This is a genomic window from Streptomyces sp. SDr-06 (assembly GCF_003324565.1).
GTDB lineage: Bacteria > Actinomycetota > Actinomycetes > Streptomycetales > Streptomycetaceae > Streptomyces.
Map to the genome: position 1 here is coordinate 172793 of NZ_QOLA01000001.1, position 57671 is coordinate 230463.

The window sequence follows — 57671 nt, forward strand, 5'->3', positions numbered from 1 at the left end:
GGCCGAGGTCGCGCCGAGGTCGTCGTTCCCGGGCAGCCCGCCCGCGCCGGTCGTGAACGACTCGGACATCACCTTGCGCACCGCGTCGGTGGCCCCGGCCGGATGGCGCGCGTAGTTGTAGGCCCACGGCACACCGTGCTCGGGTTCGTTCCCTATGTAGTAGTAAGGCCTGCTCTGCCCGGCGTTGACCTCGGTGAAGTGGTGGTCCAGGCGCTGGACCGCGGTCACCGCGCCACCCATGGAGTTGATCAGGTCGGAGAAGTCGTACGGGACCATCCAGGTGTACTGGGAGGCATTGCCCTCCGTGAAGGTCGACTGGCTCGCCGGGTCGAGCGGCCAGCTCCAGGAGCCGTCGCTCTTGTGCTGCTGCACATAGGACGACTCGGAGTTGAAGGTGTTGCGCCACCACTGGGCGCGCCCCATATGCGTGGTGTAGCTCGACGTGTTGCCCAGGGCCTTCGCGAACTGGGCCACCGCGAAGTCGGACGCCGAGTACTCCAGCGAGTCCGAGGGGTCGTCGAGGTAGTGCAGGCTCGTGTACGTCGACTGGCGTCCGCGGATCGGACTGCCCTGCGCGGTACCGCCGTTGGACGCCTTCTCCATGAGGGACAGAGCCGCTGCGGTGTCGAAGTCGCGGGCGCCGAAAGCGTACATGCTGCTCACGATGATCGGGCCGGGGTCGCCCGTCATGACGAAGTCCTCGTTGGTCTGCTGCGACCACTTGGGGAGCAGGCCGCCCTGCTGCCCGTCCAGGACCATCGACTTGGCGATGTCACCGGCCTCGGTGGGTGCCATGAGCGCGATCAGCGCCGCCCAGGACCGGTAGATGTCCCACCCCGAGTAGTTCTGGTACACCGGCCGGGCCGAGTTGTGCACCGCGTTGTCGAAGCCCCGGTAGTCACCGTTGACGTCGCTGGAGATGTTGGGGCTCTGGAGGACGTGGTAGAGCGCGGTGTAGAACTTCTGCCGCTCCTCGGTGCTGCCGCCGGAGACCTGGACGCGGTTGAGCATCCGGTTCCACGCGTCGTCGGCCGCGGTGCGCACGGCGCCGAAGTCCCAGCCGTTGTTCTCCGAGGTCACGTTGGCCTGGGCGCCGGCGACGCTGACGTAGGACAGGCCGACCTTGAACTGGACCGCGGCGTTGCTGGTGGTGTCGAAGGTGACATAGGCGCCGGTGTCGGTGCCGGACGCGGTGGCCGAGCCGTCGCTCACCGTGCCGCCCGACCAGGTTCCGAACCCGGTCGGAGTCCGGTCGAAGCGCACGTCGAAGTAGATCTGGTACGTCTTGGACGAGCCGCAGAATCCGCCCGCCGTCACGCTGCCGGTCAGCTCGTTGCCGTTGATGCGCACGCTTCCGGCGCGGTTCCCGGTGGCGCTGCGGCCGGTGTTGATCAGCAGCCGGGACGCGGTCGAGGCCGGGTAGGTCAGCTTGCCCATCGCGGTGCGGGTGGTGGCGGACAGCTCCACATCCGTGGCGTAGCGGTCCAGCCTCGTCTTGTAGTAACCGGGCTTGGCCACTTCGTTGGACTTCGTGTAACCGGAGGCGTAACTCGTCCAGTTGGTGCCCGGAGAGCCGCCGAGCGCGCCGGTGACCGGAAGCAGCGGCAGGTCCTCGTTGTTGGCGCAGCCGGCGCCGTCGAAGTGGGTGAGGCTGAAGTCCTCGATCGAGGTGTCCTTGTAGCGGTAGCCGGACGGGGAGGCGGTGGGCGTGTCCGGGCCGAACTGCACACCGCCGAAGGGCACCACGGCGCCGGGGTAGGTACTGCCCCCGGCGCCGCCGGGCACCGGGTTGGGGGCATTGCTGTCGTCGGTGCCGATGAACGGGTCGACGTACGGGGTCAGCGGGAGGGTCGCCGCGTGGGCGGGCGTCGCGGCGAGGCCCGCGAGCCCCAGGGCGCAGAGCGCGAGAGCACCGAGGGCACTGACGCATCGGGAGGCACGTCTGGGCCGGACCACGGATCCGGAGGAGGGCACGGAGCGGAGCACGAGGGGGGACCACCTTCTCGCAAAGGACCGCTCGCCGTCCGGCGAGCGGCCTCGGGACGGGGGATGCTCGGTGTGCATGTGAACGTTACCAATCAACTCCGGATTGTTGAGGTGTCCCTGACCAGCCGTCAAGAGTGCGGGCCAAATCGAGCCCCTCGCGCGCCCGGAGGCTCCGCCCGAGTCGACTCAAGGCGGCAACCCTCTCCTGCCCCGATGATTTTGACGTTGTGTCAGCTGCCAAGATCCAGCACGTCCCTCGTCATGGGAACGTTACCAAGCCGGAACGGGTGGTTCCTGCTGTCGCGCCTCAGCCGATCCAGGTACCCCACTGGCCCCCTGACATGGGGCGCCGTCTGCCATCATCGACCCGTCGCCGTGCCGGGTCCCGGTCACGGACCGGTCGATGAGGAGGCTCGTGAAGCGCCCGACGATGAAGGACGTGGCCCGCGCGGCGGGCGTGAGCCCCATGACCGTCTCGCGCGCGGTGTCGGGCGAGCCCGGGGTGTCACCGGACACCGCGGCACGGGTCGAGCAGGCGATACGGCAGCTGGGTTATCAGCGCAACGACAACGCCCGCAACCTGCGCCAGAAGAACCTCCGCACGTCCACCATCGGGCTCGTCGTGGACGACCTGGCCAACCCGTTCTACGCGCTCATGGCCCGATCCGTGGAGGACGAGGCCCACCGGCGCGGCTGTCTCGTGCTGGTCGGCAGCACCAATGACGAGCCCCGCCGGGAACGCGAGGTCATAGCCGCCTTCACCGCCCGCCAGGTGGACGGTCTCATTCTGGTCCCCACCAACGGCGGCCACGGATTCCTCAAGCAGCCCATGGCGGGCGGCACTTGTGTCGTCTGCGTCGACCGGCCCGCCAAGGGCCTGGCCGTGGACACCGTCACCGTCGACAACCGGGCCGGAGCCGAGAAGGCCGTCCGCCACCTGCTGGGCCACGGCCACACGCGGATCGCCTATCTCGGCGACCGGTTCGACATCTGGACCCAGCGCGAGCGCCACGCGGGCTACCTCGACGCCCTCGCCTCGCACGGCGTACCCGAGGACCCCGCTCTCGTACGCCACGGACTGCGGTCGCAGTCCGACGCGGCGGCCGCCCTCGCCGAACTGCGCGCCCTGCCCGATCCCCCCACGGCACTGTTCACCACCAACGACCTGATCACGATCGGGGTGATGGACGGACTGGGGCACCCGAGCCCCGTCGCCCTCGTCGGGTTCGACGACTTCCCGCTGGCCGACCGGCTCAGTCCGCCGCTCAGCGTGGTCAGCCAGGACCCGGTCGCCCTCGGGGCGACGGCCGCGAACCTCCTGTTCTCCCGCATCGACGGCGACCGCTCCGCGCCCCGCTCCGTCGTCCTGCTGACCCGGCTCGTCGTACGGGGCTCGGGGTCTGTCGCCCCCGGGTAGCGTCCGTCCCCGCGGCTACCGGAGCAGCCCCTCGGGGAGATAGGGCGACCGTACGGGGACGGGCCAGCCGATGCGGCGCGCGTGGCAGGCCAGTCCCAGCACATCGAGGTTGAGGGCGGCTTCCAGGTCCTTGCCCCGGTCCCCGACGGCGTAGTACTCGCGGTGCTCCTCCAGGGCATCGGCCAGCGCCAGGGCGAAACCCCGCTGGTCGCCCTCGATGAGCTGGGACAACAACGAGACCGGCGGAGGGAGGAATCCGCCGCCGGTCGTCCGCTCGGCCGTCGACAGCGCGTGGTCCATCGCTCCCTCGGGGGCCACGCCGCGCAGATAGTCGTGGAGCGCCGCACAGTACGCCCCACCGGGCGAAGGGCGGTCGTCCTCGGCGAAGAACCCGGGCTCCATCAGCACACAGTCGGCCAGCGGCCCGCGCGCACCGACGACCAGGGCCAGCGCCACCGCCCGTTGCCACTGGTGCGGGTTGGGCCGGTAGGAGCTGCGCCAGGCAGGGAGCGGCCGGGTCGTGCCGCCGATCGAGACCTCGACCTCGGTGCCCGGCTCGGCCCGTGCCAACCGCAAGGCGCCCGCACCGGCCTCGGCACCGAGCAACAGGGCCTCGTACTGGCACGGATCCGTCCCGCCCGGATCGAGCGCCACCCGCGCCAGGAACCGCTGCCGCTGGTCGGACATGAACGACGTCAGATCCCGCGCCAGCGCCTTCGCGTCCTCCCCCGGGTCGTGGAAGCGCGCCATCTCCTGCGCCGCGTAGTCGTCGTACAGCGACGCGTCCGCGGTCCGGGCCGCGAGGGGGTGCGCGGGGCGCTCGATCACCAGGGGGCCGGTGCCGAGGGCGGCCACGGCGTCGGCGCGCTTGTCCCGTCCATAGGCCCGGACCCGCGGCGCGCTGCGGGCGAACCCGGTCACCAGGGCCCGCGGAAGGTACCCGGAGTCGATCCGCGGCCGCCAGCCGTACCGGCGGTGGGCCATCGCCGCGAGCGCCAGGGCGTCGAGCGGCAGCAGGCTGCGCGGCTCGGTATTCCCATCCTCAATGCCGGTCCGGTACTGCTCCAACTGCGCTGCCAGACGGCGCGTGAAGGCCTCTTCGTCGCCCGCCGCCAGCGCTCGCAGGGTACCGAGCGCGGCCCGGGGCCCGGGCCGGTCGTCACCTTCGCCGAGCGTGGCGACCATCATGTCGATCAGCGCGCACTTCTCGATGTCCTGAACGGGGCCGGTGGCGGCCAACCCGTCCGCCCCCTCCTCGTGGCCGAAGGCGTACGCCATCAGGGCGTGGACCAGCGCCACGTCGGCACGTCCCTCGTTTCCCCGCCACGGCGGAGCGGCCGCGATGAAGACGTCGGCCGCGCGGTCCGCGGCACGGGCGAGGAACGCGAGGCAGAAGGAGTCCAGCCACGGAGAGGAGGAGACCAGCGTGTCCTGCCGCCCGGTCCTCGCGGCCGCGTCACCCTTCCCTGTGTCCTCATCCTGCGCGGCACCTCCGAACTCGCCGCCGTACGAAACCCCTGCTGCGGCATAGTCGATGAACACGTCGAACTGCCGCCCCGGCCAACTCGTCAGCCTGAGCGCTCCGAGCGCCGCGGCCGCGGCCGATCCGAGAGCGACCTCGGCATCCTTTCCGCCCAGATCGGGCCGGTGTATCGACCGCGCCCCGAGATAGTCGAGGAAGGCAGCGGCGATCATCCGCCAACCCCGCGCCGGACACGGATCGTCCCGCATCCGGTGCACGTCCACGGCGATCCGCTCCGCGAAGCCGGACTCCGCGGCGGCGCACGCCGCCTCACCGACCCGATGGCGCTCGATCCGCACCTCTGCCTCCCGACAGGTCCCCGTTCGATCTTGCCTTGCCAGCATAGGAAGCCGGTCTGACAATGCGTCCGCGTCGATGGACGGACGGGAACGCACGACGGCCCCCACGGCTCCTTTGTCATCATTTGGTCACACGGACGTGCGATCGTGGTGGTGCCTGCTTGGTCGCCTGGCGCCGCGAAAGTTCCGGACCGGATCGGAAATGAGGACTTCCGACTGGAACGCCTTCGCATGTTCTTGGCGTCTAGGCGGCCGACAGCGCAGAGCACAGGGCGAGACCAGTATCAGCAAGGCGGGCTGCACTACGTATGAACGAGAAGAACAGCGCGAGGGCGGGCGGGGCTTCCGGCGAGGAGGCCGTACCGGATGAGAGGGCCGACGCGGTGAAAGCGCCGGAGGAAGCCGCTCCGGGCGCCAAAGCTCCGTCGTCCCCGCCGGCCGACAAGGCGGGACAAGAGGCCGGGGCGGCCCCGACCGGATCGACGCGCACCGGGCGAACGGCCGCCGAAGCCTGGTCGGCCCAGGCCAAGACGGCGCCCAAGGGCGAGGGCGGCCCCAACTCCGGGCACGTGGCGGCGGATCGGGACCAGGCTGACCGGGCGGACAAGACCTTGGTCTTCACGCCGACGGCATCGGCCTCTTCCTCCGCGGGGACGTCCGAGGAAGCAGCCGCCGACCGCGCCGGGAACGCCGGGAACGCCGGGAACGCTGACAACCCCGAGAGCACGGACGCCGGGGCCGCCCGCGACCCGCGCGCCCACGACGCGGCCTCCAGCGCTGCGCCGCGCGGCGAACGGCCCACAGCGTCAACCGAGTCCGACGGTGAACAGCCCGGCGTGGACCGGGCCGGGGCCAAGCACGAGACCGCCCCGGCATCCGGTCCGGGCCGACGCCCGGACACGGAGAACCGGGACGCGGCAGAGCCGGACGCGCCCTCGCGCCCGGCCCCCGCCGCGGTCTCCGGATCGGCGTCCGTACCGGAATCCGACTCGGGCGCAGGCCCGGTTTCGCCGTCGAACTCGGACCAGGACAAAGGCTCCACGGCCCCCTCGGCCGCCGGTGCGGGCTCGGCCTCGGAGGTCACCCGCACGTCGACCCCTGTCCCGGGCTCGGCCTCCGACTCCGACGCGCCCTCCGCCACCCCCGCCCCCGAGCAGAACACGGCCGACGACGCGGAATCCGGATCCGGCTCGGACTCCGGCTCCGCGAAGAAGCCGCCCGCACCCTCGTGGGCCGCCCGCAGGGAGTCGGATGCCGAGCGGACCAGTGAGTTCGTCGCGCTGAAGCCGGACCTGCCGCGGCCGACCCCGTCCCGCCCCGCCGGGGCCGTCCCCGCGCCGCCGACGCCCGGCAAGAAGCCCGGCCAGTCCGCCGTCGACCGGGAGCGCACCCGGGAGTTCGCCGCGCCCGCGCGCGGGGACGACGACCGCACCATGGCGCTGACCCGCCCGCCCGCCCCCGCCATCACTCCCCCCGCGGCCGCGGCCGCTAGCGGCGACTCCGCGGGGTCGCCGCCTCCGCTCGACCTGCTCGCGCAGCTGACGAACACCCCGCCGAAGCCGGAGACGGTGGGACGTACCGTCACGCGCAGGATCAAGATCTGGGGCACGCTGGTCGCACTGATCGCCGTCGTCCTGGTGGCCGTCCAGGCGCTGCGCCCGCTCCCGACGCCGACCCTGAAGCTCACCGCGAAGTCGACCCATACCGCCGCCGGCGGAGCCCTCTCCCTCCCGTGGCCGTCCGAGGGCCAGGCGGTGGTCGACATCGACGGCCTCGGCCGGATGGGTTCGTACGGGGAGATGAAGCCCCTGCCCATCGGCAGCGTGGCCAAGGTGATGACGACGTACCTCATCCTCCGGGACCACCCGCTCAAGGCCGGTGACAAGGGGCCCTCGATCCCGGTCGACCAGAAGGCGCAGGACGACTACACCAACGGCGTCAAGGAGAAGGAGTCGGTCGTCGAGGTCAAGACGGGCCAGCAGATCTCCGAACTGGAGGCCCTTCAGGCCGTCATGCTGCCCTCGGCCAACAACGTGGCCCGGCTGCTGGCCCGTTGGGACGCGTCGACGGAGGAGGCGTTCATCAAGAAGATGAACGACACCGCCAAGGAACTCGGCATGACCAACACGACGTACACCGACGCGAGCGGCCTGATCGAGTCGACCGTCAGCACGGCCGAGGACCAGGTCAAGCTGGCCAAGCACGCGATGGCCGACCCGGTGTTCCGGCAGATCGCCAAGCTGCCCTCGTACACGTCGACGACGACGTCCGGTGGCACCACACCCGAGACGGCCAGGACGCAGCGCAACTTCAACAAGCTCGTCCCGCTGTACGGCGTCGTGGGCATCAAGACGGGCTCGACGACCAAGGCGGGCGGCAATCTGCTCTTCGCCGCCGAGACGACCGTCGGCGACACCAGGCAACTGGTCGTCGGCGCCGTGTTCGGCCAGCACAAGCCGAACATCATCGAGACCGCGACCGCGGCCAGCAAGAGTCTGATCCTGGCGGCGGACAAGGCGCTCAAGACCGAGACCGTGGTGAAGAAGGGCGAGGTGGTCGGCCAGGTCGACGACGGCCTCGGCGGTACGGTTCCGGTCGTGGCGGCCAAGGACCTGACCGTACCGGTGTGGTCGGGCGCCACGGTCTCGATCAAGCTGACGGACGGTGGCAAGACGCTGCCGCACACGGCGAAGGCCGACACCGAGGTCGGCACCCTGACCGTGGGCAGCGGAGCCGGTGAGGCGAAGGTGCCCGTCACACTCAAGGACGACCTCGCCGAGCCGTCGTTCGGCGCCAAGCTCACCCGGCTCGGCTGACCGGGACGACATCGGCCCTTTCGCGACAGCGCGGCCCCGCCGGTTCCGGCGGGGCCGCGCTGTCGCTTCGGGGTCAGCAGGGGACGGCGCCCCCGCACTGGCAGGGGCCGCCGCTCTGGCATCCGCACTGGCAGCTCGGTCCGCAGGAGCAGTTGGCCGCGCGCAGGGGCTGAGCGGTCGCCGGGCCGGGCATCGCGAACGGAGGGGGCGGTGGAGTCGCAGGAGGAACAGGCTGCTCGGGAATCATGGTCAAGCTCCCTTCCCTGGTGCGCCTTTCAGCCCCGAGTCAACTCCTCGCCGGCTCGACCGTCAACTACCCTGCATGGCAAGGAAGTTCTGTTGTCCGGCTGGAATCCGTCGACGGACGGTCCTGCCTCATGACGCCGGCGTCGGGACGATGGTCGGTGGTGCGCGGCACGGTGGCGGGGAGGCTGGTCCCCGGGCGCGCGCGGCACCCGTGTGTCCGGCGCATAAGATCGGCTCGGTCCGACGAGGGGAGTCCGGGATGACGTCGAGGTTCAGGTTCGGGGCACGTTCGGCGGGTGGCACACGGCCCGCGACCGGGATACGGCTGCCCGCGCTGCCGCTCGCCGCGGCACTGCTCACCGCGACCGTGGCGCTGTACATCGCGCTCGTCGCCTTCGGCAACATCACCGACTTCGACACCAACCGCCAGTTCGTCCGGCACGTCCTGGCGATGGACACCACGTTCAAGGACCCCGATCTCATGTGGCGAGCCATCACGTCGGGCACGCTCCAGGACATCGCCTATGTCCTGATCATCGCCTGGGAGACGGTGGCGGCCCTGGTGCTCATCGCCGCGTCGGCCGCGTGGCTGACCGGGCTGCGGCGCCGCAGCGGCCTGGGCCGGGCCCGGCGGCTCAGCACGCTGGGGCTTTTGATGATGCTGCTGCTGTTCGGGGCCGGGTTCATCGCCGTCGGCGGGGAGTGGTTCGCGATGTGGCAGTCCAAGTCCTGGAACGGCCTCGACGCGGCCGCCCGCAACTTCATGATGGCGGGCGTCGTGCTCGTCGTCGTCCACCTTCCGGGCCCCGACCCGCAGCAGGAGTAGGCCGGTCGGTCACCGGGGCGCCGCGCTGCGGGCGGGCATCCTGTGCAGGCAGCGAGGTGCCCGCACAGGTGCCGCTCACCCGGGCCGGTACGCCAACGTCCCGGCCGTGCCGGCGGCGGGGGCGATCGCGGACGTCAGCACGCCGTCACCGGATGTCGCCCAGCGTCAGTCGAGCTCCGCGCAGAGATCGGTTACCTCGAAGCTGCGGTGGCCGGTGTCGCAACACATCATCGGCTCGAGCTGCTGTTCATCGGTTTCGGGCAGTTCCTGCAGTTCCAGAACGAGGCTCTCCATGTGCCGTGTCCCTTCCGGGGGTTGGGTGGTGCCCCCGGGCCGGCCGGTCGACCAGCCACGACCTCGCTCCGCCGTGGACGAGGCGGAGCAGGAAATCGAGTACGCCGGAGATCCCCACGTTGTACGAGGCACAGATCTCGCGCAGCGTGTCGTCCGGCACCAGGAAACGGCCCTTGCGGCGCGCCGCCCGCACGGTCAGACAGGACGTGAGGTCGAGCGCGGCCTCCCGGTGGCGGCTCTCGCCCGTGAACTCGTGGAGATCCAGTAGCAACTCGGCGTTGCCCGCGACTCCGTGGCAGGTTCCCGGGCCGACCTGCCAGCGCTGCCGGCCTACCGCGCGGGCCGCACCCTCGGCGTGTTCCAGGAACCGGTCGTCGCCCGTCTCGCGCCACAGCCGTACCAGGAAGCTGCCGACGCCGGACGTCCCGTTGCACCAGAAGTTCAGGCCGGGGCGCTCGGTACGGCCCGGCCCCTTCGGCCAGTGCGCGCTGCCCGAGCGCCACTGGGCGACCGCGCACAGCGCGTGCCCGCCGCCGATGGCGATGTCGGTCAGGTCGGGACGGCCCAGGTCCCGGCCCGCCGCGAGAAGGAAGGCCGCGTTGCCGGCGACACCGTGCCCGAACCCGTAGCAGACCGAACCGGCCAGTTCGGCGCGGTACTCGGGGCCCGCGTCCCAATCAACCCCCGGACCGTCGTGCAGCAGTCGCAGCACCCCGTCCGCGCACCGCGCCGCCCGTTCGGCGAAGCGCCCGTCGCCGGTCGCATGCCACAGGTGCAGCTGCGCCAGGCCCGCCCCGGACAGCCCGTGGCAGATGTCGGGGTTGGCGCCGTCCAGCGGGATGTTCAGCGCGTAGGCGACCGCCCGCTCCGCCAGGGCCGGGTCCTCCAGGGTCGTGGCGGCTTCGTACAGGGCCCACGCCGTGCCGGAGCGGCCGAAGTACAGGCCGGGCAGGACGCGTTCGGGCGCGGTGAGTCGCCGATCGAGCCACCGCGCGGCGGTGCGCAGGGCGGGCTCCGCCGCTTCGTGCCCACAGCGCACCGCCCGGTCCAGGACGCCGAGGACACCGCCCGCGCCGAGCTGCACATTGCACGGGTCGCCGTCCGGCAGTGCGGTCGGTCCGGGCCAGAGGTACTCCCGCGCGGGGTCCATCGTCGCCCCGAGGTGGGCCAGTCCATCGGCGAGCAGCCGCTCAGCGGTGGGTACGGGAGCGGACGGTCGGGGCTGCTGTCGCGCGACGGCGTCCGCCGGTTCGCCGCCGCCTGGCGGCCGACGCCCCGCCCTCCCCTCCGGGCCGGTGCGCAGGTACGCGGCGGCCCGCTCCAGGGTCCAGCGCCGCGCGCCGTCCGCGGTCAGCCCGGTGACGAGCGGGGCGAGCGCGCGCAGGGCGGGCAGTTCGGGGGCGGGCGGGGTGTCCGGGGCGAGGACCGGGCTGATCCCGGCCGTGACGTGGAGCAGGGTCGCGCCCAGGCTGAAGCAGTCGGCTTCCGGCCCGGGCGCGGGCGGGGCTCCCTCGGGGCCGGCCGGGGTCTCCAGGTATTCCGGCGCGGTGAAGCCTCCCGTCCCCGCGACGGGTGCCGGGGTGCCGGTGCGCACCGCGCACTCCAGGTCGACCAGGACGGGCCGGTCGTCGGGGGTCATCACGACGTTGCCCGGTTTGAAGTCGCGCAGCACGAGGCCTTCGGCGTGCAACCGGCCGATCATGGAGGTGAGTTCGCGGGCGAGGCACCAGGCCTCGGCGACCAGGACGTGCCCTTCGCCGGTGCGCAGCCGGTCGGCGGTCCACTGTTGCAGGTTCACACCGTCGATCAGGTCCTCGGCGAGGAAGACGTGCCCGCCCGCCTCGAACACCTCCCGAACCGGTGGAGTGATGCCGAGCGGGGCGAGGCGGCGCAGGATCTCGGCCTCGTGCCGGAGCCAGTCCCGCGCGTCCCTGCCGTCCGTCCCGGCGCCGACGTGCGGGCGGGCCTCCTTCAGCAGGACACTCTCGCCGGTGTGTTCGTCGCGGGCGCGGTAGACGCCGCCGCGGTTGGAGTGCCGGATCGCTTCCTTGACGAGGTAGTGGTCGGCGAGCAGCACGGGCTCGCCGCGGCGCCGTCCGGAACTCGCCGCCTCGGTTTCCGGGAAGGGGTTGCCCGCCCAGCGCGGTGGGGCGAACCAGGGGTTCCGCTCGTCGGCCACGAAGGTGCCGTCGGGTGCGCGCAGGCGGCCTTCGTAGAACCCCTCGTCGTTGAGTTCGCGGGGCCTGGCGAAGCAGCCGTAGCGGTAGTGCACGAGGCTGTCGGGGCGATAGCGCCGGTCCGACAGGATCGCGGGCCCGGCGAGGCCTAGGGTCCGTTCGTGCAACCGCGCGGCCAGCAGGCGGAGTTGATCGTCGTCGGCGGGGTAGGCGGTGAGGAACTTGCCGGACTGGGCGCGGGCGGCGCGCACCGCGTTCATCTCGGCGGCGCGGCCCGGCGTGGCCGGGAACTTGAACGCGCAGCCGTGCGCCACCAGCACCCGGGCCGCGTTCTCCAGGACGTCGGGCGCCGAGAGGGGCGTGGCCGACAGATGGAGCTTCCAGCCCTGTCGGCGGCTGACGTGGTGCGCCGGAGTCACCATGCACCACGGGTCCCGGTGGCGCACCCGCCAAGGGGAGGCCGATTCCGCCTGCGCCAGGATCCGCGCGAGGATCGGCTGATAGCTCGACGTCACCCGGCCAGCATGGCAGTTTCCTCCCCCGGCGACGGGAGGTGTTTCCCGGCCAAGTCGCAGGGGCCGCCCGCCGCCGGTCGCCCTCGACAAACGGTCGTCTTCGGCTCGGAGTTGGACGGAGCCGGTCAACTTCTCGTGAGGTGTGGTCACCGAGCTCCACAGACAAGGTGCATAATGCATGTGTAGCCCTTCGCGCGTCCCCCGTCGCGAAGGGCTACACCTGCGTGCCACGGCTGTGCGCACCGAACACGCCAAGCGCGCAGGGCACAGCAGCCACCCGAGCAAGGAACTCCCCTCGTGGCTCCTTGTTCGTGTTTTTTCGAGTTAACAGTGACGTAGAGTGTTTCCGCAAGTCCGGTTCTGATCGCGGAGCAAAGTGTTCCGTTTTGTCGCCGCCCGACCTGGCCGACAGACTCCCCAGGGGCCGAGCCCTTCTACCAAGGTCAGTTAAAGTACGAATCCGTTGACCGAATCGAACATCGCGCATCGTCGGACAGCGCATGAGCGGCGGACGTGGACGTGGGGACCCTGATGGACAACGGCGAAGAGCGCACTCCCAAGCTGACGACGTTGCAGCAGAAGGTCGAGTACATGGTCGAGAAGACCTTCCCGGGAGAGAAGATCTCCGGCCGGGTCTTCGCCGACCTCGTCAAGGAGCGGGGCGGCTCCCTCTCGCACAGCTACTTCTCCAACATCCTGGCCGGCAAGGTCACCAACCCCTCCGAAGAGATCCTCAAGGCGCTCGGGCTCGGCTTCGGTGTCGACTGGCGCTTCTTCAAGGACGAGTCCGAGGTGGTCGACGACGTCGTCGCCGGGCTCCAGTTCCTCGCGAAGCGGCGCACCGGGGAGATCAGCGGTCTGGCCGGCCGCGGCATCGACGACGACGGCCTCGACCCCGAGCTGCTCCAGTTCGTCCTCTCCCTGCTGGAGGACAACAAGGACGGACGGGACAACGGGCCCGAAGGCGCACCTGGCGGGCAGCCCGGGTAGCGGCCACCGCGTGTTCATGACGATTGGCTAAGATCGCAGACCGCTTGTCACACACGCGTGACTACGATCAAGAGGTCTCAATGTCCATGCGCGAGCTGCGGAGAGAGTGCGAAGCCGGACTGGCGGATCTTCCCATCCCGGCCCCGTTCAGCATCCAGGGTCTTGTGGCGAACATGGAAGAGGCCCGCGGCCGCACCATCGTCCTGCACGAACTCCCCGACCGGCTGGCCCGGGTGAACGCCGCCTGCGGCCTGCGCCTCAAGTCGGGCGGCACCAGCTTCGTGCTCTACCGGCGGCGCCCCACCGTCTACCAGACCCAGCACGTGATCCTGCACGAGCTGTGCCACGAGTGGTTCGACCACGGCACGACCCTGAGCGCGGACCAGCTGCGCCACCTGCTGCCCGTCTTCAACACCTCCCTGATCAACCGGGTCCTCGCCTCCGACCCGCCCGGCGACCGCGGCCGAACCGAACCCGCCGACCCCGACGCCGACCCCGACGGGCTGCCGCCCGCCGTCACCGAGGCCTTCCGCTCCGGCGGCCCCATCCAGGCGCGGGCCCAGTACGACACGCACGACGAGCGGATCGCGGAGTTCGGCGCCTCGCTCATTCCCCGCATGGCCCGCGACGTGACGAGCGACGACATGGTCGGACGGCTCGCCAACTCCCTCTCCCGGCCCGTGGCCCACCGCCGCCGGGGCTTCTTCCGCCGCTCCTAGCCCCTCGCCTCCCCTGGCTCACCCCCTCCGTCCCCCCGCACGTGACCCCCGAGGAATTCCCGTGACCGCGCTTGACCTTGCCGGCTACCTGATAGCCGGCGTGATGACCGCCGTCGCCCTGTGGCGCATGCCCGCGGCGCTCTGGGGCGACGAGGAGGACAAACGCAGGCGCGCCCTGTGGGGCTGCTACGCCGGCTTCGCCGTCGCCCTGTGGACCAAGACGAAGGTCGTACGCATCGGCCTCAACAACAGCCCGATCGTCGACCTCGCCGTCCTGATCAAGCACTACACGGCGACCATCGCGATCCTGGCGATCCTCAGCTACATCGTCGCCATCTACGGACACTTTCCGGAGGGCGGCGTCATCCCCCGCCACGTCCGGTTCGCCCGGGTGATCCAGCAGGTGGCGGCCAAGGCGTCCGTCGCCACACTGATCCTGCTGACCGTGCTCTTCTTCACGGTGGTCGACCGCTCGTACGCCTCGGACCGGTTCGTCTCCGACCACGCCGGGCAGTGGGGCGCCACGCTCTACATGAGCGTGTTCTACCTGTACTTGGGTGCCGCCTCCGCCGTCTGCGCCTACCAGTGGGCGCTCGCCACCGCCGGGGCCACGGCCCGCCATCTGCGGATCGGCCTCGGCATGATGACGTTCGCCATGTTCATCGGCGTCGGCTACACCGTGAGCCGCACCCTCTTCCTGTGGGTCAGCGTCGCCGACCAGCCGAGCCCCGCCTTCGCCCTGAGGTTCGACGAGATCACCGAGGCCGCCCAGGTCGTCCTGTTCGCGTTCTTCGCCCTCGGTGCCTCCATCCCCGCGTTCAGCAAGGGCTGGCGCCGGGTGCGGCTGTGGCGGGCGCAGGCCCGCCTGCATCCGCTGTGGCACGAGCTGATGACGGCCTTCCCCGACCAGCCCTTCGAGCCACCGGCCCCGCTCATCCGCGAGCTGACCCGGTTCGGCACCCCGGCCGACCTGCGGATCGACCGGTGGGCCGCCGACATCGCGGACGCCGTCGAGAAGCTGCGCCACTACGTGCCGGACGGTCTGCTCCCCGCCGCCAAGCGGGCCGCCGCCGAGGACAGCCCCCGCGAGGAGAACGCCGGGCCGCTGGCCGAGGCGTACTGGATCAAGGCGGCGCTCGCCGCCAAGGCGGACGGCGCGGGCGCGGGTGACGCCGCAGCCGTCGAGACCAAGCACGCCACCGACCAGGACGGCGAGGTCGCCTGGCTGGTACGGGTGGCCGCCGCCTACCGGACCGTCAGCGGCGAGCGGGCCCGCGGCGTCCTGAACTCCCTGGAGAAGACCGGGTGAGCGACACCCTGACCGAGGCCGACGAGAGCCGCACGACGGCCGCGGCCCGCACCGTCACCGACGTCCTGCAGCCCCGCAACGTCCTGCTCGCCGGGATGCTGGGGATCGGGCTCGCCGCGGCCGGCGAGTGGACCGGCCTGCTGTGGGGGCTGCTCGGCGCACTGTGCGCCGGGCTCATCCCGGCCGGCTACATCGAGTGGGAGCGCAAGCGCGGCACCTGGGGCGACCGGCACGTCGTGGACCGCACCAAGCGGGCGCCGATCTTCTTCGTCATCCTCGGGTCGATCGGGGCCGGCTCGGTCGTCATGGTCCTCGGCCACGCCCCGGCCGGCATCCTGACCGCGATGCTCGCCCTGTGGGTGATGACGATCTTCCTGCTCGCCGTGAACACGGTCTGGAAGATCTCGGTGGACTCCGCGGTCGCCTCGGCGGTCGTGGCCCTGCTCGCCGTGGTGCACTCCCCCTGGTGGCTGCTCTCCTACGCGGTGACGGTCGCGGTGTGCTGGTCGCGGGTGGCCCTGGGCTACCACACGGTCATGCAGACGGTCGCGGGCGGCGCGCTGGGCGCGGCCACCTCGGCGGCGTTCCTGTTCGTCTGACCACGCGCGCGTCAGTCCGGCCCGCGCCGGGCGGCACGGGCATTGCGGCCCGGCGCGGTGCCGACCACGCGCTTGAAGTGGCGGGTCAGATGGGACTGGTCGTAGAACCCGGTGGCGCGGGCCACGTCACCCGGTGCCCGGCCGTCGAGGAGCAGTCCGCGGGCCCGGTCGACCCGACGGGCCGTCAGATACTGGTGCGGCGCGATGCCGAACTCCGCGGTGAAGGCCCGCACCAGATGCGTGGGGTGGGCGTACACGAGGCCCGCGGCCTCTTCCAGCGTCACGCCGTCGACGACCCGCGCGTCGAGGAGCTCGCGCAGGCGCCGCGCCACCGAGCGGTCGGGAGCCCGCAGGTCACCCCGGAGCCGGGGCCGCAGATGGCCGCGCAGCCGCTCGGCGATGAGCGCGAGCCTGCTCTCGGCCTCCAGCTCCGCGCCACGGTGCGCGAGAGCCGTGTGCAGTTGCCCGACCCTGCGGCGCAACACCGGGTCCACGAGGTCGGGCCCGTCGACCGCGGGCGCGATGAGACTGTCGTCCAGCTGATTCCGCTCCAGGTAGACCACCCGCTTGCGAAAGCCGTGCGCGGTGGCCGGGGATCCGTTGTGCGGCACGTCCGGCGGCAGCAGGCTCACCGAGCCACCCGGGGTGCCGTGCGCGTGCCGGTCCAGGTCGTAGCGCACCGCTCCGTCGTCGACGATCAGCAGCGTCCAGCTGTCGTGGACGTGCATCGGGTAGGAGTGCTCGGTGAACCGGGCGTGGAAGACCTCCACCACGCCCGCCACCCGCGGGCGCCAAGCGGAGATCTCCTGTCCGGCCGTCATGCAAGGAACGTACAAGACGCGCCCGGAGCGGGTTCGGCAGTCTCAGTCCATGACATCAGACAGTGCGCCCGTACGTTTCGACACGAAGATCGCCGTGCTGCTGCGCGACGACCTGCACACCTGGCAGCGGCTCAATGTGACGGCCTTCCTCGTCAGCGGGCTCGGCACCGTACTGCCCGAGACGATCGGCGAACCGTACGCCGATGCCGACGGCACCCCGTATCTCCCCCTGTTCCGCCAGCCCGTCCTCGTCTTCGAGGGGAGCAAGGAAGTGCTGCGCTCGGCCCACACCCGCGCCGTGGGCCGCGCCCTGCCCCTGGGCGTGTTCACGAGCGACATGTTCAGTACGGGCAACGACGTGGACAACCGGGCGGCGGTCCGTGCGGTCACCGGCGCCGACCTCGATCTCGTCGGGCTCGCCGTCCACGGGCCGCGGAACGCGGTCGACAAGGCGCTCAAGGGCGCGCGCATGCATCCCTGACGGGCGCCGGGTCAGGAGAGCGGGCGGCCACCGCGAGACCGCACCCTCCCCGGTCGCCGAAGCGTGGTATATCCCACGGCCGACACTCCCGTCCGCACGGAATGCGCACGGCTCCCCGGGGGTTGTCCTCGCGTACGGCCGGGGCGGTACCGGCCCGGGGGACGCACACGGAGAACGGAATACACAGCCATGGGTGAGTTGATCCTCGTACGTCACGGGGAGACCGAATGGTCGCTGTCGGGGCAGCACACGAGCTACACCGACCTGCCGCTCACGGCGCACGGGGAAGAGCAGGCCCGGGCGGTCGCGCCGCTCCTCGCCGACCGCCCGGTCGGTCTCGTCCTGGTCAGCCCGGTCCAACGCGCCGTGCGGACCGCAGAGTTGGCCGGGTTCAAGAACGCCCGCGTCACCCCGGACCTTCATGAATGGGACTACGGCGGCTACGAGGGGATCACCACGGCCGAGATCCACCGCGACCGACCCGACTGGAACCTGTGGACCGACGGCGTCGCACCCGGCCCCGCCGACCACCCGGGCGAGAGCCCGGCCGAGGTCGGCGAGCGGGCCGACCGGGTCCTCGCCGAGGTCGCCACCGCCCTGCGCGCCGGGGACGAGGACGTCGTCCTCATCGCCCACTCGCATTTCCTGCGGGTCCTCACGGCCCGCTACCTCGGCCTTCCGGCCTCCGGCGGCGCGCTGTTCGTGCTCGACACCGGGGCGGTGTCCCGGCTCGGCCGCGAACACGACCGCCCGGTGATCACCGCCTGGAACACCGTTCTTCAGCACACCGCGCACTGACCACGCACCGTGCGACGGGGGCGCGCGAGCCGGGGACCGCGGGTTCCCGGCTCGGCCCTCAGGCCGCCACCGCCGTCTCCCGGGCCCGGCGCAGAGCCAGCGCCGCCAACGCCTCCGGAGCGCCGGCCTGCCCCCGGATCCCGGGAAAGGCGTTGATGTCGACGATCAGCGGGGCGCCCTCCCCCGCGTCCAGGACATCGACCCCGTAGACGTCGACCCCGAAGACGCCGCCGACCTCGACCACCACGTCGGCCCACCCGCGCGGCAGTTCGGCCAGAGCGAGCGGCACCGTGGGGCCCCGGCCCCCGGGCGACAGCTCGGAGCGGCGCAGTGCCGCGAACACCGTTCCGTCGATGACCCAGAGTTTGTGGTCATAGCCGCTGTTCTCGGTGAACTCCTGTACCACGACGGGCTCGTCCGCCCAGGACCGGGCCAGCTCGGCCAGCCGACCGAGGCTGTCGACGCGCGCCACGAGGTCGTGCCGCCTGCTGTGGCGGCTCTTCACCACCAGCGGTCCCGCCCACTCCCCCGCACCGTCGGCTGCGGCGAAGTCCGCCAGCGATCCGAAGGTGCGGGTCGCCGAGAACGGCAGCCCCGCCTGCCGGGCCCGGTCGGCCAGGTAGGTGCGGTCCTGGCACAGGGCGGTCGCCTCCGCAGAGTTGACCACCACCGCCCCTCGCGACTCCAGCTCCCGGGCCAGCGCCAGCGCGCGGGGCGTGCGCGACTTCAGCAGATAGACATCCGCCATCGGCTCCAGTCCGGTCGGGTCGGTCGTCTCCGGGTGGACGGCCACCACGCGGTGCTCACGCGCGAGCAGTTCCGTGGTCGCCGCGAGCAGCGGATGTCCGGGCTCCGGCGTGATGAGGCCGATCGTCGTGCCGTCCCTCACCGGCTCTCGCCCGCCCCGGCCGAGCTGCGGACCGGCTGTGCTGCGGAGCCCGGCCCGTCGGTGCCGAACGGCTGCTCCGGGATCCGGCCCGCGCCCGCCACGAAGGCCGCGGCGGCCACCTCGCTGCCCGTGCGGGCGAGTTCGAGCACCGCCCGGGCCACCCTGGCTGCCGCGTCCGGCACCTGGCGGAAGCTCGGGAAGTCGTTCACGTCGACGACCACCGGACCGTCTGGGCCAAGCAGCACGTCCACCCCGTACAGGTCGAGTCCGTAGACAGCGCCGACCTGGTCGACGATGGCGGCCACCTCGGCGGGCAGCGGGACGTGCCGTTCGCGGACGCCGTGGTCGGGGTGGAGCGGTGAGCGGCGCTCGGTGGCGTACAGCTCCCCTCCGACGCAGTACACCTTGAGGTCGATGCCCGAGTTGGGGACGTACGGCTGGGCGATGAGCATTCCCTCGCCCGCCAGGACGGGCAGCATCGCGACGAGCCGGTCCGGTGACCCCACCAGGTGCACGGCCCGCCCCGAGCTTCCGTCGGCGGGCTTGACCACCAGCGGGTACTCGGACTCGGGTATCTCCGCGAGCAGTTCGGGCCGGGCGGCCGCATAGGTCATCGGCACCGGCAGGCCGCGGCTGCGGCCGATGGCCGACGCGAGTGCCTTGTCCCGCACCCCGCGGATGGACCGGACGTCGTTGACCGTGGTCAGCCCGACCGCGGCGGCGGCTTCCAGAAGCGGGAGCCCTGGCCCACCGGAGACCGTCTTGAGCACCCACGCGTCGTGGCTGCCCGCGCGGACCGCCTCGGACATCCGCAGCAGCGAACCGCCGGGGCGCACCACGTCGACCTGGTGTCCCCAGGCGTCGAGTTGACGGATCACCTCGACGGGCATGCCGTCATGGCGGTAGTGCTCTTCCACCAGGAAGCAGAGCCTCATCGACCTTCCCCGTACCGGACGTCCGCCGATCCCGTCCGGCGAGCTTTGACGCCACAGGATGTCATGAACCAGGGGCTGGTCGCCGCCCGCCCCGATCCGGCCGCCTCGGCCGCCGTAGTCGCCCCAGCAGACTGCCCTGGATCGGCGCCCCCGCCTGCCGGGCCGGCGGGCTCTGCGGGGCACGCGCCCGCACCGCGGGACGTGGTGCCCTCGGTCTGGCCTGCCCCGAAGACCGCGGCTCGGACGGCTCCGTCGTGGCGCAAAGGCCCTGTTTCCTCGCCGGACCGGCAACCGGGCGCGGAGCCGGGCAATGGTCCCGGGCGTCGGCGAGGGCCTCCACCAGGCGCAGCCGGAACCACTCGATCTCGTCCGGTTCGTCCGCCAGGAGCAGCCGGTCGACGATGCCCTGGGCGATCACGGATTCGGGGTGGACCCGGAACGGCTCGGGGCGCAACCTGCGCAAACAGGCCCGTTCGTAAGGATCCGGGACGATCTCGGCGAGGTGTGCGCTGTCGAGGGCGCAGGCGACCTCGGCCGCCTGTTGCCACGGGTCGTCCGTCTGGCGGGCCAGCATGGCGAGTCTGCGGCCGCGCCAGTTGCGCGCTCGCCGGTCCTGGCCGCCGTCGGGCTCCGGATGGCGACCGCTGAGCAATTCGGGCTCGCGCAGGGCCAGTTCGACCACGTCATCGGCCAGGTAGAGCCAGACGACCGCCCGGTAGCGGTTGAGGTAGCACCGCACCGGAGCGAGCCGCCCGGTGCGGGCCAGCTTGGTGAAGCGCCCCGGGGCGACGCCGAGCAGTTCGGCGCCGTCGCTGGTGCCGACGGTCCGCACGCGCTCGCGCAGGGCCTCGGGAAAGTCCGCGGCGGCTCGCAGCCGCGCCACCTCGCGCGCGGTGACCCGGCGGTGTCCGCCGCCGGGATCCGGCACGGTGCGGATATGGCCGAGCTGGACGGCCAGCTCGAACTCGCCCAGTCTGAGCTCCAGTTCACGAGCCGCGGCCCCCGGCGCGAGCCGTGGCCCGGATGGAGCGGCCGCACGCGCGGCGACGGCGGGAACAAGGGCGTTCTTGGTGGTGACTACGGTCATCGGATCCTCCCCCGTGAGGAACGAGCACTCGGGACGAATACTCTCGGTGACGACCGTACCCCGCCGCACGGACATCCCGCCCGGCCTGTGGACAACCCCGCACGGGCTCAACCCAACCAAAGAAAACGCCTGTTCAGAGCTCGGTCACCCCGAAGTTCCCGGGCTGCCGTGCGGCCACCGAGAGGTGCTCACCCACGCGGTTGACCAGAAGGGTCATCTCGTACGCGATCTGGCCGATGTCCGCGTCCGCGGAGCTGAGCACACACAGGCAACTGCCCTCGCCCGCCGCGGTGACGAACAGGACACCCTCGTCGAACTCGACCATGGTCTGGCGCACCTTGCCGGCCCGGAAGTGCAGTCCCGAACCCTTCGCGAGACTGTGCAGACCAGAGGAGACCGCGGCCAGGTGTTCCGCGTCCTCGCGCTTCAGGTCGGCGCTGGCGGCGGTGACCAGACCGTCGTTGGAGAGCACGATCGCGTGGCGTACGTGCTCCACCCGCCGGGTCAGGTCGTCGAGCAGCCAGTCGAGTTCCTTCTTCAGTGCCATGTCAGGCCTCCCCGCTCATGCAATTCCCCGTTTCCCCGTTCTCCTGCCACCCTTCACCACCGGGGCGCCCCGGGCAAGCGGTGCCCGATGCCGGGGAGTCGCACGGCGGCGCGGAGCGACGGCGTCAGCCGACCGAGTCGAGCAGGCGCGCGGTATGCATGCGCCCGGCGTATTCGACCAGCCGTATCAGCACCTCCTTCCCGGAGTCCCGGTCGCGGGCGTCGCAGAGCACGACAGGGGTGCCGCGGTCCAGGTCGAGGGCGGCCGACACGTCGACGGCGGCGTAGGAGCGGGCACCGGCGAAGCAGTTGACGGCCACGACGAAGGGGATGCGGCGGTGCTCGAAGTAGTCGACCGCCGGGAAGCAGTCCTCCAGGCGGCGGGTGTCGGCGAGGACGACGGCGCCCAGCGCTCCCTGCGAGAGCTCGTCCCACAGGAACCAGAAACGATCCTGCCCGGGCGTTCCGAACAGGTACAGGGACAGGCCGGAGCGGATGGTGATCCGGCCGAAGTCCATGGCGACGGTGGTGGTGGTCTTGTGGTCCACGCCGCCGATGTCGTCCACCGACTCCCCTGCCTCGCTCAGCAGTTCCTCGGTGCGCAGCGGCCGGATCTCACTGACCGCTCCGACCAGGGTGGTCTTGCCCACGCCGAATCCGCCCGCGACGAGGATCTTCAGCGCGAGGGCGGCAGTGGGGTCACAGGGCTCGGAGGCCATCGATCACTTCTCTCAGGATGATCTCGTCGGGGAGTTGGGCGGGCGGCACCGGCCGGCTCACGACGACGTGGCCCGCTTCGAGCAGGTCCCCGACGAGGACGCGTACGACGCCGACGGGCAGATCCGCGTCGGCGGCGAGTTCGGCGACGGACTGGGTCTCCTTGCGGCACAGCGCGAGCAGCGCCCGGTGTTCGGGGCCGAGGAGGGACTCCTCGGCGGGTTCGGGTCCCCGCGGCACGGCGAGGGTGACGAGTGCGATCAGGTCGAGGCGGACACCGCTGGGGCCGGGCGCGGTGCGGCCGCCGGTCATGGCGTACGGGCGGACCAGCGGCCCCGCGTCGGCGTCGTACCAGTGGCTCGGCCGGCCCGGGGAGCCGTCCGGCCAGGGCTCGTTCATGGGCTGGACGTCCCCTTTCCGGTCAACCGGCGGCCGGCGGGCGCACGATGTGGCGCGGCGGCGTGTAGAGGTGTTCGCCGACACGTTTCACCAGGCGCGCCATCTCGTACGCGATGAGCCCGATGTCGGTGGTCAGCGAGGACAGCACGGCGAGGCAGGAGCCGTCCCCGGCGGCCGCGACGAAGAGGTAGCCCTCGTCCATCTCGACCATCGTCTGGCGCACGCCGCCGACCCGGAAGTGGCGTCCGGCGCCCTTGGCCAGGCTGTGGAAACCGGAGGCCACGGCGGCGAGGTGTTCGGCGTCCTCACGGGTCAGCGCGCTGGAGGCGCCCACGGCGAGGCCGTCGTTGGACAGCACGACCGCGTGCCGCACCTCGCCCACCCGCAGCACCAGGTCGTCGAGGAGCCAGTCGAGTTCGCCGGTGCCGGGCGCCGAGCCGGTGGGATGCGGGGCGTCGAGCCTCTGGTGGTCGATCATGCGCGGTCTCCTTCGCTCGTGTGGTCGGCGCCGGGCGCGCCCGGCGCGGGAGTGCTGGTGGCGGTGCGGGAGGCGCCGCCCCGGGCCCAGCCGCCCATGTAGGCGGCCATGCGGTCCCGGGCCTGCTCGGGGGTGGGCGGCGCCGTGTCCGGGCCCAGGTCGGTCTCGGGGGCGGGGGCCTCGCGCAGTTGGGGGGCGAGGCTCGCCTGCCGCACCCGGCGCGGGAGTCCGTCCTCGGCCCGGTCGGGGGCGATGCCGCGGGTCCGCTGGCGCAGGGTGGTGACGGCGGGTCCCGCGGAGGGTTCGGGCGGGCCGGCCGGGGGCGCGTGCTGGGCGACCAGGGCGGGCCGGGGCGCGGCTTCGGCGGGCGCCTCGATCCGCCTGCGGGGCTGCGGCGGCTGGTGATCGCGCCGGGCGGCGGGGCGAGCCGAGGCGGTCACCGCGGTTTGCAGCAGGCCGGTGGGGAGCAGGACGACCGCGGTGGTGCCGCCGTACGGCGAGGTGCGCAGATGGACCTTGACGGCGTGGCGGGCGGCGAGGCGGCTGACGACGAAGAGACCGAGCCGGTCGCTGTCGAAGAGATCGAGCGCCTCGGACTGCTCGATCCTGCGGTTGGCCTCGTCGAGGGTGTCGTCGCCCATGCCGAGCCCGCGGTCCTCGATCTCCAGGGCGTAGCCGTTGCCGACGGGCTCTCCGGTGACGCGGACCTTGGTGTGCGGGGGCGAGAACTGGGCCGCGTTCTCGACGAGTTCGGCCAGCAGGTGCGTGAGGTCGGCGACGGCGCCGCCGGTGACCGCGGCCTCCGGCAGCTGACGCACCTCCACCCGGGCGTAGTCCTCGATCTCGGATACCGCGGCCCGTACGACGTTGGTGAGCGGGACCGGCACGCTCCAGGCGCGGCCGGGGGCGGCGCCGGACAGGATGATCAGGGATTCGGCGTGGCGGCGCATACGGGTGGTGAGGTGGTCGAGACGGAACAGGTCACCCAGTTCGCCCGGGTCCTCGGCGCGCCGTTCCATGCGGTCGAGCAGATTGAGCTGGCGGTGGACGAGGACCTGGCTGCGGCGGGCGAGGTTGACGAAGACGCCGGAGATGCCGCTGGCCAGTTCGGCGCGTTCGACCGCCGCGTGGAGGGCGGCCCGGTGCACGGTCCCGAGGGCCTCGCCGACCTGGGCGATCTCGTCCTGCGCGGGCGGCCCCGGCGGCGCCTCGGCCTGGATGTCGAGTTCCTCGCCGGACCTCAACCTGCCCATGGCTGTGGGGAGTTTGCGCCGGGCGATCTCCAGTGCGCTGTTGCGCAGGCTGATGAGCTCGACGACGAGTCCGCGTCCGATGCGTACGGAGATGACGAGGGAGGCGGCGACGGCGGCGAGGCCGAAGAGGACGGCGGCGCCGCCCGCGGTGAGCAGTCCGCGCGTGAACGGGTCGGTGTGGTCGGCCGCGTTGGTGGCGGCGCCACTCCGGATGTCGCGCAGGCCCTTCTGGACGGTGCCCACCACCGCGTCCCAGGCGGCGGGGTCCACGGCCGTCGCGGCGGCGCGCCCCGGCTCGGCGTTCTGGATCTTGTCTTCGGCGGCGCGCAGCGCGGGGTAGGCACTCTGCCCGCTCAGTGCGGTCCACGCGGTGCGTTCGGGGCCGGTCAGGTCCGCGGTGGCGCTGTCGGTGAGGGCGCGGCGGCCCGCGACGGCGCCGGTCAGGCGGCGCAGGTGGTCGGCCGTGAAGGTGCGGTCGAGTGGGGCGGAGGAGACCAGCGCGTCCTCGCGGGCCAGCATCTCGCCGGCCCGGCCGAACTCGTACAGGACCCGCGCGTCGGCGCCGAGCGCCGGGCCCTGGGCGTCCGCGAGCGCGCCGTCGACGTCGAGGCCCGCGCCGATGGTGTCGGTGTACTGCTGGTAGGCGGCGTCCCAGCCGGTGCCGCGATCGTGGACGCCGGTGCGCAGCGCCGGCAGTCTCAGGGCCTGCGCGACGAAGCCGCGCAGCCGTTCGGCCACGCTCGCGGGCAGGTCGCCCGCGTCGGCGACGGTGTGCCTCGGGTCGAGTCTGAGCCTGTCGACGGCGGTGTCGGTGCGCTTGGTCTGCTGGTCGAGTTCGGCGGCGCGGTCGTCGGCGGGGGCGGCCACGTACCGTACGGCGGCGCGGCGTTCGGCCTGGAGTTCGGTCACGGCGGCGGCGACCGGGGTGCGGACCTGTTCGTCGACGCGGCGCGACTGGCGCAGTGCGGAGACATCCTGCGCGGTCGTGACGGTGGCGAAGCCCCACAGGGCGAGCAGCGAGACGACCGGCACCATCAGGAGCGAGACGATCTTGGCGCGGACGGTGCGCGGGCGCAGCCGCCAGAGCGCCTCGGCGTCCTGGGGAGCGGGAGTGGCTCCGAGAACGTGTTCGTCGGCGGCCGGTGGTCCTGCGTGGGCGCGTCGTCCACGGGCGCCCACCGGGATCGATGGCTTGGCGTCCGGGGCCTTGCGGGGTATGCGCACGGAACTCCTCGCTTACGGATGGGGCCGGATGCGGCGCGTCGGGGTGTTCAGGGCGTGGGGGCGAGTTGTTCGGCCGAGGCGTAATCGGCGCGTTCGCGTGCCGTCGGGGAGAGCGCGACGAAGGCGGCGGTGATGAAGAGGTAGGACCCGAGGCCGACGGCGAGGGGGAAGATGAACTGCATCGCCGTCGCCCCGGGAAGCCCGGCGCCACTCGGGGCGACGTCCACGCTCACCGAGACCATTCCGGTGTAGTGCATGCTGCTGACGGCTGCTCCCATCACCAGGGAGGCGACGGCCACGGCGACCGGGGACTTGATGTTGAGCCCGGCCCACAGGGCGGCGGTCGCGGCGACGACGGCGATGACCACGGACAGCGCGACCAGCAGAGGGTCGTAGTGGACCGCTCCGTGCAGCCGCAGCGCCGCCATGCCGAGGTAGTGCATCCCGGCGACGCCGAGTCCCGTGGCGAGTCCGCCGAGGAACAGGGAGCGGGTGCGGTCCTTGCCGTAGCCGACGGCGAAGACCCCGGCGCCGACGAAGAGCATGGCGACGAGCAGGCTGAGGATGGTCAGCAGCACGTTGTAGCGGATGTCGGTGCCGGTGACGGCGAAGCCGAGCATCGCGACGAAGTGCATCGTCCAGATGCCGGTGCCGATGGCCGAGGCGGCGGTGATCAGCCAGTTGCGCCGGGAGCGGCCCGAGGCCCCGAGGGCGCGTACAGTGCAGCGCAGCCCGAGGGCGGCGCCTATGCAGGCCATCACGTATGACAGCACGGGTGTCAGCCAGCCGAAAGCGGCGTGGTCCAGGTGTCCCATGGCCCAGGGACGTTAGTCCGGGCAGGGGCGCACGCCAGGGGCGCAGTTCGAAAGCTGCTGGAACATGACGAAGGGATGTTCCAGAGCGATCGGACTTTGTTCGAACATGGCCATCACGGTCGATTTTCAGCCACTGCGGGATCGACGGGCCCGTGGGGGATCATGGCGGCATGGCCGAAGACCACACACACGTCCAGGAATTCTTCGCCGCCCGGGCGGCCGACTGGGACCGCAGGTTCCCCGACGACGGCCCCGCGTACGCCGCGGCGGTGGCCGAACTCGGGCTCGCGCGGGGCGGCGCCGTCCTCGACGCGGGCTGCGGGACGGGCCGCGCGCTTGAGCCGCTGCGCGCCGCGGTGGGCCAGGAGGGCACCGTCATCGGCGCGGACCTCACCCCGGAGATGCTCGCCGAAGCCGTGCGGGCCGGGCGCGGCCGGTACGCCGCCCTGATCCGCGCCGATGTGGCGCGGCTGCCGTTGCGCACCGCGTCCCTCGACGTGGTGTTCGGTGCCGGGCTCATCTCACATCTGCCCCAACCGGCCGAGAATCTGCGGGAGTTGGCCCGGATCACGCGGCCGGGCGGCCGCCTCGCGCTGTTCCACCCCATCGGCCGGGCCGCGCTCGCCGCACGCCAGGGGCGCGGCATCACCGACGACGATCTGCGTGCGGAGCCCCGGCTGCGCCCCCTGCTCGCCTCGGCCGGCTGGCGGCTTCTGTCGTACGCCGACGAGGACGAGCGCTACCTCGCGGTGGCCGTGCGCGAGGGGTGAGAGCCGGGCCCACCCGCTGTCGGGCACCCGCTCAGCCCGGCCGGACCACCGCGCGCACGAAGGCCGCCGGATCGTCGAACATGATGTTGTGACCGGCGTCCGGGATCGTCACGACCCGGACGCCGCAGCCGGTGAGTTCGGCGCGCCCGCGCAGCTCACCGCTGAGCCCGCCCACCAGATAGGTGCGGTCGACCGGGAGCTTCATGAGGAGCTCGCGCATCGTCGGCCGCGTACCCCGCACCAGGCCGACGGCCGTGCGGTGCAAGCCGAGCGGGTCGGCCAGGCGCATGGTCGCCGCCCACAGCGGGCCGACGCGGGCGAGCACCGCGGCGAAGCCGCCGCCGCGCACGAACTCCTCCTCCGGGTACGAGGCGATGCCGCTGCTGCCCGCCGTCGGCGCCGGGTCGGGGTCGAGGTTGGCCTCGGACAGCAGCAGCCGGGCGACCAGGTCGGGGCGGCGGTCGGCGAGCACGATGGCGACGGCGCCGCCCATGCTGTGCCCCACCAGTTCGGCGCCGGAGACACCCGCCGCGTCGAGGACCGCGGCGAGGGCGTCGGCATGGTCGGCCAGGGTGTAGCCGAAGTCCGCGGGCCGGTCGCTGATGCCGTGGCCGGGCAGATCGACGAAGAGCTGGCGCCGTCCAGCGAGCGCCGGGTGTCCGGCGACGTGGGCGTGGTAGACGGCCGACATGGAGCCGAGGCCGTGCACGTACACGAGCGCGGGCCCCTTCCCCTGGCTCTCCGTCCAGCGGATCCGGCTGCCCCGCTCGTCGAACTCCACCTGTCGCATGACGCCCTCCCCGTTTCCGGGCACCCCTTCGGCGCCCTCGGCACCCGACCATACATCGCCAACGTAGTACTACGTCAACGATGTACTCCGTCGCGCATGAGGCATGCGGCAGAATGCGGGCATGCTCGAACTCGCCATCCTGGGATTCCTCTACGAAGCGCCGCTGCACGGCTATGAGCTGCGCAAGCGCATCACCGCGCTCACCGGCCACGTGCGCCCGGTCGGCGAGAGCACGCTCTACCCGGCGATCAAACGGCTGGAAAAGGCGGGGCTGCTGGTCCGTGAGACCCAGCCGGGCGCGGCGGCCGCACCCCGGCACGTCCTCACCCTCACCGCGGCGGGCCGCCGGGACCTGCTGCACCGGCTCGCCGAACCGGACCGCCTCGACGTCACCGACGAGAACCGCTGGTTCACCCTGCTCGCGTTCCTGCGCCATCTACCGGACCCGGCACGGCAGGCCGGCGTGCTGCGTCGCAGGCTGGACTTCCTGGAGGAACCGGCGAGCTTCTTCTACGAGGGTGAACGCCCGGTAGCCGCCGAGGAGTTGGACGACCCGTTCCGGCGCGGCATCCTCACCATCGCCCGGGCCACCAGCGCGGCGGAGCTCAAGTGGCTCCGCGCGACGCTGCGTTCACTGGAGTGAGCCGCGCTCACTCGCTGTCGGTGGCCCGCAGATGCGGGACCGGGCAGCCGCCCGCCCCGGGCACCGGGAAGGTGCCGAGATCCTGGACCCGGTAGCCCGTGCGGTAGCCCTTGACCTCCGGATTCTGCCGCGCGTAATGGGGTGTCGAGCGCGGCGGCAGCAGTCGTACGGCGCGGGCCCGCAGCCGCAGTGCGCCGCGGACCAGAGCTCGGGCCGCGGGGGCGGGCGCGTCGTAGCGGAAGGCCCGTAGCAGCGAGTCGTCCAGCAGGGAGAGGCTGGCGGTCCGCAGCACGGGGGCCAGGGGGCCCGGGTACCACGAGGCCATCAGGTCGAGGGTGGCGTCGGACACCCGCCGCGCTCCGTCGTCGAAGGCAAAGTGCAGCGCCTCGTACGCGTCCAGGCAGCGCTCGAACTCCTCGTAGGACTCCGGGATGCGCTTGATGCCCATGTGCTTGCCGAGCGTCTGGTAGTAGCGGGCCGCGGCGCGCAGTTCATGGTCGCTCAGGCGCCGCCAGCCGTAGGAGTCGATCCAGCGCTTGGGCATCACCACGAAGGTGCACAGGACGTAGCGCATGTCGTCGTCGCTGATGTCGTACGCGCGGTGCATCTGGTTGATGCGACGGACCGCGGCGCGCCCGTTGACGCTGTCGAAGCCGTGCTCGACGACGGCGTCGAGCAGCAGGGCGGTGTCGTCGTACCGCTTCTGCGAACGGTCTGTCAGCTCCGCGGTCGCGGCGAGGAGGCGGCCGATGCTGGGGACGGCGTACGTCCGGTACAGCGCGAGCTCCAGGGCGCGTGTGTAGTCCCAGGGGAACTCCAGCGTCGCCGTCATCCGGTAGATCGCGAGGAAGTCCCGCTCCGGGTCCAACCGCTGGATTTCTCTGAGCCGGTCGAAGCGATTCACCGCTGCCCCCTATCAGTCGACGGACGTCCAACTCTACGTTGGACAGCACTGTTTGAAAGATCGGCGCTGCCGCGACGCCGCGGCCGGGTCGTCCACGGGAAGGGGGCCCCTGATGTTCGGGAGATTCCGGAAGCCGGACCGGTCACGAGCGGCCGACGATCGTCACCACAACCTCTTCGAGGCGGCGGCCGCGTACGTGGCGGCCTGCGCGGAGGACGACCAGGATGCCCTGGAGGAGGCGGCCGCCTGGGTGTCGCCGGAAGCCCTGTCCTTCGGGGTGCGCGAACTGGCCTGCCGGGCGGTGATCGCGCTGGCCCGCGACCGCGACGAGTCGCCGAGTGCGGTCGCCCGGGAGCTGATGGGCCTGCCGGCGGCCTGACGGGCACCCGGGGATCGGGGCCCCGGGACCCTCGACGCCTGCGTTACCCAGTGGTTAAGGTGCGCCGACGAGCGAAGCGAAGGGGAGGATTCCGTGACCGGGACGGACGAGGCCGAAGCGGCCGCAACCGCCGCAGACGAGGCGCTGTACGTGCTGACGGCGGTGCTGCTGACGCCCGCGCAGTTCCCGAGCGTGCTCGGCGACGACTACCCCGAGGCGTGTGCGGCGCTCGGCCTCGGCCCGTACGCCCAGGGCTACGGTCTCGTGCTCGGCCAGGACGGCACGGGCGCCCGCTGGACCGTCGTCGTCGACGACGTGTCGCTCGTGGCGGTCGCGATCGCGTCCTGGGACTGCGGCATGGAGTACGAGCTGTCCCCGGACGAACGCACGGTGGTGGCGGCCCTGCCGGGCTGGCCCCTGGAGCTGGCCATCTCGGCCCCGGACGTCCCCGCCCCGCACGACCCCGAACCGGCCCCGGACATCCCCCGCCCGCTGACGCCCCCGGACACGAGCGAGTGGGGCCCGGCCCAACGCCGCCTGGGCGCGGACGAGATCGCGCTGCAGTGGGCGACGTGGCGGGAGCAGCTGGGCTCCGACGCGTTCGCGCCGGGCGAGCCGGACGACGAAGCCTCCCCCGCCGAGAGCTCCACGCCGTCCCAGGACGAAGCGGTCGGCGCCGCCGGAGAAACCCCCGAAACGACAACACTCACGGACGGGGAACACCCCGCTGACGAAGGAGAGTTGACGGGCGTACGCCGCGTACTGGCCGAACTCCGCGGCTACCTCGACACGGCGCCGCCGATAGGCCGAGTCCGCTCGGCCTTCGCCCCGGGCGGCGCCCGCACCCTGCGCGCCGACGGCCCCGGCTGGTCCCTGGTCGCCAGGACGGACGACATCGCCTTCGTCCTCCTCGACGCATGCCCGGGCGAGGTACACCCGATAGGCCGAGGCACCGAACTCCCCGCCCTCCTCGACGCACTGGACGGGATCGCCGTGCGGCCCGCGTGAGGGCCCTCAACCCAGCGTCAGCCAGGCCAGGCTGCCGAGGCCTGCCAGGGTGCAGTAGATCGCGAACGGGGTCAGGGTGCGGGTTTCGAAGTACTTGGTCAGGAAGCGGACCGCCACGTACCCGGCGACGAAGGCCGCGACGCTGCCCGCCAGCACCTGGCCGCGGATTCCGTCGCCGTCGTGGCCGAGGAGGGACGGCACCTTCAGCAGGGCCGCGGCGGCGATCACCGGGGTGGCGAGCAGGAAGGCGAAGCGGGCCGAGTCCTCGTGGGACAGGCCGCGGAAGATGCCCGCGCTGATCGTGGAGCCCGAGCGGCTGATGCCGGGGCACAGCGCGAGGATCTGCGCCGCTCCGATCCAGGCCGCCTGGGCGTAGGTGAGCCGGGTCAGGCGCCGGTCCGAGAGTTCGTCCGGGCTCAGGTGCTCCTCGCCCGGCGCCGCGGACGCGCCCGCGCGGCGGCGGCCGGTACCGCCCCGGCGCAACTGCTCGGTCAGGTAGAGCACGACGCCGTTGAGGGCCAGGAAGACGGCGGTCGGGATGGGCTTTCCCAGCGTGGAGCGGAAGAGGTGGTCCAGGGCCAGCCCCGCGATGCCGACCGGGATCGTGGCCACGATCAGCAGCCACGCCAGCTTCTGGTCGACCGTGGCCACGCGGCGCTCGCGTATCGAGCTCACCAGTCCGCGCACCACCCGGACCCAGTCCTTGCGGAAGTACACGACGAGCGCGAGCGCGGTGGCCAGGTGCAGCCCGATCAGGACGTTCAGGTACGGCGATCCTTCGGCCGACACATCGAGGTCCCGCTTCCACTGGCCGCCGAGCAGTGCGGGCAGCAGGATGCTGTGGCCCAGGCTGGACACGGGAAACAGCTCGGTGACGCCTTGGAGGAGGCCGACGCCTATCGCTTCCGGGTAGGTCAGAACAGACATCGACGGCTTTCGGTGCGTGGTGGGTCCCTGACTGGGGAGCGCGCGCGGAACACGGGCGGCCTGGCGAAGCTACTACATGCTGTGGAACCCAGGTCCAGGTCCGGTCAGAGTTCAATCCGCCGTCGCCTTACGTTCATTGAGGCGGGTCCCGACGGCCGGGCGTCCGATCACCCTGGCTACGATCGCTCCCGGCGCTCCGGTCCTGCGGGGCGTCCTGCGACCCACCCAGGGGAGGAACGGCATGACGGACAAGGTCGTCGACGGCGCGGGGGTGGCGGGCAGGACCGTCGCGGGCGGGGCCGACGTGGTGTGCCGACCGGTGGGACGCGTGGTCGGCGGGCGGACCAACGTCGTCGACGACCACTGGGATCGCGAGACAGCCGTGATCCGGCTCGACGCCGAGCAGTTCGGGGCCGAGGCACTGTACGGCCTCGCAGACTTCTCCCATCTCGAAGTGATCTTCCACTTCGACCGGGTGGCACCCGAGAAGATCGAGTCCGGTGCCCGGCGCCCGCGGGGCAATCCGGACTGGCCCCTGGTGGGGATCTTCGCCCAGCGGGGCAAGAACCGCCCCAACCGGCTCGGCGTCTCGCGCTGCCGCATCCTCGACGTCGAGGGTCTCGACGTACGCGTCGCCGGACTCGACGCCGTGGACGGGACACCCGTGCTGGACATCAAGCCGTACCTCGCCGAGTTCGGCCCCCGCGGCGAGACCACCCAGCCGGAGTGGTCGGTGGAGTTGATGCGCTCCTACTACGAGTAGGGGCAAGGACGCGGGGGCCGGACCCCCGCGTCCCCGGTCGCACAGACCGCTCGACCCGACACGCTCTCGGTGCGGCCCTGTTGAGCTGCTGGTTCAGACCCGTTCGAGCGGCCGGTGCGGGCCCACCGGGAGCTCGGCAGTGATCGTGTCGCCCGGCCGGATCTCGCCGCCCGCGCGGACCACGCTCATGATCCCGGCCTTGCGCACGACGTTGCCGTCGTCGTCACGGCCGACGACCTGCTTGAGGAGGCCTTCCTGGAAGGCTTCGATCTGGATGCAGGGGTTGCGCAGGCCGGTGACCTCGACGACGGCCTCCGGGCCGATGTGCAGCAGGGTGCCGGTGGGCAGCCCCAGGAGGTCGATGCCCTCGGTCGTGACGTTCTCACCGAGCTGGCCCGGCGCGACCTCGAAGCCCTGCTCGGCGAGCTCGCCGAAGAGTTCCCCGTGGATCAGGTGGACCTGGCGCAGGTTCGGCTGCGTCGGGTCCTGGGCGACGCGGGAGCGGTGCTTGACCGTCACACCCGCGTGCACATCGCCGGCCACGCCGAGCCCGGGAAGCAGCGTGATGCCGTCCCGGTTCGGCTTGGTGAACGAGTACTCCCCGTTGCTGCTGACCGCCGTGACCGTGCCCTTGGTGCCGCTCATCGCGCGGAGCCCCCCCTCTGCCGTACCAATGATCGGGCTGAGCCTATCCCGGCAGGTCAGCCCCTTCCCCGGTGGCCTAGCGGCCGAGCTCCTTGCGGGAGATGTTCCGCAGCCTGCGGCGCTGGCTCGGGTCCAGCATGAGGTAGGCCGCCACGGGGACGCCGATCAGTACCAGCAGGGCCAGCCAGAAACCGATCAGTGGGATCAGGATGAGCCCCGCCACGACTCCACCGGCGGCGATCATCGCGCGCTTCGACATGTCCGTCGCCTTCCTCTTCGCGGTCCGCGACCGCTCGTCCTGCCCAGAGAACGCACGGCCGCGCCCGCTGGTTCCAGCACTTCCACTATGCGTCACTTCCGCAGCGGCGCGCCGACCTCGTGCATGTACTCCAGGGCATGGCGGTAGGAGTCGACGAGCGTGGTCTGCGCGTACGGGATGCCCAGGGCCGCGCAGTGCGCGCGGACCATCGGCTGGGCGAGCCGGAGGTGAGGACGCGGCATGTTCGGGAAGAGGTGGTGCTCTATCTGGTAGTTCAGGCCGCCCAGGAACCAGTCGGTGAAGAAGCCGCCGCGTACGTTGCGCGAGGTCAGGACCTGGCGGCGCAGGTGCCCCCAGGCCGAGTCCTCCGGGTCGTTCGGGTCGGGCATCTCCATGCCCTTGTGGTTGGGTGCGAAGGTCATGCCCAGGTGCAGGCCGAACAGGGCGTGGTGCAGCAGGGCGAAGACGAGCGCCTTGCCCGGCGACAGGACGGTCAGGAGCAGGCCGGCGTACCCGGCGAGGTGGACGAGGAGCAGCGGCGCCTCGACGGCCCGCTCGCGGGGCGGCTGTCGCCTGAGGTCCAGGAATCCGTAGACCTTCAGGGCGATGCCCTCCAGGAGCAGCATCGGGAAGAACAGCCGGGCCTGGTTGCGGGTGACCCAGCGGGCGAAGCCCTCGCGCCGCTCGGCCTGGCGCTGGGTCCACACCAGCGCGCCGACACCCACGTCGGGGTCCTTGTCGATGTGGTTGGGGTTGGCGTGGTGGCGGTTGTGCTTGTCGTTCCACCAGGCGTAGCTCATGCCGAGGAGGAGGTCGCTGTGGACCAGCCCGATCAGCCGGCCCGCGCCCTTGCCCCGGGTGATCTGCGCGTGGCCCGCGTCGTGGCCGAAGAAGGCGCTGCGGGCCCAGAGCACCGAGAGCGGCACGGCGAACATCAGCGTCCACCAGGTGTCGCCGGTGGACACCATGGCGACGACCGTGGCGGCCAGGGCCAGCAGGTTGAGGGCGATCCGGGTGGCGTACCAGCCGGTGCGCCGGTCGAGCAGGCCCTGCCCCTTCACCGCCTTGAGCAGCGGCGCGAACTCGCTGCCCGCCCGTGGCTCGGCAGGGGCGCCGAAGCCCTGGGTGGGCTGCGGCATGGTGGCCTGTGGCATGACGTCTCCGGTCGGTCGTCCCCCGCAGTTCTCTGCGCTGACCTGTCCGAACGTACGGATCGGGGCCCCTGGACGACCATGGCGCCTCCACCCGTCCACGGGCGGGGGTTTGCCCGGCGCACCGTGGTGGTGCTGACCACACCTCACCGGATCGCGTGTGACGTGACTCACCGCCCGGAGCCCCCGCCGGCCCGCTCCTTGCTGTACCCTCGGCCGCTCCGGCAACGTAGTCAAATTTGAGGAATGCGTTATCGCTGTGCAGAGGTTCCCCGCTCCCACTCCGCCCCAGCTCGCCGAACTCGCCCGCTGTTCCGTGACCTTCCTGCCCGCCGACCCCTCGCGCACCGGCCGGGTCGCCTTCTGGCATGCCGACGGTGCGACACCCCCGGCCGCCCCCGGCTCCGTCGAGGACCTGACCGTCGTCGACACCGACCTCGCGCCCCGTCCCGTGCGCGCCCTCCTGCTGCCCGCCCGGGACGCGCTGCCCGTGCTCACCCGCGTCCGGGGCTCCGCCCAGGCCTCGCGCCCCGCCGCGTTCTGGGGCACGGCCGCGCTGCTCGCACTCCAACTGGCCGCGCGGGGGCTGCTGTTGCCCGGCCTCACCGCCGGCGATCACGACGCGTGGCGGGTCGGCCCGCTCGGCGCGGACGAGCTGGACCAGGTGCGCGAGCTGGCCGCCGCGATGCCTCCCGAGGCGCACGCCGTGCCGCTCGACGCCTCGGAGCCCGTGCTGCTCGTGGAGCCGGAGCGACTGCTGCGCGCCTTCCTCGACGCGGTCGCCGACGGACTGCCCCGCACCCCCGCCGCGATGCGGGCCACCGGCTCGCCGGCCTTCGCCGCCGAGGTCCCGCAGCGGCTGCCCGAGCAGCGCGCCTGGGCCGCCGATGTGGCCGCCGGGCACGACGCGGGCGTACGGATCTCCCTGCGGGTCGAACTGCCGGGGCTCGCCTCGGCCGATCCAGACGGCTCCGGGCCGGTGTTCCGGGCGGTGCTCCAGATGCACAGCGTGAGCGATCCCGCGCTGGTCGCGGACGCCGCCGAGGTGTGGGCCGGATCGGCGACGGCGGCCGCGTTCGGGCCGCGCGCCCGCATGGACGCGCTGCTGGCCCTGCGCCGGGCGGCCCGCGCCTGGTCCCCGCTGGCCCCGCTGCTCTCGGCCGCCGTGCCGGACGCGGTCGAACTCGCCGACGAGGAGGCGGCCGAGCTGCTCGGCGCCGCTGCGCGCACCCTGGCCGCGATCGGCGTCCAGGTGCACTGGCCGAAGGAGCTGTCCCGCAAACTGACCGCGCGGGCCGTGATCGGCCCGCAGGAGCGCGGGCCCGAGCGGATCGAGTCCGCGGCGCCTTCGGTGCTGTCCGCCGACGCGCTGCTCGCGTTCAACTGGTGGTTCGCGCTGGGCGACACGGAGCTGAGCCGGTCGGAGCTGGACGCGCTCGCCGAGGCGAACCGGCCCGTGGTGCGGCTGCGGGACCAGTGGGTCCTCGTCGATCCCGAGGAGGTGCGCCGGGCGCGCGCGGCGCAGGACCGCAAGGTGACGCCCGTCGATGCGCTCGCGGCCGTCCTGACCGGCTCGACCGAGATCCACGGGCGCCGGGTCGACGTCGAGGCGGCGGGCTGGCTGGCCCGGCTGCGGGACCGGCTCGCCGACCCCGAGGCCGACCGCGAGCAGCCCGTCGCCCAACCGGCCGCGCTCACCACGCGGTTGCGCGACTACCAGGTGCGCGGCCTCAACTGGCTCGCCGACATGACCTCGCTGGGCCTGGGCGGCTGCCTCGCCGACGACATGGGCCTCGGCAAGACCATCACGCTCATCGCGCTGCATCTGCACCGCCACGACGATCCGGCGACGGCGGGCCCGACCCTCGTCGTGTGCCCCACCTCCCTGATGGGCAACTGGCAGCGGGAGATCGGGAAGTTCGCACCGGGCACCCCCGTGCGCCGCTTCCACGCCGCGTCGCGCTCGCTCGAGGCCCTGAGGGACGGCGAGTTCGTCCTCACCACCTACGGCACGATGCGCCTGGACGCCGCCAAGCTGGCCGCCGTGCCGTGGGGCATGGTGGTCGCGGACGAGGCGCAGCACGTCAAGAACCCGTACTCGGCGACCGCCCGGCAACTGCGCACGATCGGGGCCCGGGCCCGGGTCGCGCTCAGCGGCACGCCCGTCGAGAACAACCTCTCGGAGCTGTGGGCGATCCTCGACTGGACCACGCCCGGTCTGCTCGGCAAGCTCGCCGCCTTCCGCACGCAGTACGCGTCCGCCGCCGAGAGCGGCTCCGACCCGGCGGCCGCCGAGCGGCTCTCCCGGCTCGTGCGGCCCTTCCTGCTGCGCCGCCGCAAGTCCGACCCGGGCATCGCCCCCGAGCTGCCGCCGAAGACCGAGACCGACCGGGCCGTCTCCCTCACCACGGAGCAGACCGGCCTGTACGAGGCGGTGGTGCGCGAGACGCTCGCCGACATCGCGGGCGCGGACGGCTTCGCGCGGCGCGGCCTGGTGGTGAAGCTCCTCACCGCCCTGAAGCAGATCTGCAACCACCCCGCGCAGTACCTCAAGGAGGACGATCCCCTGCTCAGCGGCCGCTCGGGGAAGCTGGAGCTGCTCGACGAACTCCTGGACACCATCGTCGCCGAGGACGGCTCGGTACTCGTCTTCACCCAGTACGTACAGATGGCCCGCCTCATCGAGCGGCATCTCGCGGCGCGCGGGGTGGCGACCCAGTTCCTGCACGGCGGGACGCCGGTGGAGCGCCGCGAGGAGATGGTGCGGCGCTTCCAGGACGGCGAAGTGCCGGTGTTCCTGCTGTCGTTGAAGGCGGCGGGCACCGGTCTGAACCTGACCCGGGCCGGCCATGTCATCCACTACGACCGCTGGTGGAACCCGGCCGTCGAGGCGCAGGCCACGGACCGGGCGTACCGCATCGGCCAGACCCAGCCGGTCCAGGTGCACCGGCTGATCGCGGAGGGCACCATCGAGGACCGCATCGCCGACATGCTGGACCGCAAGCGGGAGTTGGCGGACGCGGTGCTCGGCTCGGGCGAGTCGGCGCTGACCGAACTCTCCGATGCCGAGCTGACGGATCTGGTGGCGCTGCGAGGGAGCGGGCGATGAGCGACACGTACGAGAACGAGCGCACCTTCGCGCCGCTCGCGGCCGCCCACGGGCGCGGCTTCGCGACGAGCTGGTGGGGCCTGGCGTGGCTGAAGGCGCTGGAGGACACCGCGCTCGACGGGCAGCAGCTCAAGCGGGGACGGCTGCTCGCACGCAAAGGAGCCGTCGGCGCGGTGACGGTACGGCCCGGGCGGATCACCGCGGTGATCCGGGACCGGGACGGCTCGTCGCACCGCAGCGACGTGCTGCTCCAGGAGCTGGACGAGGACGCCTGGGACCGCTTCCTCGCGATGGCGGCACAGCGCGCCGGACACATCGCGGCGCTGCTCGACCGCGAGATGCCGCCCCATCTGGTGGAGGACGCGGCGAACTCGGGCGTCGAACTCCTTCCCGGCATCGGCGACCTGGAGCCCGAGTGCACCTGCGAGGCGTGGGACCACTGCCCGCACACGGCGGCGCTCTGCTATCAGGTGGCGCGGCTCCTGGACCAGGACCCGTTCGTGCTGCTGCTGATGCGGGGGCGTGCGGAGCGCCCGCTGCTCGACGCCCTCCAGGAGCGCAGTGCGGCCACCGCGCCCGACGCGTCCGTGACACCTCACGGCATCCCGGCCCAGGAGGCCTTCGCGGCCCGGGACATCGTGCCGCCGCTCCCCGCCGTCCCGCGGCTCCCGCCGGAGCCGGGCGGGCCCGCGCGGCTGGACACCGAGACGGCCCCGGAGCCCGGCCTCGACCCGGCGGCGCTGGAGTTCCTGGCGGCGGACGCGGCGGCCCGGGCCCACCGCATGCTCGCGGACGCACTCGCGCCCGGGCACGAACTCCAGCCCGTGCAGCACGAGTTGACCGAAGACCAGGACACCGTACGGCTGGCTGCCGGATGCCGGGACGACCGGATATCGGCGCGTCTCGCCGCCGCCTCGGGACGCCGCTCCACCGATCTGGCCGCCGCCGTACAGGCCTGGCGGTGCGGCGGCGCCGCCTCCCTTCGCGTCCTGGAGGAGGAGTGGCTGCCGACGGCGGAGGAGCTGGCCCGGGCCGTGGCGGGGCTCGACCGGGCCTGGCCGCGGGGTGAGCGCCCGGCGCTGCGGCCGGCCGGCGGCAACCGGTGGACCGTGACCGGCCGGGACGCCCAGCTGCGGCTCGGCCGCGACGGCCGGTGGTGGCCCTACCGCAAGGAGCGCGGCCGCTGGGCCGCGGCGGGCCCGGCCGACCGCGACCCGGCCGCGGCCCTGGAGGCGATGTTCGCCGCGGCCGAGGAGGGCACCGGCCCCTGAGCCGCGCGAGGGGGCGTCATGGTGTAGCCGAACCCGGCGCCCTGGCGCCTCCGGCCGGTGGGACAGCCCGGCCGCAAACCCTTCGTACGAGCAGCTCACCGATCCCGCTTCGGCCGGGGCGCCGGTGCTTCAGCTCCCCCACCTCCGACTCCCCCACTGACAGCGCCCGTTCACCGCGCCGACCCCGCCGCCGCCACCAGCCCCTGAAGGCCGGAGGGAAGGTCGCTCGGCCACGAGCTGGGGAGCTCGCTGGGAAGGTCGCTGGGAAGGTCGCTCGGCACCTCCGCGGGCAGGGAGGGAAGTCCGGACGGCAGAGCGGTCGGCAAACCGCTCGGCAGGCTCAGAGACGGGGTGGGAGTGGGGCTCGGGGTGGCGCTGCGGGCAGGGCTGCCCGGCTTCTCGCCGCCGCCCCGGCTCACCGCGAAGGCGATGACGGCGATCGCCACGAGGGCCACCGCGATCGCGATGACCAGGGGGCGTCTTCCTCGCCCCCCGCCCGGCGGCGACGGCGGCTGCCCGGCGGGCGGCCCGAAACCCCCTGCGGACGGCGGCCCGAAACCCTGCCCGTACGGCGGACCGGGCGGCTTCGGTGGTACGGGCGGCGTGGCCATACCCTCCAGGGTCTGCGCAATGTCGGCGCCGCGCGAGCCCTCCGCGCGAGTTGTCCCCACCCGCCGACCGGTCCGGCAGCGCTCGCGCCACCCGGTCCTCTTCCGTCCCGCGCATCCCGGAACGTACGGTAACTCCCGTACAGAGTCTGCCCGTTGACGAGCAGAGGGAGCCGCCGGTGCCGGGGGAAGCCAGTACGCGCACGGGCGGGCTCGCCACCGACGCCGTCGGGCTCCGCGAGGTCCTCTTCCAGAGCGTCACCGCGATGGCGCCCGCGGCGGCCGTCGCCGCGTCCATTCCTGCGGGCGCCGCGTTCGCGGGCGGGAGCCTGCCGCTGTCCGTCCTGGTCGCGCTGGTGGCGTGCCTGTTCACGGCGTCGTGCGTGGCGGAGCTCGCGCACCACCTGCCCGCCGCCGGTTCGGTCGCCACCTACAGCGCGCGGGGTCTGCACCCGGCGGTCGGGTTCCTGGTCGGCTGGGGCTATGTGTTCGTCGAGGCCCTGGTACCGCCCCTGCTCCTGCTCCAGCTCGGCTTCACCACGGCGGGCACCCTGCACCAGCAGTGGGCGTCGTACCCGGCGGACCTGTGGTGGCCGTGGTCACTGGCCGGAGCGGTCGTCATCGCGGTCGCGGGCTTCTTCGGGGTGCGGACCTCGGCGCGCTTCGGCACCGTGCTCGGCGTCTTCGAGGTGCTCGTCTTCGTGGCCTTCGCGGTGATGCTGATCGTGGCGGCCGGGTCCGCCAACACCCTTTCGGTGTTCGGCCCTTCGCACACCGCCCACGGGTACGGCGGCCTCAGCGGGGTGTTCGCCGGATCCGTCTACACGGTGCTCGCCTTCGCCGGGTTCGAGGCGGCCGCGCCGCTCGCCGAGGAAGCCAGGGACCCGCGGCGCACCCTGCGCCGGGCGGTCCTGGGCGCGGCGCTCGCGATCGGGGTGGTGTACGTCCTGACCACGTACGCGATGGCGGTCTACTTCGGCCCCGACCGGTTCGCCGGGTTCGGGGCCGCGGGCGACGCCTCGTGGGAGGGCGTGGCGCGCGCCTCGTTCGGCCTGTTCTGGGTGGTCCTGTTCCTCGCGGTGGTCAACTCGACGGTGGCGAACGCCAACGCGTGCTCCACCGTGTCGACGCGTACGGCCTTCGCGCTCGGCCGGATCGGCGTCTTCCCGCGGTCCTTCGCCCGCCTCCACCCCCGCCACCGCTCCCCGGTGACGGGGGTGGCCGTGCAGTTCGTCGTGGCGGTGGCCGTGATGCTGGGGCTCGGTCTGCGGTACGGCCCGGTGACGGCGTTCGCCCTGCTCGCCACGGTCGTCGTCACCGTCATCATCGGCGTGTACATCGTGGCCGACCTGGCCTGCGCCGGATACTTCCTGCGGCGACGGCGTGAACTGCTCAGCCCCGTACGCCATCTGCTGTTCCCGGTACTCGGCATCGCCGCGTTCGTCCCGGCGCTGCTCACCGCCGCGGGGATCCCGGCGTTCGGCTTCGTCGCCGAGCTCTCCGCGCCGGTGTCGTACGCCGGGCCGGTCGTCGGGGTGTGGATGGCGGCTGGGGCCGTGGTGCTCGTGGTCCTCGCCAGGCGGTATCCCGAGCGGCTGGCGCAGACCGGCCGCGTTCACCTCGTCGATCCCGATGAGGACCACCAGGAGACAGGAGCGGTACGAGGATGAGCAACGACCCGCGGATCGTGACCGTGCGGCCCAAGGAGAACGAGTACGCCTGGACGTTCGGGGGCGCGGCGCCCGTCGCGCGCATCGCGCCCGGGACCGTACTGGACCTGTTCACCGAGGACTGCTTCGCCGGACGGGTGCGCGGCGAGGACGACCTGGTGTCCCGGGTCTGCGAGTTCCCCTTCCTCAATCCGCAGACGGGACCCTTCCACGTCGAGGGCGCGGAGCCCGGTGACACGCTGGCCGTGCACTTCGTGTCGATCCGGCCCGCGCGGGACTGGGCGGCGTCCACGACCGTCCCCCTGTTCGGCGCGCTCACCTCCACCCATACGACGGCCACGCTCCAGCCGCCGCTGCCCGAGGTGGTGTGGATGTGGGAGCTCGACCGGGCCCGCGGGACCTGTCTCTTCCGGGCCCGCGAGAGCGACTTCGAGGCCGAGCTGCCGATGGACCCGATGCACGGCACGGTAGGGGTCGCCCCGGCCAACCTGGAGGTGCGCTCCGCGCTGGTCCCCGACGCCCACGGCGGGAACATGGACACGCCCGAGATGCGGGCGGGGGTGACCTGCTATCTCGGGGTCAATGTGGAGGGCGCCCTGTTCAGCCTCGGTGACGGGCACGCCCGCCAGGGCGAGGGCGAGACCTGCGGGGTCGCCGTCGAGTGCGCCATGAACACGGTGGTCGTGGTCGAGCTCCTCAAGGGCGTCGCGACCCCCTGGCCCCGCATCGAGTCCGACACCCACCTCATGTCGACGGGCTCGGCGCGGCCCCTGGAGGACGCCTTCCGCGTCTCACAGCTGGATCTGGTGCGCTGGCTGGAGCGCGACTACGGCCTGAGCGCGCTGGACGCGTACCAGCTGGTGAGCCAGGCGGGTGAGGCGCCGCTTGCCAATGTCTGCGACACCAACTACACCTGTGTCGCCAAGCTCCGCAAGGAGTGGCTGCCCCGGCAGGGCGAGCCGCACCGGGGCCTGCACCGCCACCTGCGGGAGCGGGCCATGCAACTCCCGTCCTTCCACGCCTAGTTCAGGGGTGCGTTCCATGAACCGAAGAAGGCTCCTTCAGGGCGCCGCCGCCACGGCGGCCGCCGGCTTCCTCTTCCCGGCGACCGAAGCCGCGGCGGACGGCACCACCGACTATCCGGGCGCGCACTGGATGCCCGCCTCCCCTTCCAACTACACCGCGTCGGCCAGGCCTTCGGCGTACCCGATCGACCACGTCGTCATCCATGTCACGCAGGAGACGTGGTCGAACACCATCGGCATCTTCCAGAACCCCGCCAAGAAGGTCTCCGCGCACTACGTGACGCGCTCCGCCGACGGCTACATCGCGCAGATGGTCCGCGAGCACGACATCGCCTGGCACGCGGGGAACTGGGACTACAACACCCGCAGCATCGGCATCGAGCACGAGGGCTGGGTCGACCAGCCCGCCTACTTCACCAACGCGCTGTACGAGCACTCGGCGGCGCTCACCGCCTCCATCTGCGACCGGTACGGCATCCCGAAGGACCGCGAGCACATCATCGGCCACTACCAGGTCCCGGGCACCGACCACACCGACCCCGGACCGGAGTGGGACTGGGTGCGTTACATCCGGCTGGTCAACTTCGCCTGATCCAGACCCTGCCCGTCGACCGGCCCCGTGCGCCTTGCCGGGCGGGACCGCCGCGACGACGATGGAGGCGGCCATACGGTGCGGGGCGGGGAGGCCGGGTTGACGGACAGACGGGACGAGTCATGGGTGGCCCTGGAGGCGGGAGCCGACCCGGCCGAACGGAGCGGCCAACTGAGGCGCGCCCACGAGGAGTTCACGACCGCGGGCCGCTTGGTGCGCCCGGTCCGCCCGCTGGTGGCGGCGTCCTGGCAGCGGTCGGCGCGGGCCCGGGTCAGCCCGGACGGGGCGGCCGGCGTGGAACTCGGCGAGGAGGAGCTGGCCGCCTGCCGCGAGGGCCATCCGCTCGCCCGCGTCATGCCGCTGATCCGGGAGCTGACCGGGGCGTACGCCGGTGACGGCGAGCACCTGGTGGCCGTGTGCGACGCGCACGGCCGACTCCTGTGGGTCGAGGGGCATCCACGGACCCGGGGCGCGGCCGCGCGGATGAACTTCGTCCCCGGGGCACGCTGGGCCGAGTCGGCGGTCGGCACCAACGCGCCGGGCACCGCCCTGGCGGAGGACCGGCCGGTCCAGGTGTTCTCGGCCGAGCACTTCCGCCGCCCGGTCCAGCGGTGGACCTGCGCCGCCGCCCCCGTGCACGACCCGCACACCGGACGGCTGCTCGGCGCCGTCGACCTCACCGGCGGCGACGGCCTCGCCCACCCGCACAGCCTCGGCTTCGTCCAGGCGGTCGCGCGGGCCGCCGAGGCCGAACTGGCGCTGCTGGCCCCACCGCCCGCCCGCGAGGCCGTCCGCCTGAGCGCGCTGGGCCGCGACGAGGCACTGCTCGTCGCGGACGGCCGCACGCTGCGCCTGAGCCACCGTCACAGCGAGATCCTGGTCCTGCTCGCCCGCCACCCCGAGGGACTGAACGGCGACGAACTCCTGGTGGCCCTGTACGAGGACGAATCCGTGCGGCCCGTCACGCTGCGCGCCGAACTGTCCCGGCTCCGGGCCCTGTTGGGCCCCGAACTCCTCGCCTCCCGCCCCTACCGCCTCACCTCCCCGGTGGACGCGGACTTCGACACCGTGGCCCGGCGTCTCGGGTCGGGTGCGGTGGCCGCCGCGATGACCGTCTACGGCGGACCGCTCCTCCCCGCCTCGCAGGCGCCCGCCGTGGCCCGACTGCGCCGGCGCCTGGCCGACCAGCTGCGGGCCGCGCTCGTCGCACGCGCCGATCCCGGCCTGCTCGCCGACTGGGCCTACAGCCCCTGGGGCGAGGAGGACCTTCCCGTCTGGCAGGCCCTGGCCGCCGCCCTCCCTTCCTGTCAACGGGCGGCGGTTCAGGCCAAGTTGGCCCATCTGATGGGCGAACAGGGCCTCGCAACGGGGCTGCAACGTCGCCGCGCCTAGCCTGCGCTGCGTGCGCCGCCCAAGGGCGGGCGGCGCGGCAGAAGGAGGCCACGGAGATGACCCGTTACGCAGCGCCCGGCACCGAAGGCGCGCTCGTCGCGTACCAGTCCCGCTATGACCACTGGATCGGCGGCGCGTACGTGCCGCCCCGGCTCGGCCAGTACTTCGAGAACCCGAGCCCCGTCAACGGCCGCCCCTTCACCGAGATCGCCCGCGGCACCGCGGAGGACGTCGAGCTGGCCCTGGACGCGGCCCACGCGGCCGCGCCCGCCTGGGGACGCACCTCCCCGGAGGCGCGGGCCAACGTCCTGCTCAGGATCGCGGACCGGATGGAGGCCCATCTGGAGGAGCTGGCTGTCGCCGAGAGCTGGGAGAACGGCAAGCCCGTGCGCGAGACGCTGGCGGCCGACATCCCGCTGGCCATCGACCACTTCCGGTACTTCGCGGGCGCCCTGCGGGCCCAGGAGGGTTCGCTCAGCGAGCTCGACGACGACACGGTCGCGTACCACTTCCACGAGCCGCTGGGCGTGGTCGGCCAGATCATTCCGTGGAACTTCCCCATCCTGATGGCGGTGTGGAAGCTGGCGCCGGCGCTGGCGGCGGGCAACGCCGTCGTCCTCAAACCGGCCGAACAGACCCCGGCCTCCATCCACTTCTGGATGAGTCTCGTGGCGGACCTGCTGCCGCCGGGCGTGGTGAACATCGTCAACGGCTTCGGCGTGGAGGCGGGCAAGCCCTTGGCGTCGAGCCCGCGCGTCGCGAAGATCGCCTTCACCGGGGAGACCACGACGGGGCGGCTGATCATGCAGTACGCCTCGGAGAACATCAAACCGGTCACCCTGGAGCTGGGCGGCAAGTCCCCCAACCTCTTCTTCGACGACGTGTGGGCGCAGGACGACGACTTCCGCGACAAGGCCCTCGAAGGCTTCACGATGTTCGCCCTCAACCAGGGCGAGGTCTGCACCTGCCCGTCCCGCGCCCTCATCCAGCGCGGCCACTACAGCGAGTTCCTCGAAGCGGCGATCGCCCGCACGGAACAGATCGTCCCCGGCCACCCCCTGGACACCGACACGATGATCGGCGCGCAGGCCTCCAACGACCAGCTCCAGAAGATCCTCTCCTACCTCGACATCGGCCAGCAGGAGGGCGCCAAGATCCTGACCGGCGGCCAACGCGTCTCGTACGACGGCGAGTTGGCGGGCGGCTACTACGTCCAGCCGACCATCTTCGAAGGGGACAACCGCATGCGGATCTTCCAGGAGGAGATCTTCGGCCCGGTGGTGGCGGTGACCTCGTTCACCGACTTCGACGACGCGATCGGCACGGCTAACGACACCCTGTACGGCCTGGGCGCGGGCGTGTGGACCCGCGACATGAACACCGCCTACCGCGCGGGCCGCGCCATCCAGGCAGGCCGGGTCTGGACCAACTGCTACCACGCCTACCCGGCCCACGCCGCCTTCGGCGGCTACAAGCAGTCGGGCATCGGCCGGGAGACGCACCGGATGATGCTGGACCACTACCAGCAGACGAAGAACCTTCTGGTTTCATACAGCCCGAAGAAGCTCGGATTCTTCTAGAGCCTCACGTGGGGTGCTTGGAGCCGCCGTTACGCTCCAGGCAGCCCGGTACCGAAGTCACTCCGGGTGGGCATCAGGCTGCCTCACGTCGCCGCGTAGGAGACAACGTGCTGGAGGTTCTGGGGCCTGGGTGCTGGGGCGGTTCCGCTCCGCGCTCTCACCGCCCAGCGGTGAGAGCGGCTTTGAGGAAGGCGCCGCCTTGGCGGACGGCGGCCTTGGTGGGCGGACTGTCGCGAAGAGCGTTGAGCGACACGAAGTCGTGGACTGTTCCGAGGTAGCGGACGGCGGTCACGGCCGCTCCTGCTTGCTGTAGCCGGCGCGCGTACTGCTCCGCCTCGTCCCGGACGACGTCGGCCTCAGCCGTGATGACCAGTGCCGGGGGCAGGCCCGCGAGCTCGGCGGTTGTCGCCCGCAGCGGGGAGGCCGTGGCTTCGGCGAGTTCTCGATCGTCGTCCGTGTACTGCTGCCAGTACCAGTCCAGGGCCTCGGTGGTGAGGAGGTAGCCGGACCCGAAGTGCTTCCGCGAGGCGGTGTCGCAGTGCGGGGCGGTCGTCGGATAGTAGAGCAGTTGTGCGCGCAGGCGAGGGCCGCCACGTTGCTTGGCCATGAGGGTGAGTGCTGTGGCCATGGTGGCGCCCGCGCAGTCGCCGGCCACCGCCAGCCTCCGACCGTCCAGCGCGAGGTCCGGGGCGTTGCCGGTCAGCCAGGTCAGTACGGCGTACAGCTCTTCGAGCGCTACCGGATAGCGGGCCTCGGGAGTGCGGGTGTACTCGGGAACCACGAACACGGCGTCACTGGCGGTCACGAGTTCACAGATCATCCGTGTGTGGGTCTGCGCGTCGCCGCCTCGCAGGGCTTGGAGGGTCACCCGGAGGGCTTCGATGTCGACTTCGATGTGCTTCATCTTCTGGACGGCCGCCAGGGTCGCCGCCTCGTCCAGCAGCTCGTCGGCCTCCGCCCACCGGCCGACGTTGATCAGGGCGGAGCACATGGCCGACAGGGCGATCGCGCCCGTTCCGATGGCTCCGTACGAGCGGAGCATGGCGAACGCCCGCCGGAAAGTTTCCACGCACAGCTCGGACTCGTCGGCCCACCAAGCGACCGCGCCCAGCGTCTGCAGTCGGATCATTTCCGCGATGCCCGTCAGCGGCTCAAGCAAGCTCGGCCGCCGGGTTCGGCTCAGCAGGGCAGGGGCGTTCCTGACCGGATCCGCTTCGCAGAGGATGACGGCCCGCAGAGCGTTGACGGCTTCGTCCGCGACCAGCTCGGAATAGGGCGTACTGACGGCGCTGGTCTCGATGGCGTCGAGGAGGGGAACCAGAGGGCGCCTGCCCTCGGACAGGCCCGACTGGAAGGCGACCGCGCCGATCACGGCGGTTACCGCGAGCGTCGTCCTGGCGTCCTGCGGCAGGTCTGGTTCCAGGGCGCCCATCAGGAGCTGGAACGCTTCCCGCTGATGGCCGGCCATGGAAAGGGCCAGACCGGCCCCGTTCGCCGCGACGCCGAGCAGGTCGCGGTCCTCGGTCAGTGTGGTGACCTTGGCATGGAGCTCGCGTACCCAAAAGGTGTCGCCCGCGTTGTTGGCGGCTCTCAGTGCCTTGGCGTATCGGCGTGCCCGGTCCTCCAGGGCGGGGCTGCACGCGACGGATCGTTCGAGCGCCCTTGCGGCCGCGTAGAACCCGCCACGCTGTTCGACGAGTTCGGCGGTGTCCTCCAGCGTGGCCGCCACGGATTCGTCCTGGCCGATGCAGGCCGCGGCCAGGTGCCAGGCCTGGCGCGCCGGATCGTCCTGATGTACGGCCGCGAGGTCGACGTGCGCTCGCTGCCGCAGGTGCGCCGGGGCGCCCTGGTAGGCGCCCGCGCGCACGAGCGGGTGCCGGAAACCCACCTGGCGGCCCGCGATCGTGATCAGCCCGGCGTCCTCCGCGGGCGCCCATACCGACAGATCCGCGTCGACTCCCGCTGCGGACATGATGGTCTGCAGGTCCTCCTGGTCCGAGGAGGCCGCCACGTAGAGCACCACCCGTTGGGTGATGGCCGGCAGCGCGCGCAACTGGGCGGCGAACATCTCCTGGATCCGCTGAGTCTGGGGCAGTGCGCCCTCCGCCTGGCCGAGAGGGCTGCCCGATCGCACGGAACGGCACAGTTCGATGATGGCCAGAGGATTGCCGTCAGCCTGCTCGAGAACCTCACTCCGGGCCCTGCCGGTGGGGGAATCGGGCTGGGCGTCCAGAAGGCGGGCTGCCGCTTGTAGCGTCAGCGGTCCCAGGGAGAGGACGGGCAGGTGGGCGACAGCGGGGTCCGGAGGCGTCAGCCCCCTGGCCGCGAGGAGCACCGTCACCGGCTCGGCCGCCAAACGGCGGAGCACGAACCCCAAAACGTCGAGGGAGTCCCGGTCGAAGAGCTGGACGTCATCGCCGAGCAGCACGACGGGTCGACGGCGCGAGGCCTCGACCAGCAGCGTGAGGACGGCGACGTGCAGCCGCATCGGCTCTGCGGGTCTGGTGATCGGGGCGAGGCCGAACGCGGTCTCCAGGACCTCCCTCAGGTGGCCCGGGAGATCGGCCGCGCCCGGAATGAGTGGAAGCAGCAACTGGTGGAGAGCCGCGAACGACTGCTCCGACTCGCCGTCGAAGCCTTGAGCCCTCAGTACATGCGTTCCGGTCACCCGCGCGTGCTCGGCAGCGACCTCCAGCAACGACGTCTTGCCGCTCCCCGCCTCGCCCGTGACGAGCAGAGCCCGCGGGGCACCGCGCCCCTGCTCGATCGCTCCAGGATCCGGCCGACCTCCGCTTCCCGGCCCGCGAGCCCGCCTACGGGCTCCTGCCGGGTCATGGTGCGGTGCCTAGTGCCCACGGCGCGCCCCAGTCGACAGCAGTCGGGGAACGGGCACGCAGGTAGGCCCGGTCAGCTCGTTCATGGTGTGGATCCCTCGTCGGGCAGCGTCCGAAATGCCCTGCGCTCCCGGCCCCATCCAGAAGATAAAGCGTTCTAATGCCTCATTGGGTCCATGAATGGAGGCCCTTTCTGCCGAGATCGTCATGGGGCAGATATTGATCAGAAACTGATGGGGTCGGCCACCGCCCGCCGTCGCAGGGCCTCCTGCGCCGACAGCGACAGGTGCCGCGCGTCCCCACCAGGGGGAATCGGCATAGGCTCACCCGCGTGGCTGATGACATGGCTGAACTCGTGCGGGATCTGCCGGGCCTGAAGAGTGTGACGGGGGTGTGGCGGCTCGCCGAGCAGTGGCTGGCGGCCGGGGACAGCGAGCGGGTCGCCGAGCTGGGTGTCCGGCTCGTTGCTGAGTACCGCGGCCGAGAGCATGAGTTGTGGCAGTACGTGCGGCTGCGCGACGGGCTGCTGCGGCTGCTCGCCCGCACGCCCGGCCCCGGCCAGGTCCTCGCCACGGGCCGGCTGGCCCAGGCTCTTGACGGCAGCTACTTCCCGAGCCTGGCCGCCTCCCTGCTGGTGTCGGCACAGCAACCAGCGGACCTGGCAGTCCTGTTCAGTGACGGGGCGGATGGACCGGACGAATTGCGGGCCTGCCTGGTACAGGAGTTGGTGGTCCGAGGAGTCGACCTCGCCGGGCTGCCGCAGGTGGCCAACTGGGCGGGCGCTTCGCGTCAAGGACACGGCCGGTTCGCCTGGCTGCCGCTCAGCCGTGCCGAGTTCGAGCTCGGCCACCCCGTGCCGGCCCGCTTCCCGGACGGGGAGAGCCGCACCCGGCAAGAGGCACTCACATGGCACTCCGGCAGCGCCCCGGTGCCGCTGCCCGGCGTGAGGGAGACCACCACGCCAGCGACCGGCGAGCTGATCGCTGCCGCCGCGCGGAACTGGGCCGAGGACTCGAACGGCTGGCTCGAGGCCCGGGTGTTCGAGTTCGTCGAGCCGCTGGCGGCGGCCGGCCTGCCCGCCGCCCTGGGGACGATCGGTCTGGAGTGCACGGCCGTGGCGGCCCAGGTGAGCCTCGGCCGCTGCTTTCCGGTGGAGGTCTGGGAGGTCCTGTTCAACGCCGCGGCCGAGGGAGGGGCGTATGAATCGGCGGAGTACGGCGCCCATGGCCGCCTTGCGGCCTGGCGTTCCCTGGCCGGACTGACGGGAGTGGCAGAGGGCACCCCGGTGGCCGAGGTCGAGGCGCTGGTGGCGGCCTACCGGTGGTACGGCTTCGACAGCGACAGCGGGTGGCTCCGCCACCAGGGCTGGGACCTCGCCGTCGTGGCCCTCTCACCGAACGGCCGCCGACTGGCTGTGCTGGCAGCCACGGACACACCCTGAGCGCCGGCGCGTCCGAGGCAGACGGTCAGCTCCACCCTCACCCGGTCGCCCGCCACGACGGTCCCGCCGATCCGGGCCTCGACGGGACCACCGGCGGACTGTCTGACGTACTGGTCGTCGCCGTTCTCCGATGCGACCCAGTCCGCCGCGAGCCAGAGTGCGAGGCGGCGTCGACGCCGACGGCCACGGAGCCACGACGGGCATCACGCACGCCGACTCGCCGAACGAGCGCTCCAGTGATCCTGCCTGAGGATCAGGCCCGCCGCGTCACGTGATCCATGATCAGCTCGCCTACGGCATTCCAGCGCTTTCTCGACATCTCCCAACCGTTCTCATTGAAAACGACCACTTCCGACGGCCGGCCGTTGGCGTGCCAGTACCGCCACTCACCTACCGCGGCACCCATGATGGCCACGCCCTCGGCCCGCTTGGTCCCGTCCGGCCACCACTCCCGCTGCCGCCCGTGCTCGATGCCCGAGCAGTAGGTGCCGAGCAGCTCGACGTGCCCGTTGTCCGCGACTTCCTCGACCTCCCCAGTGAACAGTTCCCCTGCGTGACAGGTGCGTCCGTACTCGTCCAAGTAGGTCTGGTCGCCTTTGATACGCGTCACCCGTACGGAAGTCGGCGTCGCCCCGAGCGGTTTCGCCGGCGGCTCCGCACCGCCACGAGCCTCAGTGGTGGGCCCTGACCCGCGCTCAGGGGCGCGCTGCCCGCGCGCTGCCACCTTGCGCCTGAGCTCTGCGCGCCAGCGCGCGGCGTTGCTGCCGTCCAGTTGCCCGGCGAAGGCGGCACGGGCGGCGTCGACAAGTTCGGCAGGGGCCCCCGGACCATACTGGGCGATCTCCCAGAGCGCGTCATCCGTTGCCATGTCGAGCCCGGTGCAGGTCCGCAGACCCTGGCCACTGAGCACCTCTTCCAGCACGGCGCCGAAAGTCCTCGTCAGCTGGTCCTCGGTCGGCCGATCACCGCGCATGGACCCACCCTTCCCCGAAGCGAACGAACTGTCCCGTCCCTGTAGGACGCCCGGCGCGATCGGAGGAGTTCCCGCCACCGTCACCGCGCGCATCCTGCGTGACGCCCCCGGCCGTCAGGGGCGGGCCGAACGCCATGCGCGCCACAGGGAGGCGTAGGCTCCCCCGGCCGCGAGGAGTTCGTCATGGCTGCCGAGTTCCACGATCCGACCGCGGTCCATGACCGCGATCCGGTCGGCGTCGCGCACCGAGTCCAGCCGATGGACGATGGAGACCACCGTACGCCCTTCGATGAGCGCGGCCAGGGAACGTTCGACCCGCCGGGAGGCCGAGGAGTCGAGCAGCGCGGTGGCCTCGTCAAGCACCAGGGTGTGCGGATCGGACAACAGCACGCGGGCGAGGGCCAGTTGCTGTGCGGCGGACGGCGAGACCGGGGCCGCTCCGGAGCCGATCTCACCGTCCAGGCCGTCCGGCAGCGACCGCGCCCAGTCCGCGAGGAGTACGGTCTCCAGCGCGTCCCACAACTCCGTGTCCGGTCTGCCTCCCTCGTCGGCCAGCGTGAGGTTCTCCCGCAGGGTGCCGGTGAAGACGTGCTGTTCCTGGGTGACCAGGACGACTTCCCGGCGCAGTTGGCCCACCGGCAGTGAGGTGAGGTCGGCGCCGCCGATCCGGACCGTGCCGCGCGTGGGATGGTGAACGCCCGCCAGCAGTTTGCCGAGGGTGGACTTGCCGGCGCCGGAGGCGCCCACCACGGCGAGCCGTTCGGCCGGGGCGAGTTCGAGGTCGATTCCGCTGAGCACCTCGCGGGCCGGCCCGTAGCCGAATCCCACCCCGGTGAGGCTGATGCCGTGGCCTTGGGTGGGGGCGGTGGGCTTGGGCTCCTCGCACGGCAGCCGCTCGACGCCGAGGATGCGGCGCAGTGCCGCGTTGCCGATCTGGAGCTCATCGGTCCAGGTGAGCAGATCGTTGAGCGGCTCGCCGAGGGCCTGGACGTAGAGCACCACGGCCGTGAGTTCACCCAGGCCCACGGCGCCTCGCTGGTAGGCGAGTCCGCCGATGAGCAGGGTGAGCGCCATCGGAACCATCGTGGCCAGGTCCAGGCTGGGGAACCAGACGGTCTGCAGCCAGGTGGTGCGCTGGCGGGTGCGGACCACTCGGTCGACGGCCACGCCGTGGCGAGCCCGCTGGCGGGGACCGAGGTCCAGTGCCTCGACGGTGGAGCAGCCCCGGGTGGTCTCGTGCGTGACCGCCAGGACATCGGCCTCCTGCGCCAGCAGCTGCTCGTAGGCGCGGGTGGCGCGGGGGCGGTACCACCAGGTGGAGACGGCTGCGAAGGGCACGCCGGCGATCAGTCCGAGGGCCAGCACGGGAGAGGTGAGCAGGATGGCCGCGACGGTGAACACCAGGGTGACCGCGGCCAGGGCGATCCGCGGGGCGGCCTGGCGGATGCTGTCGTTCAGCCGGTCGGCGTCGGTGGTCGCCCGGCTGAGCAGGTCCCCGGCGGCGACGCTCTCCACCTCGGACAGCGGGAGCCCGAGGACGCGGCGGACGAAGTCCTCGCGGGTGCGGGCGAGCACGCGTTCGCCGAGCAGGGTGGCCTGCACCTTGGCCGCCCGGGCCAGCAGCGCGTGGACGACGAGGAGGGCGACGAAGGCGAGGGCGAGGGTGTCGACGTGGGCGGTGGTGGTGCCGGCCTTGACCGACTCGACGAGCCGGCCGAGCAGCCGGGGGCCGGTGAGCCCGGCGACCAGCGCGGTACCGAAGAGCGCGAGGGTGAGGGTGAGCCGGCCCGCGTTGGCGCGGACGAAGGCGCCGACCCAACTACGCACCTCGGCTCGGCCGGCCAGTGGCAGACGGCGCCGGCCGAGCGTGGTCGAACCGCTGGTCTCCGCGGTGTCGGTGGCGGTCGTCATGAGCGGACTCCTTCGGCGCGGGCGGGGCTGCCGTCGGCGTCCAGGAGGTGGACCCGGTCGGCGACGCCCAGCCACAGCGGGCTGTCGCTGAACACCACGGTTGTACGTCCCGCGCGCAGGGCCGCCACCCGCTCGACGATCCGGGCCTCGGTCTGGGCGTCCACCGAGGCCGTCGGGTCTTCCAGGACCAGTACGTCGGGGGCCGCGAGCAGGGCGCGGGCCAGCACCAGGCGCTGGCGCTGGCCGCCCGACAGGGCCCGGCCGCCCTCGCCGAGGTACTCGTCCAGGCCGTCGGGCAGACCCTCCACCACATCGGTGGCGTCGGCCGCGAAGAGCGCGTCGGTCAGCGCGCCGCGCGAGCGGGCGAGGCCGGCGGAGAGTTCCTCCCCCACGGTGCCGCTGAAGAGGGTGTCGGCGGGGCCGGAGCGGAGCACCCGGGCGCGCAGCTCGGCCAGGTCGACGCGGTCCAGCGGGACGCCGCCGACCAGTACGGCCGACGGTGCGACCTGCTCGCCGTACCTGGTCAGCCGGTCGGCGAGGGCGCCTGCCCGGTCGGCCGGGGCCGCGACGACGGTCAGCAGTCCGGCCTCGGCCGTGAGTCCGGTGTCCTCGTCGGTCAGCGACAGGGGGCCGGCGGGCAGCGGCTCGGGGTGGGCCGGCTGCTCCGGTACCGGGGTGATGCGCAGCAGGGTGCAGATCCGGCCGGCCGCGACCTTGGCGAGGCTGAGCGTCTCCGCGGCCTCGGTGGCGGTACTGACGGGCAGGGTGAGGAAGGCCGAAGCACCGTAGAAGGCGACCAGTTCGCCGGGGGTGATGGTGCCGTTGAGCGCCAGGCGGGCTCCGAGCCACGCGATGCCGACGGTGACCAGGCCGGGCAGGAACACCCCGGCCGCCTCGAGCCAGGCCTCCATCCGGCCGGCCGACTCCCCGGCCCGGCGCACCTGCTGGCTGGTGACGCGGAAGCGCTCGGCGAAGGCCGCCTCGCCGCCGATGCCGCGCAGGATGCGCAGTCCGGCCACGATGTCCCCGGCCTGGGAGGTGGCGATGCCCATCTGTTCGCGCTGCTCCTCGTCGCGTTCCTGGAGGGGACGCAGCAGGGGCCCGATGCCGACGACGGCGGCGGGTACGCCGATGAGCACGGCGAGGCCGAGGACGGGTGAGGTGACGGTGAGCGCGACGGCCACGAGCACGGCGGCGACCACCGCGCCGACCGACCGGCCGACGACTTCGAAGGAGTTGCCGATGCTCTCGACGTCGGCCGCGGCCGAGGCAGCCACGTCACCGGAGCGGGCTTTGGCGCGCAGGGTCCCGCCCAGCCGGGTGACCTGCCGCATCAGCACCCGGTGGGTGTACGAGAGGGCGTGTGCCTCGGCACCGACAGCCGCTTGGATCAGGCCGGCACCGGCCAGCGCCTGGATGAGGCCGAGGCCGAGGGCGAGCAGGGCCCACAGATAGAGGCCGGCCGGGTCGCCGTCCCGGCCGGCCTCGTCGATGGCCCGGCCGATGACCAGGGGCAGCAGGGCCAGCGGGACCATCCAGGCCATGCCGAGCAGGGCGCTGAGCACCAGCGGCCAGGGCCGGATGCGCACGAGCCACCACAGGTAGGCCCAGGGGCCCCGGGCATCGGCTTCCGGTACGGCCGCCGGGGACACTGAGGCGTCGAACAGTCTGTTGGCCAAGGGAGGGCTCCAGGCAGGGGGGACCTTGGCGACAGGGCTTGGTCCCGCGGCGGGTTCAGAGGTAGCGGTCCCGGGTGGCGGCGCGGTCGACCTTGCCGGTGCGGGTGTGCACGAGGGCGGGCACCGCGACCATCCGGTCGGGCACCAGGTACGCGGGCAGGGTGGCGCGCAGTCCCTCGCGCAGCCCCCGTACGTCGTTCGGGGCGTCCGGGGCCAGGACCACGAAGGCGACCAGGGAGTTGTGGTCGCCCTTGACGTGCTCGGCGGCGGCCACGGCGATGACTCCGGGTTGTCGCCCGAGGTGGTGCTCGACGTCCAGCAGGTCCACCCGGTGGCCGCGGATCTTGACCTGGTGGTCGATCCGGCCGTGGAAGACAAGGCTGCCGTCGGCGGCCTCGTGGACGAGGTCGCCGGTCCGGTACCAGCGGGTGCGGTCGCCGACGTCACCGAGTCCGACGCTGTCGGCGCGGACGAACCGGGCGGCAGTGCGCTCGGGATCGTCGAGGTAGCCGGTCGCGAGATGCGGACCCGCCAGGTAGAGCTCCCCGGGGGCAGCTGTGCCGCCGGGCGCGTCCGCGCGGGGGACGATGGCCTGCCGTACGGACGGCAGCGGGCGCCCGATCGGAATCCCCTCGGGGAACGGGCCCTCGGCGGCCGGGCCCGCCAGCTCCGCGGTGTGGGTGACCAGCGCGGTCTCCGTGGAGCCGTACGTGTTGAGCAGCCGGACCCCGTCGGCGCCGAGCCGGTGCCAGCGTTCCAGCATGTCCGGGCGGACGGCTTCGCCGCCGATGACGACCGTGTCGAGCGTGCCGGGGAGTTTCAGCCCGTGCTCCAGCAGGTGGCCGGTGAACACGTGCCAGTAGTCGACGGGCAGGTTGACGACGGTGATCTCGGCCTCGGCGAGCACGCCCCCGAGGTCGGTCTCGCTGTTCTCGTCGATGACCACGAGCCCGCCCGCGCAGAGCGTGGGCAGGATCTCCTCCAGGCTGGTGTCGCCGTCGGCGCGGTGGAAGTTGAGCGCCACGGTGTCCGGTCCGACGCCGTAGCGCTCCCGCAGCTGCGGGATCACCGCGTGCAGAGCGCCGTGCGGGACGGCGGCCGCCTTGGGCGCGCCGGTGGAGCCCGACGTGAACAGGACGTACGCCGGATCATCGGCCCCGACCGGCTCGCCCGCCTCTCGCAACGGGGCCCGGGAGGGGCCCCAGTTGGGCCGCAGCAGCCGGTCCACGGCGGGGAGCCGGCCGGTTTCGGCGGTGGTGACCACCTCGCGGCAACCGAGCGCCCGCAGCGCCTGGTCCATGTGGCCGGCGGGCTCGTCGACGACCGGAACATAGCCCCGTCCGGCCGCGAGCACGCCGAGGATGGCGGCGATGTCCCGGGCGCTGTGGTGGGCGACGATGCCCACCGGCGGGTGGGGGGCCGGGCCGCGGGTGGCCACGAGGTCGGCCACCGCCCCGGCCCAGCGGGCCAGTTGGCCGTATCCGACGGTCACTCCGTTGTCGAGGACGGCGGGCCGGTCGGGGTCTGTTCGGGCGACGGCGAAGAAGGGATCGAGCACGCTGGGCAGGGTCATGGCATGCGGCTTCCCATGTCGTGGGTCCGGGTCAGGTGGCGGATGCGCAGAGGGCGGCGAGGGCCGCGCGGTGCCGTTCGGCGAGGCGTCGTACGGTGTCCTGGTCGTGCAGCGCGGTGGAGTACCACCATTCGACGCGCAGCACCCCGTCGTCGGTGGTGGCGATCACCTCGAGGAGGTGTGGGCGCACCCAGTCGGGACCGGTGATCTCGCCCACCGGTTCCTCCGCGATGGCCGGCAGCAGGGTTCCGAGCGGCAGTCCGTCGGACTCGTCGCCCTCGAAGTCGAAGGAGACATCGCTGGGCAGCGCGCCGCGCAGAGCGGCGGCGAGCCGCGGTCGGCCGTGCCGGCTCAGCGCTCCGTACCCCACTCCCCCGCCGGGCAGGGCCGCGAGGTGGCCTACGGTGCGGGCCAGCCGCTCCGTCGGGGTACCGGGCGCGAGGTCGAGGCGGACCGGGACGGTGGTGGTGAACCACCCCGTGGTGCGGGCCAGATCGACGTCGCCGATCGCCTCCTCGCGGCCGTGCCGCAGGACGTCCACCCGGACCGCGCGTTCCCCTTGCCAGTCGCCGAGCACCTCGCCGAGGGCGTGCAGCAACAGTTCGCCGGGGTGGCAGCGGTGGGCGCGGGCCGTCTCCAGCAGCCGGGCGGTGAAGTCCGGGGCGAATTCCTCGGTGCGGGTGGCGGCGGTGGCGGCGGTGTTCGCGGCCCTCGGGTCGGGCGGCGTGCGGTCGAGCGGGATCTGGCCCGGGGTGCGAGCCACCTCGGTCCACCACTCGCTCTCCGCCTCGGTCTCGGGCGTGCGGGCGTGGTCGGCGAGGGCCTGGGCCCACTGGGGGTAGGAGGTGCCCTCGGTGCACCGTACGTCCGTACGTCCGGCGGCGACGCCCTCGTAGAGCTCTTCCAGGTCCGCGAGCAGGATGGACCACGAGACCATGTCGAAGGCGAGCTGGTGGACGGCGATCAGCAGCCGGCCCGGGCGGGCCGGGCCCGCGTCGAACCGGACGAAGCGGACCATCCGGCCGGCCAGCGGGTCGAGGGAGCGCTGTTCCACCGCGCAGCGCAGCGCGACCGCCGCCGGCAGGTCGGCGTCCGCGAGCTCGGAGACGTCCACCACGTCGAGGATCCCGTCGAGCGGGTCGCCCGGCGCGAGCGCGGCGGTCAGTTGGCGGGGGCGCCGGGCGGGCGGGGCCTCGATGGCGAGCCGCAGCGAGGCGTGTCCGGCGACCAGGTGCCGTACGGCCTGGGCGAAGGCGACGGGGTCGAGGTCGGGGCGGGTGGTGAAGAGCAGCGCCTGGTTCCAGTGGGCGCGGCTGCCGGTCTGCTCCTCCCACGCCTGCTCCTGGGAGGGGGTCAGGACGACGGGCTCGTGGGCGGCGCCCGGTTCGGCGCCGCCCGCGGCGCGGCGTCGGCCGGCCTGGTCGGCGACCAGCAGGATCAGCTGGTCGAGGGTCAGCTCCTCGGCGAACAGCTGGCGCAATTGCACGCGCACGCCGAAGGCGGCCTCGATCCGGCGGGCGGCGCGGATCAGGTCGAGGGAGTCCACGCCGAGGTCGCGCAGCGGGGCGGAGAGGTCCGGGTCCGGATCCAGCACGGCCTCGGCGAGCCATCCGGCG

Annotated in this window: 48 protein-coding genes (2 of these 48 running past the window's edge); 22 read left to right on the forward strand and 26 right to left on the reverse strand. The window is 72.5% G+C overall.

What is annotated here, in order from left to right; translation table 11 throughout:
• Positions 1-1986: the 5' portion of a GH92 family glycosyl hydrolase gene (locus DT019_RS00755; protein WP_223279229.1), read on the reverse strand. The gene continues 1194 nt to the left of window position 1, outside the view; the window shows 1986 of its 3180 coding nt (coding positions 1-1986); the start codon lies at positions 1984-1986; the stop codon falls past the left edge of the window.
• A 415-nt stretch (positions 1987-2401) separates the two neighbouring features.
• Between DT019_RS00755 and DT019_RS00760 the strand changes: the two genes are divergently transcribed.
• Positions 2402-3403 carry a LacI family DNA-binding transcriptional regulator gene (locus DT019_RS00760; protein WP_223279230.1) on the forward strand — a complete coding sequence of 334 codons (1002 nt, stop codon included), beginning with the start codon at positions 2402-2404 and terminating at the stop codon, positions 3401-3403.
• Between the two features lie 15 nt (positions 3404-3418).
• Here the strand turns inward: DT019_RS00760 and DT019_RS00765 are convergent, their stop codons facing one another.
• A complete protein-coding gene (locus DT019_RS00765; protein WP_189389007.1) occupies positions 3419-5224 on the reverse strand; it encodes an immunity 49 family protein in 1806 nt (601 codons plus the stop codon).
• Between the two features lie 308 nt (positions 5225-5532).
• Between DT019_RS00765 and DT019_RS00770 the strand changes: the two genes are divergently transcribed.
• Positions 5533-8040: a D-alanyl-D-alanine carboxypeptidase gene (locus tag DT019_RS00770; protein ID WP_114034580.1), complete on the forward strand. Its 2508-nt coding sequence runs from the start codon at positions 5533-5535 to the stop codon at positions 8038-8040.
• A 505-nt stretch (positions 8041-8545) separates the two neighbouring features.
• Positions 8546-9112, forward strand: coding sequence for a DUF2165 domain-containing protein (locus DT019_RS00775; protein WP_114034581.1), 567 nt, complete (start codon positions 8546-8548; stop codon positions 9110-9112).
• Between the two features lie 247 nt (positions 9113-9359).
• Here the strand turns inward: DT019_RS00775 and lanL are convergent, their stop codons facing one another.
• Positions 9360-12098 carry a class IV lanthionine synthetase LanL gene (gene lanL / locus DT019_RS00780; protein ID WP_223279231.1) on the reverse strand — a complete coding sequence of 913 codons (2739 nt, stop codon included), beginning with the start codon at positions 12096-12098 and terminating at the stop codon, positions 9360-9362.
• A 531-nt stretch (positions 12099-12629) separates the two neighbouring features.
• On the opposite strand from lanL, the gene DT019_RS00790 reads away from it, so the two are divergent.
• The 4 genes from DT019_RS00790 to DT019_RS00805 all read left to right on the forward strand — a co-directional run bounded on the left by DT019_RS00790 (position 12630) and on the right by DT019_RS00805 (position 15715).
• On the forward strand, positions 12630-13088 hold the full coding sequence (locus tag DT019_RS00790) for a hypothetical protein (protein WP_114035255.1): 459 nt from the start codon (positions 12630-12632) through the stop codon (positions 13086-13088).
• 80 nt (positions 13089-13168) lie between these two features.
• Positions 13169-13807: a toxin gene (locus DT019_RS00795; protein WP_114034584.1), complete on the forward strand. Its 639-nt coding sequence runs from the start codon at positions 13169-13171 to the stop codon at positions 13805-13807.
• A gap of 61 nt (positions 13808-13868) precedes the next feature.
• Positions 13869-15116 (forward strand): MAB_1171c family putative transporter, encoded by a 1248-nt coding sequence (locus tag DT019_RS00800; protein ID WP_114034585.1) that lies wholly within the window; start codon positions 13869-13871, stop codon positions 15114-15116.
• Positions 15113-15715, forward strand: a complete 603-nt coding sequence (locus tag DT019_RS00805; protein WP_223279232.1) for a hypothetical protein — start codon at positions 15113-15115, stop codon at positions 15713-15715. Before DT019_RS00800 ends, DT019_RS00805 begins: the two co-directional genes overlap by 4 nt.
• An 11-nt stretch (positions 15716-15726) precedes the next feature.
• On the opposite strand, the gene DT019_RS00810 is transcribed toward DT019_RS00805, so the two are convergent.
• Positions 15727-16536 (reverse strand): AraC family transcriptional regulator, encoded by an 810-nt coding sequence (locus tag DT019_RS00810; RefSeq protein ID WP_114034586.1) that lies wholly within the window; start codon positions 16534-16536, stop codon positions 15727-15729.
• 49 nt (positions 16537-16585) lie between these two features.
• Here DT019_RS00810 and DT019_RS00815 point away from each other — a divergent pair, with 49 nt between their 5' ends.
• Both DT019_RS00815 and DT019_RS00820 read left to right on the forward strand, forming a co-directional pair.
• Positions 16586-17017, forward strand: a complete 432-nt coding sequence (locus DT019_RS00815) for a DUF2000 domain-containing protein (protein WP_114034587.1) — start codon at positions 16586-16588, stop codon at positions 17015-17017.
• Between the two features lie 189 nt (positions 17018-17206).
• Entirely contained in the window at positions 17207-17815 is a 609-nt protein-coding gene (locus DT019_RS00820; protein WP_114034588.1) for a histidine phosphatase family protein, read from the forward strand.
• A 58-nt stretch (positions 17816-17873) separates the two neighbouring features.
• Here the strand turns inward: DT019_RS00820 and DT019_RS00825 are convergent, their stop codons facing one another.
• The 9 genes from DT019_RS00825 to DT019_RS00865 form a co-directional block, all read right to left on the reverse strand.
• On the reverse strand, positions 17874-18704 hold the full coding sequence (locus DT019_RS00825; RefSeq protein WP_223279233.1) for a RimK family alpha-L-glutamate ligase: 831 nt from the start codon (positions 18702-18704) through the stop codon (positions 17874-17876).
• Positions 18701-19639, reverse strand: a complete 939-nt coding sequence (locus tag DT019_RS00830) for a RimK family alpha-L-glutamate ligase (protein ID WP_114034589.1) — start codon at positions 19637-19639, stop codon at positions 18701-18703. Before DT019_RS00830 ends, DT019_RS00825 begins: the two co-directional genes overlap by 4 nt.
• Positions 19640-19700: 61 nt before the next feature.
• Positions 19701-20726 carry a DUF6397 family protein gene (locus tag DT019_RS00835; RefSeq protein WP_223279234.1) on the reverse strand — a complete coding sequence of 342 codons (1026 nt, stop codon included), beginning with the start codon at positions 20724-20726 and terminating at the stop codon, positions 19701-19703.
• A 133-nt stretch (positions 20727-20859) separates the two neighbouring features.
• A complete protein-coding gene (locus tag DT019_RS00840) occupies positions 20860-21273 on the reverse strand; it encodes a roadblock/LC7 domain-containing protein (protein WP_114034590.1) in 414 nt (137 codons plus the stop codon).
• 124 nt (positions 21274-21397) lie between these two features.
• The gene (locus DT019_RS00845) at positions 21398-21991 is read right to left on the reverse strand and encodes a GTP-binding protein (RefSeq protein ID WP_114034591.1); all 594 of its coding nucleotides are present in this window, start codon (positions 21989-21991) and stop codon (positions 21398-21400) included.
• The gene (locus DT019_RS00850; protein WP_114034592.1) at positions 21972-22388 is read right to left on the reverse strand and encodes a DUF742 domain-containing protein; all 417 of its coding nucleotides are present in this window, start codon (positions 22386-22388) and stop codon (positions 21972-21974) included. The genes DT019_RS00845 and DT019_RS00850 overlap by 20 nt, the downstream gene beginning before the upstream one ends.
• 22 nt (positions 22389-22410) lie before the next feature.
• A complete protein-coding gene (locus tag DT019_RS00855) occupies positions 22411-22866 on the reverse strand; it encodes a roadblock/LC7 domain-containing protein (RefSeq protein WP_114034593.1) in 456 nt (151 codons plus the stop codon).
• Positions 22863-25343, reverse strand: coding sequence for a nitrate- and nitrite sensing domain-containing protein (locus DT019_RS00860; RefSeq protein ID WP_114034594.1), 2481 nt, complete (start codon positions 25341-25343; stop codon positions 22863-22865). The genes DT019_RS00855 and DT019_RS00860 overlap by 4 nt, the downstream gene beginning before the upstream one ends.
• A gap of 47 nt (positions 25344-25390) precedes the next feature.
• Entirely contained in the window at positions 25391-26158 is a 768-nt protein-coding gene (locus tag DT019_RS00865) for an MHYT domain-containing protein (protein WP_114034595.1), read from the reverse strand.
• A gap of 170 nt (positions 26159-26328) precedes the next feature.
• On the opposite strand from DT019_RS00865, the gene DT019_RS00870 reads away from it, so the two are divergent.
• Positions 26329-26928 carry a class I SAM-dependent methyltransferase gene (locus DT019_RS00870; protein ID WP_114034596.1) on the forward strand — a complete coding sequence of 200 codons (600 nt, stop codon included), beginning with the start codon at positions 26329-26331 and terminating at the stop codon, positions 26926-26928.
• A 31-nt stretch (positions 26929-26959) separates the two neighbouring features.
• Here the strand turns inward: DT019_RS00870 and DT019_RS00875 are convergent, their stop codons facing one another.
• Positions 26960-27718 carry an alpha/beta fold hydrolase gene (locus DT019_RS00875; protein ID WP_114034597.1) on the reverse strand — a complete coding sequence of 253 codons (759 nt, stop codon included), beginning with the start codon at positions 27716-27718 and terminating at the stop codon, positions 26960-26962.
• Positions 27719-27839: 121 nt separating this feature from the next.
• Here DT019_RS00875 and DT019_RS00880 point away from each other — a divergent pair, with 121 nt between their 5' ends.
• A complete protein-coding gene (locus tag DT019_RS00880; RefSeq protein ID WP_114035259.1) occupies positions 27840-28361 on the forward strand; it encodes a PadR family transcriptional regulator in 522 nt (173 codons plus the stop codon).
• A 7-nt stretch (positions 28362-28368) separates the two neighbouring features.
• Here the strand turns inward: DT019_RS00880 and DT019_RS00885 are convergent, their stop codons facing one another.
• Positions 28369-29265, reverse strand: a complete 897-nt coding sequence (locus DT019_RS00885) for an oxygenase MpaB family protein (protein ID WP_114034598.1) — start codon at positions 29263-29265, stop codon at positions 28369-28371.
• A 112-nt stretch (positions 29266-29377) separates the two neighbouring features.
• Between DT019_RS00885 and DT019_RS00890 the strand changes: the two genes are divergently transcribed.
• Together DT019_RS00890 and DT019_RS00895 are read left to right on the forward strand one after the other, a co-directional pair.
• Positions 29378-29644, forward strand: a complete 267-nt coding sequence (locus DT019_RS00890; RefSeq protein ID WP_223279235.1) for a hypothetical protein — start codon at positions 29378-29380, stop codon at positions 29642-29644.
• 93 nt (positions 29645-29737) lie between these two features.
• Positions 29738-30652, forward strand: coding sequence for a hypothetical protein (locus DT019_RS00895; RefSeq protein WP_114034599.1), 915 nt, complete (start codon positions 29738-29740; stop codon positions 30650-30652).
• A gap of 6 nt (positions 30653-30658) precedes the next feature.
• Here DT019_RS00895 and DT019_RS00900 read toward each other — a convergent pair whose 3' ends face one another.
• Positions 30659-31579 (reverse strand): undecaprenyl-diphosphate phosphatase, encoded by a 921-nt coding sequence (locus tag DT019_RS00900; RefSeq protein WP_114034600.1) that lies wholly within the window; start codon positions 31577-31579, stop codon positions 30659-30661.
• Positions 31580-31820: 241 nt separating this feature from the next.
• On the opposite strand from DT019_RS00900, the gene DT019_RS00905 reads away from it, so the two are divergent.
• Complete coding sequence (locus DT019_RS00905; RefSeq protein ID WP_114034601.1) at positions 31821-32342, forward strand: SAM-dependent methyltransferase; 522 nt, start codon at positions 31821-31823, stop codon at positions 32340-32342.
• Between the two features lie 93 nt (positions 32343-32435).
• Here the strand turns inward: DT019_RS00905 and DT019_RS00910 are convergent, their stop codons facing one another.
• The 3 genes from DT019_RS00910 to DT019_RS00920 form a co-directional block, all read right to left on the reverse strand.
• Positions 32436-32987 (reverse strand): MOSC domain-containing protein, encoded by a 552-nt coding sequence (locus tag DT019_RS00910; RefSeq protein WP_114034602.1) that lies wholly within the window; start codon positions 32985-32987, stop codon positions 32436-32438.
• A gap of 76 nt (positions 32988-33063) precedes the next feature.
• Complete coding sequence (locus tag DT019_RS00915; protein ID WP_114034603.1) at positions 33064-33246, reverse strand: hypothetical protein; 183 nt, start codon at positions 33244-33246, stop codon at positions 33064-33066.
• Positions 33247-33338: 92 nt separating this feature from the next.
• Positions 33339-34400 carry a fatty acid desaturase family protein gene (locus tag DT019_RS00920; protein ID WP_114034604.1) on the reverse strand — a complete coding sequence of 354 codons (1062 nt, stop codon included), beginning with the start codon at positions 34398-34400 and terminating at the stop codon, positions 33339-33341.
• A 256-nt stretch (positions 34401-34656) separates the two neighbouring features.
• Here DT019_RS00920 and DT019_RS00925 point away from each other — a divergent pair, with 256 nt between their 5' ends.
• Together DT019_RS00925 and DT019_RS00930 are read left to right on the forward strand one after the other, a co-directional pair.
• A complete protein-coding gene (locus DT019_RS00925) occupies positions 34657-37506 on the forward strand; it encodes a DEAD/DEAH box helicase (RefSeq protein ID WP_114034605.1) in 2850 nt (949 codons plus the stop codon).
• A complete protein-coding gene (locus DT019_RS00930) occupies positions 37503-38777 on the forward strand; it encodes an SWF or SNF family helicase (protein ID WP_114034606.1) in 1275 nt (424 codons plus the stop codon). The genes DT019_RS00925 and DT019_RS00930 overlap by 4 nt, the downstream gene beginning before the upstream one ends.
• A gap of 170 nt (positions 38778-38947) precedes the next feature.
• Here the strand turns inward: DT019_RS00930 and DT019_RS00935 are convergent, their stop codons facing one another.
• Positions 38948-39388: a hypothetical protein gene (locus tag DT019_RS00935; protein ID WP_114035260.1), complete on the reverse strand. Its 441-nt coding sequence runs from the start codon at positions 39386-39388 to the stop codon at positions 38948-38950.
• 176 nt (positions 39389-39564) lie between these two features.
• Here DT019_RS00935 and DT019_RS00940 point away from each other — a divergent pair, with 176 nt between their 5' ends.
• The 5 genes from DT019_RS00940 (at position 39565) to DT019_RS00960 (ending at position 45644) form a co-directional block, all read left to right on the forward strand.
• Positions 39565-41055: an APC family permease gene (locus DT019_RS00940; protein ID WP_223279236.1), complete on the forward strand. Its 1491-nt coding sequence runs from the start codon at positions 39565-39567 to the stop codon at positions 41053-41055.
• Positions 41052-42080: an acetamidase/formamidase family protein gene (locus tag DT019_RS00945; RefSeq protein ID WP_114034607.1), complete on the forward strand. Its 1029-nt coding sequence runs from the start codon at positions 41052-41054 to the stop codon at positions 42078-42080. Before DT019_RS00940 ends, DT019_RS00945 begins: the two co-directional genes overlap by 4 nt.
• 16 nt (positions 42081-42096) lie before the next feature.
• Entirely contained in the window at positions 42097-42672 is a 576-nt protein-coding gene (locus DT019_RS00950) for an N-acetylmuramoyl-L-alanine amidase (protein WP_114034608.1), read from the forward strand.
• Positions 42673-42798: 126 nt separating this feature from the next.
• On the forward strand, positions 42799-44064 hold the full coding sequence (locus DT019_RS00955; protein WP_189389137.1) for a GAF domain-containing protein: 1266 nt from the start codon (positions 42799-42801) through the stop codon (positions 44062-44064).
• A 56-nt stretch (positions 44065-44120) separates the two neighbouring features.
• Positions 44121-45644 (forward strand): aldehyde dehydrogenase family protein, encoded by a 1524-nt coding sequence (locus DT019_RS00960; protein WP_114034610.1) that lies wholly within the window; start codon positions 44121-44123, stop codon positions 45642-45644.
• A gap of 157 nt (positions 45645-45801) precedes the next feature.
• Here DT019_RS00960 and DT019_RS40070 read toward each other — a convergent pair whose 3' ends face one another.
• Positions 45802-48411, reverse strand: coding sequence for an alpha/beta hydrolase fold domain-containing protein (locus DT019_RS40070; protein ID WP_223279288.1), 2610 nt, complete (start codon positions 48409-48411; stop codon positions 45802-45804).
• A 398-nt stretch (positions 48412-48809) separates the two neighbouring features.
• Between DT019_RS40070 and DT019_RS00970 the strand changes: the two genes are divergently transcribed.
• Positions 48810-49919, forward strand: coding sequence for a DUF6183 family protein (locus DT019_RS00970; RefSeq protein WP_147267246.1), 1110 nt, complete (start codon positions 48810-48812; stop codon positions 49917-49919).
• 253 nt (positions 49920-50172) lie between these two features.
• Here the strand turns inward: DT019_RS00970 and DT019_RS39295 are convergent, their stop codons facing one another.
• The 5 genes from DT019_RS39295 to DT019_RS00995 form a co-directional block, all read right to left on the reverse strand.
• A complete protein-coding gene (locus DT019_RS39295) occupies positions 50173-50892 on the reverse strand; it encodes a toxin-antitoxin system YwqK family antitoxin (RefSeq protein ID WP_189389013.1) in 720 nt (239 codons plus the stop codon).
• A 114-nt stretch (positions 50893-51006) separates the two neighbouring features.
• Positions 51007-52803 carry an ABC transporter ATP-binding protein gene (locus DT019_RS00980; protein ID WP_114034613.1) on the reverse strand — a complete coding sequence of 599 codons (1797 nt, stop codon included), beginning with the start codon at positions 52801-52803 and terminating at the stop codon, positions 51007-51009.
• Positions 52800-54482, reverse strand: a complete 1683-nt coding sequence (locus DT019_RS00985) for an ABC transporter transmembrane domain-containing protein (protein ID WP_114034614.1) — start codon at positions 54480-54482, stop codon at positions 52800-52802. The genes DT019_RS00980 and DT019_RS00985 overlap by 4 nt, the downstream gene beginning before the upstream one ends.
• A 55-nt stretch (positions 54483-54537) precedes the next feature.
• Positions 54538-56055: an AMP-binding protein gene (locus DT019_RS00990; RefSeq protein WP_114034615.1), complete on the reverse strand. Its 1518-nt coding sequence runs from the start codon at positions 56053-56055 to the stop codon at positions 54538-54540.
• A gap of 31 nt (positions 56056-56086) precedes the next feature.
• A protein-coding gene (locus DT019_RS00995) for a condensation domain-containing protein (protein WP_223279237.1) crosses the window boundary here: on the reverse strand, positions 56087-57671 show its 3' portion. It continues 68 nt past the right edge of the window; only the last 1585 of its 1653 coding nucleotides appear in the window; its start codon lies off the right edge, out of view; the stop codon is at positions 56087-56089.

Coding starts and splice junctions, on each gene's coding strand:
- DT019_RS00770 (WP_114034580.1), top strand. CDS start 5,533: ATGAACGAGAAGAACAGCGCGAGGGCGGGCGGGGCTTCCGGCGAGGAG.
- DT019_RS00775 (WP_114034581.1), top strand. CDS start 8,546: ATGACGTCGAGGTTCAGGTTCGGGGCACGTTCGGCGGGTGGCACACGG.
- DT019_RS00790 (WP_114035255.1), top strand. CDS start 12,630: ATGGACAACGGCGAAGAGCGCACTCCCAAGCTGACGACGTTGCAGCAG.
- DT019_RS00795 (WP_114034584.1), top strand. CDS start 13,169: ATGTCCATGCGCGAGCTGCGGAGAGAGTGCGAAGCCGGACTGGCGGAT.
- DT019_RS00810 (WP_114034586.1), bottom strand. CDS start 16,536: ATGACGGCCGGACAGGAGATCTCCGCTTGGCGCCCGCGGGTGGCGGGC.
- DT019_RS00815 (WP_114034587.1), top strand. CDS start 16,586: ATGACATCAGACAGTGCGCCCGTACGTTTCGACACGAAGATCGCCGTG.
- DT019_RS00820 (WP_114034588.1), top strand. CDS start 17,207: ATGGGTGAGTTGATCCTCGTACGTCACGGGGAGACCGAATGGTCGCTG.
- DT019_RS00830 (WP_114034589.1), bottom strand. CDS start 19,639: ATGAGGCTCTGCTTCCTGGTGGAAGAGCACTACCGCCATGACGGCATG.
- DT019_RS00835 (WP_223279234.1), bottom strand. CDS start 20,726: ATGACCGTAGTCACCACCAAGAACGCCCTTGTTCCCGCCGTCGCCGCG.
- DT019_RS00840 (WP_114034590.1), bottom strand. CDS start 21,273: ATGGCACTGAAGAAGGAACTCGACTGGCTGCTCGACGACCTGACCCGG.
- DT019_RS00845 (WP_114034591.1), bottom strand. CDS start 21,991: ATGGCCTCCGAGCCCTGTGACCCCACTGCCGCCCTCGCGCTGAAGATC.
- DT019_RS00850 (WP_114034592.1), bottom strand. CDS start 22,388: ATGAACGAGCCCTGGCCGGACGGCTCCCCGGGCCGGCCGAGCCACTGG.
- DT019_RS00855 (WP_114034593.1), bottom strand. CDS start 22,866: ATGATCGACCACCAGAGGCTCGACGCCCCGCATCCCACCGGCTCGGCG.
- DT019_RS00865 (WP_114034595.1), bottom strand. CDS start 26,158: ATGGGACACCTGGACCACGCCGCTTTCGGCTGGCTGACACCCGTGCTG.
- DT019_RS00870 (WP_114034596.1), top strand. CDS start 26,329: ATGGCCGAAGACCACACACACGTCCAGGAATTCTTCGCCGCCCGGGCG.
- DT019_RS00875 (WP_114034597.1), bottom strand. CDS start 27,718: ATGCGACAGGTGGAGTTCGACGAGCGGGGCAGCCGGATCCGCTGGACG.
- DT019_RS00880 (WP_114035259.1), top strand. CDS start 27,840: ATGCTCGAACTCGCCATCCTGGGATTCCTCTACGAAGCGCCGCTGCAC.
- DT019_RS00890 (WP_223279235.1), top strand. CDS start 29,378: ATGTTCGGGAGATTCCGGAAGCCGGACCGGTCACGAGCGGCCGACGAT.
- DT019_RS00900 (WP_114034600.1), bottom strand. CDS start 31,579: ATGTCTGTTCTGACCTACCCGGAAGCGATAGGCGTCGGCCTCCTCCAA.
- DT019_RS00905 (WP_114034601.1), top strand. CDS start 31,821: ATGACGGACAAGGTCGTCGACGGCGCGGGGGTGGCGGGCAGGACCGTC.
- DT019_RS00910 (WP_114034602.1), bottom strand. CDS start 32,987: ATGAGCGGCACCAAGGGCACGGTCACGGCGGTCAGCAGCAACGGGGAG.
- DT019_RS00915 (WP_114034603.1), bottom strand. CDS start 33,246: ATGTCGAAGCGCGCGATGATCGCCGCCGGTGGAGTCGTGGCGGGGCTC.
- DT019_RS00920 (WP_114034604.1), bottom strand. CDS start 34,400: ATGCCACAGGCCACCATGCCGCAGCCCACCCAGGGCTTCGGCGCCCCT.
- DT019_RS00930 (WP_114034606.1), top strand. CDS start 37,503: ATGAGCGACACGTACGAGAACGAGCGCACCTTCGCGCCGCTCGCGGCC.
- DT019_RS00935 (WP_114035260.1), bottom strand. CDS start 39,388: ATGGCCACGCCGCCCGTACCACCGAAGCCGCCCGGTCCGCCGTACGGG.
- DT019_RS00945 (WP_114034607.1), top strand. CDS start 41,052: ATGAGCAACGACCCGCGGATCGTGACCGTGCGGCCCAAGGAGAACGAG.
- DT019_RS00950 (WP_114034608.1), top strand. CDS start 42,097: ATGAACCGAAGAAGGCTCCTTCAGGGCGCCGCCGCCACGGCGGCCGCC.
- DT019_RS00960 (WP_114034610.1), top strand. CDS start 44,121: ATGACCCGTTACGCAGCGCCCGGCACCGAAGGCGCGCTCGTCGCGTAC.
- DT019_RS39295 (WP_189389013.1), bottom strand. CDS start 50,892: ATGCGCGGTGATCGGCCGACCGAGGACCAGCTGACGAGGACTTTCGGC.
- DT019_RS00980 (WP_114034613.1), bottom strand. CDS start 52,803: ATGACGACCGCCACCGACACCGCGGAGACCAGCGGTTCGACCACGCTC.
- DT019_RS00990 (WP_114034615.1), bottom strand. CDS start 56,055: ATGACCCTGCCCAGCGTGCTCGATCCCTTCTTCGCCGTCGCCCGAACA.